Below are 57,671 nucleotides of genomic sequence, written 5' to 3'. Positions count from 1 at the left end.
TATCAAAAATAGGATCTGACGACGAGCCAAAACTAAAGCCGCCACCATAAACCCACACTAAAACCGGTATTTTTTCATCTGAAGATTTCGCAGGTGTCCAAATATTAAGGTATAAGCTATCTTCACTTTTACCCGAAGCTGGCTCGCCTGCTTGCATTGGTGCCGGTGCAAATTGTGTAGTATGTTTTATACCTTGCCATTTTTCAGCCGGTTGCGGAGCTTTCCAGCGAAGTTCTCCTACTGGCGGTTTCGCAAATGGTACGCCTTTAAAAACGGTTAAATTTTTTTCGGTAGTGCCTTGAATGATGCCCTGTTCAACCATGACTTGTGCTTTCTTAAGGTCTTGAGCAAGCGTTGTAAAAGATCCAAGTACAAATAATAAAGTTACCGCACTCAAATAGGCCATTTTTTTCATTTAAAAAACTCCATCTATTTATTTCTCTCGTTGATTATTAATATCAACAATAACGTGATTTTTATGTCTATTTTTGTTTATAGTCTTAATATAAATAGTTTTTATATAAATGACTTTTCTAAGTAATACTTAACGCGTTTTTTTCTGTCATTAATCTCTGCCAAGTTAAAAGTTTTTAGCTTTCATCGTCCAGCTAGGAAATTGCGCTAATTTATTATTTAAAAATATCTTAGCATTTTCATTTTTTGTTTTAGCTGCCAACCTAGCCACTTAATTGCCATACGAACAAACGAACCACCAGCAAGATAAACAATTGGCACGTGCACTAATGCCGTTCACGTAAGGTGAACGGCATTAGTGGCAGCTTACCCATTTATTTTTACCGCTGCCTTCATATTTTCAGGTCGATAAACCACATAATTTTTAAAACTATCTTCCGTTACCGCAATAGCGTGATAAGGGCCATTACCGCCGTTATCAATAACTTAAACCGCTCTGCTTGTGCAAAACTAATACATGGTGTTAAACATAACAAAAGTGGTATCAAACTTTTCAAGCCTACTCTATGATTTTTACCCTTAAACATGAAATTTCACTCCATAAATATAGAAATTAGATTATGTTTATATAATAAAATCATAAATAAATAGGCACTTATTATTAGAAACATAACATATAAATTAATCATACGTATTACAATTGTAGTTTCACGATAGAAGCTAGAACAAAAAGGCGCAACTCATTAAACATAAGTAGAGCCTTGATATTTTGTAATTGAATAGAAAAGCCTTATTCAGCAGCTATTGCTAAATTAGCAACCTCAGCCGTATCTAATGTTTCATTAAACACTTTAAAGTCATCAATATAACCGTTAAATGGTAAGTCAGGCCAATAATTTACGCCCAAAGCAAACGTTGAATCTTGCCCAGTGAATAAATCGGTTAAACCTGTCCATGAAGTACTTTCAACGCCATTGATATACATAGTAGCTAAACCATTATCAACCGTAAAAGCTACATGTGACCATTGACCTAACGTAAGTGCTGCCGTTTGAGTATTAAACCAAGCACCACTATTTGTACTCCATAACGTAGTGCCGCCATCCCACCAATTTTGTGGTAAAAAGCTTAACCATTGGTCACCATTATTCGCCGCAAAAAACATCGGCGTATGAACAGACGTTGATGTTGGATTAACCCAAAAAGCAACACTATATTGATAGTTAGAAATTAAACCATCAGGTAAAGAAACCCCCGTATTACCATCAAGGTACAATGCTTGGCCATTCACACCGGCACTATAACTTTCATTGCCACCAACAGTGCCGATCATTGCACCAATTATATTCGCATCAGAAAAATTAGCTGTGCTTTCAACTAAGTGATTATCAAAGCTATAATGAGCAACTAAAGCCGATGACTCTGCATCTAATGATTTAACAACCAATTCAAAATCACGTGTTAATTGCTCAGCACCAATAGTTATCGTGGCGGTTAAAGTCACATTACTGTCAGGTTCACCAACCTCAGGACGTGTCACCTGACCATAATGATTTACGCTTGTGTTATCTGATGAAGACCACGTGATCACAGCCGTAAAATCACCGGCGTTAGGTAAGGTTATATTTTCAGTGACCGCACTAATGTTGCCTAAATTTATTTGATCAGCAACTCGAGTTAATAACTCAGCATTACTTAATTGCTCAATATCTAAAGCAATAATTTCATCAAGCGATAAATTCGTATCATAAACAGCAAGTTGATCAATTAACCCATTAAAAGGTAAATCCCAATAGTTAACCCCTAAGCCAAAAACACTTGGGCTATTAGAAAATAAATCGGCAATAGTACCACCAGAAAACTTTTCTACGCCATCGAGGTAAACTTTCACCACACCGTTATCAACCGAAAAAGCCATATGCGTCCATTGATCTACTAAAATTCGCTCACCTGCACTACCGTCAAACCACGCTTGTCCACTCCATAGCATCGTATTTTCGTCCCAGCTTTCAGGTAAAAAACTTAACCAAGCACTGGTTGAAGCTGCACCAAAAAATCCGGGGGTAAAACCATTGATAGTCGTAGGGTTGATCCAAAAAGAAACGGTATATTGATAATTAGTGATCAAATTATCAGGTAATTGAACGCCGGTTGTGCCATCTAACATTACCGCTTGGCCATTAACCCCTGCTGAGTAAGCAATAATACCACCTAAATTACCTAGCGTGCCCAAGACTGGTGTCGCATCAGCAAATCCACCTAAATGATCAACTAAGTTATTTTCAAAATTAAATTGAGCAACACGATTATAAACGCGTTTAGCTTTTACAGTAACAACAAATACCTTTTCAACGTGTTCGCCATTAACATCAATCAAGGCGGTTAATGTTACCACGGCATCTGCTTCGCCAACCGATGGACGTATAACCGTGCCATCAGATGTTACTACTTGTGGATGAGAACTTTGCCAAGTAATTGTACCACCACGAGTTGCACGAGTTGGTAAACTAATTTTGGTAGTATTAACGCTTGATTTAATCGTTAAGCTATCAGCAATAACGGTTAATAGTTCTGCGGTTGATTTATGTGGTAATTGTGATCCCCACACTGAAATACCATCAGAAGAAAGTGCTGTAAAGGTAGGCACTAATTGCCCTAAAACATCGTTATATTGCCATTGAGCAACACCGTTGAAGGTGCCACCAGCAAAACCACTTTGACTATTTAGCTGTAAACTAATATTACTTGGCTCAGTTGTAGAAACGGTATAAGTACCCGTATATTCACCGGTAATTTGGCCGTCAGCGGTTAGCCTGATATAAACCGATGTTTTCGCTGCTATATTAGTGTCATGTTCATGATTAATAAAACGATAATTACCGACTAAATCATCAGTATTTACATTTGTATCACCGTTAATTGGTACATAACGATGTGGTGATGCAACTAACCAATCATCTTCATTAATAAACATTTCATGAACACGAATAGCATGCTCTTCACTACGATTAGGAAAACGTGTATGGGTAATTAATAAATGTTTATCTAACGCTTCATCATAATAAGCAGAGTTATGACCTGGCGATAAATAGCCTTGGCTACCACCTTCATCACCCGCTTGTGCAACAAAAGTAAACCCCCCCATTAATTTCACACCATGCTCTTGCGGATCACCCCAAACATCAGCCATGTTAAAACCATCAGCATCAAAAAATGGGCCATTTGGTGTACGTGAACGAGATATACGCATGTTATAACCACCATCAGAGTTAAAACCACCTAATGAGGTAAATAAGTAGTAATAATCACTGATCGGACTATAAAGCATATACGAACCTTCGTTTGCATAAAAATTACCGCCCGTTAAACGTGTGCCATAACCTTGATTTGGTTTTGGCATAGCCGTAGCTTCGTCCATTTCAAGTACCCAAATACCACCAAAATGCGAGCCATAGATCATCCATAAGCCACCGTTTTTGTCATAAAACACATTAGGGTCAATAGCATTTGGCATTTGACCATCAACATAACTATTTATACCGTCAGGTAAGTCTTCAGCAGTTACGCTGCTTAAAGTACCTGATTTAAGAAAAATACCTTTGTCGACGTAAGGCCCTTCTACATTGTCAGAAACCGCAACCCCTAAATATGAATGCGGCATATTACATTCACCTGAACCTGGATTACCGCAATGGTTATAATAGAAATAGAATTTACCATCCGTTAACTGAATTACATCAGAAGCCCATGAACCAACAAAGCCGCCGGTCCAATCAATAGCTTCAGGTAATGCATCAGCATAGGTTGGTGAAAATAAAAGACCATTGGTAAAATTATCGCCTTCATGCAGCGCTTGCCAATTCATTAAATCGGTTGTTTTTGCTGCGGCTAAATGAGAACCAAAAACATAGTAAGTATCATCTACTTTAATCACTGACGGATCATGTACGCCATAATCATTTAACGTTATAGCGGTATCAACACTCGGACGTGCTGGCGGTAACGGTAAAACAAACTTCTCTAACTGAACTGTATAACTAAAAGCACCGCGCGCACGTTCGAAAATAATACGAGTACTAATATTTGGATCAACCAAGTCAAAATATGGTAAGCCACTGGCATTAACGCCATCAGCGTTGAGCACTGCAAAACTACTACTCGTTACCACAAGTCGTAATTGCTCAGTGACCTCTGCGCCATCCATAACAATAGTATTATCGGTATAATAACCCGTACCACGAAGATAAAAACGATTGCCTTGTTCAATAGTTGCATCATTAACAGTTAGCCACTCTCCATCAGTAGCATAAGTGTTCATACTGCTAATGAGCAGACAAAAAGTAAACATAAATAAGGCGATAAAAGAACGAGTAATGAAAGGACTCTTAATTTCAGCAGGTGCTAATTTTATATTCATAATATTACCCCATTCTTTTAGTAAAAAAAGAGGATTTTATAGCACAACGCTTACGTATTAATGCAACCACACCCACAAGAAAAATAAACATTGTTGCCGGTTCAGGTACTTCAGCGAATGTTTCTGTAATGCTTAAATTTGATACTGTAAGTGAGTCAAAAAGGTCATAGTCACCATCAACAACACCGAACTGAATTGTCGCATTAGCACCATGCCATGCGGTAATATCAAAATCACCGCCGCTGGTTAAATCTATCGCCGATAAGTTGTCATCTAAATCTAATAATTGTGCAAAAACATTATCATAAAGAGAATTTGTTAAATTAAAACTCACATCAAGCGACAAGGTTAGTCGGCTACCTGCTGTAACAGTATTAACAGTGAAGTCTTGAAATAATACCACGCTCCAATAGTCATTCTCTTCATCAGATGTTGTCATGACCGTTGCACTATTTGCTAATGTATCAAAATTATCAGCAAAGCTGCCAAAAATATCGCCAGAACTTTCAGTATCACCGGGTATGCCATAATTATAAGTAATCACTTCTCCTTGCCAGTCATCAAAAGCACTACCAAAGTCACTATTAATCACATTAGCTTGAGCATATTGGCTTGTCATTAAGCCAAGTATTAGGTAAGTAATACTGAATAGGCGGAATTTTTTATTTGTTATTTTCATTATTATCCTCTTGTAGTTTTTTATTTTAATTTTGAATCATGAATGATTACTCCATGAAAAATATAAATTAAAGACAAAGAAATCTCGCCATACCAAAATAAGGTATTAAAGTAATACGATTCATTTATGCTGTTAATACTTCGTCTTGCTTACTAAGTAAATTTACTGGTTAAGTTACAGATAATTTATATTTTTCATAAAGTAAGTAGTTTTCTCCGAGTGCATTAAGTAACTCCTAAAACCATATAATTGATGGATAAACAGTTACAACATCAACGCTAGAAGGGCATTTTAGAGTACCGTTCTAGCGTTTAATTCGACATAAGTTAATTAGTTACTTTCGTTATATAAAGCTGAAACATCAGCTGATGAGATTGCATTGGAATATATTCTTAACTCGTCAATCAAGCCAACAAATGGGGTATCCCAGTAATTCACACCTAAGGTAAAATTACCTGTTGTTGTAGAAAATAAATCAGCAATGGAAACACTTGTAGTTATCATCATTATCAAACTTAATTTAGCCATTTAAATTCCTATCTCTGCTCAACAAAACACATTTATCATACAATAATACCATTATGTAATGTCAAGTTAATAATTGAATAATAATTTTACTATTTTAAAATAAAAACAATTTCATCATACAAGATTATGAAATAATAAAAGTTTCTATAATTTATACACTTTTATTAAATTAACAGGTTGACAACCTTATTCATCATACAATAATATTATTTTAGACTATTAAAAATTTGTTTATAGATCCAAACAAATTAAAAAAATTGGTCAATGATAAACCAAATGAAAAACTTAATTACCACTCCGTCAAACTAGATATAAGAATACTAACGGAGTAAATTATCTAATGGGGATTACAAACATGTTTAAAAAAACACATCTAGCTACAGCAATATTTTGTGCTTTAGCTAGCCAATCACTTTATGCTGCTGAAGTTGAAGAAAACACTACTGAGCAAGCAGAAAAACAAAAAATAGAAGTTATTGAAGTCACAGGTTTACGTTCTAGCTTAAATGCCGCGTTAAATATCAAGCGTCAAAGTCTACAACTTGTTGATGCTATTGTTTCTGAAGACATAGGTAAATTTCCAGACAACAACGTAGTTGAGGCTTTACAACGTGTAACAGGTGTTCAAGTTACCGACCGTGGTGCTGGTGAAGTATCAACTGTTTCTATTCGTGGTTTAAATGATGTAACGACTACAATTAATGGTCGTAATATTTTTACTGCTTCTGGTCGAAGTGTTGCATTACAAGATGTTCCTGCAAGTTTATTACGTGGTGTTGATATATATAAAACACGCTCTGCTAATTTAATTGAAAGTGGTATTGCTGGTGTTATTGACATTCATACCAACCGCCCATTTAATTTTGATGATAGTAAAGTGGTGGTTGCTGCACGCATGATCCGTCAAGAAGAAGCGGGTGAAAATGATCCTAATGTAAGCATGTTATTATCTGATCGCTGGGATCTTAGTGCTAATTCAGAATTCGGTGCCTTAATTAACGTTTCATATGCCGAAACAAATTACCGTGACCAATCAATTACACCTGGAGCAATGGTACCATTTGTTACACAAGCGGGAGGCGGCGGCTTTGGACCGTTAGAACGTTTATTCTCTGGTTGGCAAGCAGGTACAGAAGCAGGTTTACCTTCAGCAGCAGGTTCAACTATGCCACTGAATGGTGAAGATGTAGCTTATTTATTAGGACGTGATGCTATTTTTGGTGCTGATGTTACTGGTGCGCGTGAACGCCCCGCAGCAAATATTGCTTTACAATATGCGCCGAATGACAGTTCTGAATACATTTTTGAAGCTTTTTATAACGGTTATCGCAATAAACAGACTACCTCATTACAGTTTTCATTTGCAGATTGGTGGGGCGACGCCGGTAGTTTACCTACACCAGAATTATTCCCTGGCACTAACATCGTAAAAGAACGTTTAGTCAATAACCCCTATGCCTTTATGAGTGGTGATAGTCTTGAAGCAAAAACGGATAGTTATGTTTATGCTTTAGGAGGTAACTGGGAACTTAGTAACAACCTTTCATTAAAATCTGAAATTGTTTATCAAAAATCAACATTTGAAGATAAATTTCTTGGCATGCGCTTTGATGGCACACATCACCAAATTGATGTTGATTTTAACGAAAGTGACGGTTTACCTGCATTATCTTATATAGATAATCCTGCGACTGACATTGACGAGAGTAATATTGCTCAAGCAGCGCTGTGGAATGTGGCTCAATTCTATGATAGCGGCACGGAGAATAAAGGTAGCGCCTTAACTTGGACAGCTGATGGTGAATATGTTTTTGATGATATGGGCTGGTTACAAAACCTTAAGTTTGGTCTTAATGTTGATAAGCGTAAAGCGAGTGAATCAGACCGTGGTCAAGACGGATTTTTAGGTGGGAATTTAGCCCAGCATATTACTGACGGCACCTTTAGCGAAGAGTTAATCATGACTACCAGTGGTTTTTTCAGTGAAGCAAGAGGGTTTAATGATACATGGATTGTTGCTGATGCTGATTATTTATTTGGTAACACAGCTGATATTCGTAACACCTATGGTTTATCTGAACGCGCTTTAGAAAAGAATTTTGAGATTGATGAGACACAAGTATCACTTTATGTAATGTCAGATTTTTCCACTGAAATTAATGGCCGCCCATTAGACGGCCAGGTAGGTGTGCGTTACGTTAAAGCGGATACAGACATGACATTCATTGGCGTTGATGCTACAACCACAGATAGCGCAAGTGTTAATTCGGTATTACCTAGTTTTGCGATTCGTTACGGCATTACTGACGATATTAACTTGCGCTTAACTTATGGTGAAACACTACGTCGCCCTGGTTTTGCTCAATTAAATGCCAATATTAATTACAATGAAGATATCACCAACGTAGGCTACGGTACTGGTGATGGCGGTAACCCAAACCTTAAACCAACAGAATCTAAAAACATTGATCTAGCGGCCGAATGGTATTTTGCCGATTCAAGCTCTGTTTACGGGACACTTTTCAAACGTGAAATTGAAGGTTTTGTTGTGCCATTTCGTAATCGTCAATTCTATGCTGGCGATGCCGATATCGATGCTGATGATTATGTAGTTAGTCAACCATCAAACGCTTCTGATGGTGAGTTAACAGGTTTTGAACTTGGCTTGATATACTTCCCTGAAAATTTACCTGAAGTACTTGATGGTTTTGGTATTCAAGCAAGTTACACTTCGTTATCTTCTTCACAAGAGTTATTTGAAACGAATGAAGCAGGTGAAATCACAAGAAGTTTTAAAAGTGATTTACCAGGTGTATCTGATAGCTCATACAGCACAGTATTTATTTATGAAAAAGAAAACTTTGATATGCGTTTATCTTACGTTTATCGCGAAGCATTCTTTAATAACAATGAAGATGCTTTATTCGCAAACCCTTTACAAGTATGGCGTCGTCCTGAAACCAGTGTAGACTTCCAATTAAGCTATGATGTTTCAGAAAATTTAACCGTTACATTTGATGCAACTAACTTAGCCAATGAGTTAGCACAAAGTTATTACGGTAAAGGTAATCAAAACACGCATAACTTTGGTAATAGCATAATCAGTCGTACTTTTGCTTTAGGTGTACGTTACTCAATGTAATTACTAATATAATCTTTAAAAAGCCCGTTTTATTACGGGTTTTTTTTTAACTAAAATAAGATAAAAAATGAAATATATAACACTATCAATAACGCCATTACTGTTTATTTTTCTTATCAGTTCCTGCAGTAGCGATAATATTAAGACAACTAATATCCAGAAATTAACCAGCCCCAATGGTGAATTAGCCATTGAGGTTTTTGTTGATACTCAGCAGCAAGCGAAGTATCAAATCAGCCGAAGCACTAACCTTGTACTAAAAGCATCAACGCTTGGTATAAAGCTCACTGATCGTGACTTATCGACTCGATTAAACTTAATTTCAACCTCAGGTATAACTACTGTTAGCGAGCAATATCATTTATTTACTGGTAAACAACGTGAGGTAACTTACCAAGCAAATGAGCAAACCTACACCTTTGAAAATACTGAAAAACAAAAACTTAGCATTACTTTTAGAGTCTCTGATGATGGTGTTGCTTTTCGTTATCAGGTATTAGCTGATAACGATGATAGTAAAACTACCCAAGTATCAATGATTGAAGAAAGCACCAGTTTTGCATTTACAGCTGACTCAACAGCATGGTTACAACCTATTGCTGTCGCTCAAACAGGTTGGTCAAATACCAATCCGTCTTATGAAGAACATTATCAACTAGCCATCCCTGTTGGCCAAGCATCACCTTCATCGGCAGGCTGGGTATTTCCAGCCTTATTTAATACTGGCGAGCACAAAGACACTTGGTTTGCTATTACTGAAGCCAACCTTACCGCTGATTTTCATGCCTCAAGACTACAAGCCCAATCGCCTAATGGCGAGTATAAAATAGGTCAACCAATGGCGGCAGAAGTTTATATTAATGATGGTGTAAAGGGCGATTTATTAGCAAAAGGTAACTTACCTGTAATATCACCTTGGCGTGTTATTGCCATTGGCGATTTAGCCACCGTAGCAAACAGTACCTTAGGTACTGACTTAGCAGCGCCTTCAACACTTACTGATACTGACTTTGTTAAACCGGGCGTTTCATCATGGAGTTGGGGCTTATTAAAAGACGATGCCACCATCTACCCTATTCAAAAAGCCTTTGTCGATCACGCTGCTGATATGAACTGGCAATACACCTTAGTTGATGCAGATTGGGATAGAAAAATTGGTGATAAAAAGTTAAAAGAATTAGTTGATTATGCCGCCACTAAAAATATTGGTGTGTTAGTGTGGTACAACTCATCAGGTGACTGGAACATTACCCCATATTCACCTAAAGGTCAGTTATTAACTGCTAAACTACGTAATGAACAATTTGCAAAATTAGCTAGCATGGGGATTAAAGGGGTTAAAATTGACTTCTTTGCGGGTGATGGCCAATCAATGATTAACTATTATCATGAGATATTACAAGATGCCGCTAAACATAAATTATTAGTGAACTTTCATGGCGCAACCTTACCACGCGGATGGCAACGTACTTACCCTCACCTGTTAACGGTTGAAGCCATTAAAGGCTTTGAAATGATCACCTTTTTCCAAGAAAATGCTGATTTAGAAGCAAGTCATAGTGCGATGTTGCCCTTTACTCGTAATTTGTTTGATCCAATGGATTTTACCCCAACGACCTTTAATGATATTCCAAGTATTGAGCGTAAAACGTCAAACAGTTTTGGGTTAGCACAAACGGTTTTATTTACTTCTGGTATTCAACATATTGTCGAAACACCTAATGGTATGAAAAATGTGCCTGAGTTTATTAAACATTTTTTACAAAATTTACCACCACAATGGCATGAGTCTAAATTTATTGCTGGTTACCCTGGAAAATTAGCGGTATTTGCCCGTCGCTTTGAAAACACGTGGTACATTACCGGTATTAACGGTGAAAATATTGAAAAAACATTAACGCTAGATTTAAGCTTTTTAAACGGAAAATCTGCGCAATATATTCACTCAGGAAAAACTGAGCGTGAGATGTTGAATGATTCACTTGAGCTTTCAAAAGCCACAACCATAAAACTAAATGGTAGTGATGGTTTTGTCATTAAAGTAAAGAAGTAAGGTCTATTAATCATCTACTTCAATTCATTACGAACTCGTAATGTTAAGCTTTCTAAGTTTTTTGTTAAGTGACTGATTAAAAAAGTTTAAACCAATATAGATGGGAGTTGAACATTCAATTACCCTCTATTTTTTGAAATAATAAAAAAGGCAGATCATTACGATCTGCCTTTTAACATTTTATTGAGTTTAATAAATAAACTATTAACTCTGCTTAGCTATTTACATCCGAACACGAACACCTAATGAGAATGTTCTATCACGAATATAAGTATCACGTGGATACAAAGTAGCATCGGCAGACGAATCACCACCAAAATAATCGGTTGCTTCATCATCGGTGATGTTAGTACCATCAAATGACAAGGTGACATTTTCATTTAAATCATATGAAACAGAAAAGTCTAATGATTGTATAGAATCATGAACAACAGAGCTACCTGGTTGAGCACCTGCCGCATTGAAACTACCAAACCATTCACTACGCCAGTTCCAAGCTAAACGCGCTGAAACATCACCACGTTCGTACATTAATACCGCATTATATGATTTATCAGAGATATTAACTAACGGCTGCATTTCACCATCAGGGCCTTCAGTTTCACCATCTAAGAATGTCGCATTAACTTGAACACCTAAACCTTGCAGCAAATCTGGTAAGTTATCAAAAAATTGCGTATAAGCTAATTCAACGCCTTCAAGGGTACCTGCACCGGTATTTTCAGGGCGGGTTACATTATATGTTGTGCCATTAACAACTTCTGGATTACTGTAAAATTGTATATAACCGTCAATTTCGCGATAAAAAAGACCAGCAGTTACAGAGCTTGTTTCATCAAAGTACCACTCAGCAGATAAATCATAATTTACCGACTCAACCCCTTTTAACTCAGGGTTACCACCGTCTCCAGTACCGAACGATGACGAGGTTTCAGATGGACTAAAGTAACTAACCCCTGGATTCAAGTCAGCAAAGTTAGGTAAAGAAATTGTTTCACCATAACTTGCACGGAAATAAACATTGTCAAACGCTTGCAAACGTAAATTAACAGAAGGTAAAACTAACGTGTCTGACGTATCAACGGTAATTGGCGACGCAACGCCATCATTAATAGTATTGCCGTTTAATTCTGTGTCTAAACGAACAACACGTAGGCCAGCTCGTCCTTCAAGTAGCATATGATTAATTTCATGTGCAAAATTGGCTTGAATATATGCGGCGTAATTTTTTTCGGTATTATCGTAGTATCGAGCCGGTAAAAATTCAGGATCTTCTGGTGAATAGCCCATCGCTTCACGAATATCACGGCGGTTTTCTAATAAATAATCCGCATCAGGTGTTAACCATTGGGTATTATTTAGTTGAGTAACATCCGACATAAAGCCTGTCGGTGTAAAACTTTCCATACCCGAAAAATCGGTCAAAGGAACACGGGCTCCTGATTGATTACCACGACCACCTGTATCAGCCTCTTGATTAAATGCTTTGCGGTTACTTAAGCGAGTACCAAAGTCAATTGAAGTGATCCATGAATCATCAAGTTGATAACTTGCATCAAGAGTCCAATCTATCGCACTCCCTTCTTGTTGACTATGTTGGTCAAAAAACGTCAGTAATTCATAAATACTTAAATCGGTCATGTCATAAGTAGAACCATCAGCATTACGAATATCTACATCAGAAACACCAGAGCCATTTTTTGAATAATCATAAGTAATATTGTCAGCAAAAAAAGCTAAATCAAGAATAAAGCCTTTATTACTGGCTGTACTGTCTGTATATGATAAATCACTACTTACCGTCAAATTATCTAAGTACCACTTACCACCAATAGCATATTGTTTAGTATCTGATACATTGCTAAACGATTGGTTACTGGTAATTGTACCGGCATTATCTGGACGAACAAATGACTGCGCTACGTTGGTACCTGGTTTGTATGAATCAACATAACCTGCTCCCCAACCACCCCAATCAGGAAGTGGTACCCAAAAGTTTTGTTCGTTATTTTGCTCATAATCGACCGAGAAAAAATCGAAATAATAGCTACTATCTAACGTAGGTGCCCATTGAAATGAAGCATTAATTGAGTCACGAGTACGGTCACCATAACGGAAATAACCACCAATAACATTAGGTGCTATAGAAGCTTCTCCTGGAATATTTGGCGTCGCTGAATTGAGGTTATTAACAACGGAGTCTGGCAAAACATTTGGTGCTGTAACGAAGTTAACTTGATCCATAAAATCACGGTTTTGATGAGAGACACTAATTAAAGCACCAAATTTACCAGCATCAGATTCCCAGTTATTGTTAAGGGTTACACTACCAATTGGATTCCATGACTCTGCTTTATCGCTATATTCATAACGTAAACCACCCGCTGCAGTAAAACCATCGTCAAAATCAAATGGACGACGTAATTGCACGTCGATCGCGCCTGCAATACCACCTTCATGATCAGAGGCACTTTGTGATTTTTTAACATCAATTTTATATACTAAATCAGCTGGAATATCTGCTAATGCAATTGAACGACCGGTTGTGGTAAAAACATTGCGACCATTCATTGTTGTCACAACATCTGGTAAACCACGGACTAATACTTGATCTACTTCACCATTTGTACGGCTTACCTGTACGCCTGTTACACGTTGTACTGCTGAAGCGACACTGTTATCAGGTAACTTACCAATATCTTCAGCAACAATAGAATCAATAATATCATTTGATTCCATTTTAAAGTTACGTGCCGAGATAATACTGGCTTTTACGCCTCGAACCTCTATTACTTCAACTGCATTTTTTTCTTGACCAGCTTCGTCATTAGCAGCAAATACTTGGCCACAGCCAAGTGAAAATACCATTGCAATTGATGAACTGATTATGCTTTTTTTGAACATTACTTTCCCCTTTTCATATTGATAGACATATATTTTTTTTATATTTTTGCTATGTCGGATCAAGCTAAACTCATTAACCCATCCAGCGTATTACAATACTATAGTAGTATTGTAATACAAATAAGGCAACAAAGTTTTTTATTATTACAAAAAATCTGAATATGAATGTTTTTACAATTTGCAGCCATGACTGCGTTTTTTAATGGGCAATTTTACCGAAAGAACATCTTTCGAAGTTATAATGATTAGCTTAATTCTTTGACAAAATGTTTATTTACTCACTGCCTTTAAATAAGTTAGCTTCAAGCGAGCAGTTGCATTTATTATATGGGGCTACAATATTATAGTAGAGAAATTGCTTTCAGCAGAAATGCTAAACTTTCAGACCGAGATTTTTAATCCACCGCCTTGAACGGTGCGTGCTTAGTAAACCATCTATCAATAAAGCTGTACTAGCTAAAAAGCTAAATGTATTAAAAATTAGAGCAACAAATGATTTCTCAGTTTGATTGCTCTTTCTTTCATTCAAAAATTAATATGAAGATTATTGTTATTAATCTTGTTCTAGATCTTATTCTTTAATTAGTATTCGATCCCTACCGCATCTAAATAATAATCAGTGTAGGTATTAAATTGGCCTTGTAACCATAAAATTACATTGTGTTTTTCACCATTAACTATCATTGGGCGAAGGTTTTCATTGTGTTTATCGTTGGTTAGTTGCTGCCACTCAATATTATCGGTATTGTCATCTAACTGAATTTTCGCATGGAAAATTTGATGAGGCATAGCAAGTGACTTGCCGGTATTTGGATTAACATTGGTTGAAATAACGACATGAGTTGGGTTGGTTGGATCAACAGAAACTAAACCGGTATAACTAGCTTCACGTTCATATAAACGACTACCGGCAAAAGCGATTTCTCGGTCATACCATTTTTTACCGTCCCAGGACGCTAAGCGATAGCGCTGATCTTGATTGTTTAAATAATACGTGTAAGCGATATGAGGATAGCCATTTTTGTCGAATGCAACGGCACTGGTCCAGGCACTTTTTTCTACGCTAAGTTCGTTACCTCGGTATTTACCACCACCGCCCTGAAAGAGTTTTTCAGCTTCTGATGGTTTAAGTGGGCCATCTTTTGCTAAATTTTTAATAAACGTGCCGTCTACACGATAAAAGTTACCTCTGCGAAATTCTGCATAATAAATGCTATTACCAAAATCTCTTGGGTGTGCATCGGTAAATGAAAGGCCAATGGTATCTTTGTCATTACCTGCATAACGTGCATACGGTCGTTGAAATCCTGCCACTTCATTTTGAATTAAATGAACGTGTTCATCGCTCCAGGTATTACCATTATCTTTAGAGGTAACATAAGTAGGGTTCCAATCAATACCACGGTAAAGATTATATAATGTATCTTCTTCAGATAAATTATAAAGATTCATATAGGTAACATTAACTGGGCTTTCAATGGTTTTTTCTTCACCCCATGTTAAAAAGTCATCTGAGGTTGATACGCGGTAATAATGCACTTTTTCGGAATTATGCTTAGCATAAACGGTTAAAAGGCTACCGTCAGGTTGAGCATAAAATACTGGTGAGTTGTGATCATCATGTTCAAAATTAGCTTGTAAGCTGGTTCTACCTAACACTTGTTGAGCTTCTAAGTCATAAACACCTACCGCCGCATCACCGAGACCATTACCAGCGACGCTGCCGATAACAAGCTTACCCTCTTTAATAATGGCACGCGGGTCTTGAAACCAACACCAACCCGCGTTATGCATTAGGGTTTTGACCGAATTAACCGTTAGCTTTTTTTCAGCATCTTCAGCCATTAATAATTTGTACATTTCTGTACCGGCAGCTAAGAAAGCACCAACACCATAAACTTCAGTATAATCAGGGAAAGAATCACCAGGGGCTGCACCAACTGGTTGAACAAAACCTAATAAACCTTCACTTGTTACTGACTTAGATAGAGCCGTCCATGATTTCATAATAACGGGACGATAGGTTTCTTTATCTAAATAGCCTTGGTTGATACCCCAAGCTAAACCATAAGTAAAAAACGACGTGCCACTGGTTTCTTTAATTGGGTAGCCTTCGGTACCACCTAGTAGACCCATTGACCAAGTACCGTCTTCACGTTGAATGTTTTTTAAACGAGTCGCCATTTTTTGGTAAAGCTCAATATAAAATTCACGACCTTGCCAAGTTGGTGGTAAATCAGGGATCATTAAGGCTAAACCACCAAATACCCAACCATTACCACGCGCCCAAAAAACATCGTTGCCGTTTTGTTCATGTTGGCCAAAGTAACTTGAATCACGCCAGAATAACTGATCTTTTTCACTCCATAATAAATCATATGTCGCTTTATATTCTTGATGCATGAAATCAAGATATTTTTCTTCGCCGGTTACTTTAGCTAAACGTGCCCATACCGGAGGTGCCATAAATAAAGCATCACACCAACCCCAACGATCGTGCGCATGGGTATCTGCAGCTAACCACTTTAATGTACCTGTTTTTCGGTTGTTTAAAATCCAATCAAATTGTTTGCGCGTTGGTTCAAGCATTTCTGGCTTATGAAACTGCTGGTAAAAGTCTAAATAAAATTGACCAACTGTATGATCGTCGGCATGGTAAGGTCTTTGATGCAAGGTCCAGTCGTTACGCTCACCAATCGCTTTTAACCAATTGGTGTATTTAGGATCATCAGCAATTTTACGCCATTCATTCATACCGGCGTATAATGCGCCATGATGCCATTCTAAGTCGTGATAACGATCACGGTTCATCCACTCTGGTGGCTTGCGTGGGATCGCGCGATATTGCCCTTGTTCTTCATGATGCTCAATTTGCCAATCTGCCACTTTTTTAGTTAATGATTTTACTGCGCTAGGGGTGATTTCAAGCTTGCCACTTTTATCGGCTAAATAGTTATCAGCGTAAGCTTGCCAAGCTTTGTTGGTTGTTATTTCTCCGACTTTACTCCAAGCAAAACCTGCGTAATAAGTTAGCTTACCCGCTTCATCTGTTTTAGTCACTAATAAGGCATGAGAGCGGTCTTTAAACTTACTTTTTTGTTCAATATATTGTGTGTGGGTAAATTTAGGTAACGCAACACCGGTGCCTACTTGGCTGCCATCAATGGTTTCCCATGTAGTTATGGTATCACCTTCAGAATTAACTGTTGCCGTGGCCTTACCGTCGTGAGTTGTCACACCCACAGCGACTTCTACTTGAATGGGTTGACCATTTTGAGTGAACTGACTTTCTGCTTGATAAAACTGGCTGCCGGTTGCTAGCATGATCCGTTTGGTTTCATCAATGTTTTTGTCGCTATAGTGATATTTCAGCTCAAATACAACTTTATCAGCCGTTTTTTCTATCACTTTATACTGGGTGTAAACATTGGGCTGAACGAGTTTGTCACCAGTAGTTGCCGTGTTATCCCATAACGCAACACCACCACAACCTAATGAATTACCAACATGATAGGGATCATAACCTTCACCATGATCTTCATGATATGAAATACCCTCGGTATGACCTTGATACCATTTATCAACAATGGGATAGTCAACACGTTTTAACCAGCAATCAGTACCATTGTTTTCTTGTGAATTTTTAAGCGCTGGGCCATAGACACGAAATGCGACTTTATCATTTTCAAAAGCAAAATCATCCATTCGCTCAGGTACAAAGCGCTCCTGAACAAGGCTGGTTTTTTGATATAATGCACAACTAGACAAAGATAAAACAGTGCCAGCTAGTAGTGCTTTTAAATAGTGATTCATTAGGTTTCTCCAACTGACCTATTCTTTTATAGACGTAAAAAAACTCTTACATAAAAAAGACCAAAAAAAATCGATAATATTTTTGGTCTGAAAGGGCTAGGTTGTTGTTACTTAGCCAGCTCGGTGATACCTTCTGAGGTCATGATGATACGCTTGATGGTGCCGTCAATGTTGTATTCTAATTTATCAACAGCTACGGAGCGTCGATAACGTCCACCAGCGCCAATGCCCGAATTGTGCTGTATCGCAGCATTATGATAGATAAAGTAATCTTTACCTTTAAATTCAATAATCGACTGGTGATTGGTTTCACTATTACCGGCCATTTCATTTAACAAACCTTTATATGCCCACGGACCATGAATACTTTTACTCATTGCATAATGAATCGTTTCAGGAAAACCACTGGCATAAGAAACATAGTAATATTCACCTTTTTTATGCACCCAGAGTGCTTCGGTAAAGTTAGGTAAATTAAGAACTTTAATTTCACCATCAAGCTCAATCATATTGTCTTTAAGTTTGACGTATTTAGGCACTAAGTTACCAAAAAACATGTAAGCGTCACCGTTTTCTTCAATATAAATGGCAGGGTCAATATCGTCCCAATCATTTTTGGTATGAGTAGTCATATCATTGGTTAATAAGGCACTACCACGGGCATCTTTAAATGGCCCATAAGGGGTATCTGCTACGCCAACACCAATCGCGAAGCCTTTTTTGTCTTTTTGATAAACTGAAGTGTAAAAATAAAATTTACCGTCGCGCTCTATCATGTGCGCCGCCCATGCATGCTCTTTCGCCCATGCAAAGTCAGTAACTTTCATGATCGGCCCTTGATGCTCCCAGTTAACCATGTCAGTAGAAGTAAATAGTAACCAGTCGTTCATTTTATAGAATGTGTTGTCAGAGTCTTCGTCATGTCCGGTATAGAGGTAAACCGTACCGTTATGCACCATAGCGGCAGGATCAGCGGTAAACATTTTATCGGTAATTGGATTTTTTGCTAACGCTGGTGCATTAAATGTCAAACCAGTTGTTAAGGCGGCACAAAATAAACCACATAATAGTTTTTTCATCTCTATCCTCTCATTGCGTTAACTACTATTTAGTCAAACGCATATTTTTATATTTTTTGCGTTAATGTTTCTTTAAAGCAATTATTTGACTGGTTCAACAATACCTTTTGAGGTCATGATGATCGGCTGTAGTGTGCCATCGACATTATATTTTAATTCATCAACGGCAACTGAACGGCGAAACTCGCCACCAATACCAATCGGTGAATTATGTTGAGTAGCACCGGTATGATAAATAAAGTAACTTTTACCTTTAAACTCAATAATGGACTGATGATTAGTATTACTGTTACCAGCCACTTCATTTAGTAAACCTTTATATTTCCAAGGCCCATGAATACTTTTACTCATGGCATAATGAATGGTTTCAGGTAAACCACTGGCATAGGTTAAATAGTAATAATCATCTTTTTGATGTAGCCAAAGTGCTTCCGTAAAATGGGGGATATCGAGTACTTTTATTTCGCCATCAAGCTCGATCATATTGTCTTTTAGCTTGACGTATTTAGGAATAAAGTTACCAAAAAACATATAAGCATCGCCATTTTCTTCAATGAAAATGGCGGGGTCAATATCATCCCAATTATTTGACGAATGAGTCGTCATATTATTGGTTAATAAGGCGCTACCACGAGCATCTTTAAAGGGGCCAGTGGGCTTATCAGCTACCGCTACGCCAATAGCAAAACCAGGATTTTCACCTTTGTCATAATACACTGAGGTATAAAAATAGAACTTATTATCACGCTCTACCATATGTGCTGCCCATGCTGAGTGCTTAGCCCACTTAAAATCAGTGACCTTTAATATCGGTCCATGTGATTGCCAGTTCACCATGTCATTTGAAGAAAATAGCAACCAGTCATTCATAACGAAGCCTGCTTTTCCTGGCACTTGTTCATCATGGCCAGTATATAAATAAACAGTATCGCCGTGGACAATAGCGGCAGGATCGGCGGTAAATACGCTGTCAATAATTGGGTTTTTCGCCGTTGATAATGCGCTATAGCCTATACAGCTTGCCATGATACTGGTACATAGAATGCGTTTAGATACTTTCACTAGAATATTTTTCATATTAATCTTCACGTTGTTCCACTTGTTATGATCTGTACATAAATAAAGGTGGCTGATAAAGCGGTTTTTATTGGGCAACTCTCAAGTAAAAATGTTGGTCAATAGTATCTTTCCATACTTGTTGGAAGGCATTAGCGCCATTATTAATTAAATCTTTACTATCTAATGTTAGCGCACCAGCTCTACGCCCAACAAAACGCACCGTACCTTGTTGTAAAAACTCAATGCGCCATTCACTCATATCACTTTGACAAGAGGCTTGTACTAAATTACCCGGCACTTTCACTTGCTCGCCAGTTTCAATCGCTAAACACATTTCACTATTGTTAAGTGATTGAAAACGGTAATAACCATTGTCTGTCGCTTGTGCTTGCCATTTTTGACAGGCAACATCGGTATAGGCTTGTTGGCTTACATTGGCATTTTCTTCTGTACTACATTCATCAACCGTGATCACTTTACCGCTATAAGCATTAATAATAGCTAAGCTTGATACTGGCTCTATACGCCAATCAGTACAGCTTTCAATACGGTTTTTACCAGTAGTTACTGCCGTACCACTTGTAGCAGCACAGTCTTTAGCTTGTAGATTATGAATAGATTGTTCGTTAGCAAAACGGAACCAACCATCATGAGATGCATCAATATTGAAACGTTGACAGGTTGATGATGTCCACGCACCAGCCGTTACTGCATTGCTATTTCCTGACAAACAATTTTCTTCCGTTAAAAAAGAACCAAAGTCAGCATTAGCGAAACGGTAGAAACCATCACCTGCTGGATCAACAACCCATTGGCTTGCTTCACTTGCACAAGCCCCCACAGAAACTGCACCTGTTTTATCAGCTGTTAAACAAGCACTGCTGTCTTTATTTATGATGTGGTATTTAACCCCTTCTACCTTAGCAAATAATGGTCCTTGCTCACCGCTAGGTACAGATATTTGTTTTTTATCAGCCAGTGGTTCACCAAAGTTAGGTAAACCTTTTTTGTCACCTTCAGTATACCAAGTGAACGGTTGTGCACGTGCAGCACGGGTGCCACTACAACCATCTGTTGGTGATGAATTACCGTGGTAAATTAACCATTCTTCACTGCCATCAGGCGAAGTAAAAAAACCGTGATGACCGGGGCCAAAAACGCCATTACCTTTACTGAAAAAGGGTTCGTCATATTTAGTCCAAGACTCTGCTTTAAGAGGGTTTTCACCCGTTAATTCAACAACCGCTAATTTGTAATCTTCGGTGTTACAGAAACTTGCTGAGTGAACAATAAAGGTTCTTCCGTCATGTTTAATAATTTCTGGCCCTTCGTTTACACGTAGACCTGAAATTTCCCAATCAAACTCAGGTTTAGTAATAACCGTACGTTCACCTTCGATTGTCCATGGGTTAGTCATTTTAGAAATCAAGTTAACTTGGTCATCACCGTGCCACTCTGACCATAAGAAGAATAATTCACCTTCATGTTTAAAGTAGCTACCATCAATATTCCAATGATCTTTCATTGGCGTGTCTTTATATTGATAAGGCCCCATAGGGTCACTACCTTCACTTTCTAAAATATGATTTTTTTGAGCGTGATACCCGTTGCCTTCTTCACCGGCTGTATAAATAACATACCAACGTGTACCTTCTGGTGTTTCAAACGGGAAAAATTCAAACGCCCAAAAGTTACAACAACGTGACGGATCATCACCCGTCCAAATATTATGTGCGGGTGCATTAGCCAGTCCTTCAATAGTGGGTGACTTGCGCATCACAAGTTCAGAAGCCCAAGTTGTGGTAGTTAAGTAATAGTTACCTTGATAATAGTGCATCCAAGGATCGGCACCATTTCGAAATAACGGATTAGCAAAAGTATCGCTGGCAATTTGTGTTAACTTACTGTTATTTTTTTCGACAGAAGTGTCTGGCGTAATAACCAAGTTATCACTTTGTTCACACCCAGCAATTGCAAAAACCACTAGGGCTAAACATAACTGCCCCAAATTTTTAATCAGACTACCTGTTTGTTTATTTATATTTTCATTCATTGTTAGACTCTTTATTTTTTATCAATCGTACTTCTATAAGTATCTAGAGTGCTTTCATCAACACTTGGCCACAAAGCTTTATCCCAAGATATTTCAGATATTTTTAATTTTTGTAAACCGTTATCACTTGACTCATAAGCGTGGTAAACCAAGTAATCTTTACCATTAAATTCATAAGCACTGTTATGTCCTAATCCTGGCCATGCCTTGTTACCTTTAAGTAAAATAGTTCCGCCACCTTGTGCCATGTCTTTACCATTTTTATCAAGATATGGGCCGGTAACACTTTTTGAGCGTCCCATCGCTAAGTGATAGGTGCTGTCGTCACCACGACAACATAATCCGTAAGAAACAAATAAGTAGAAGTAGTTACCTTTTCTGTAAATAAACGGCGCTTCAATTTGTGCAGCGCCCGGCTCTGCTTCATTGGTAAAAACTGGACGATCTAACTTGGCAATAGTTGACCATACTTGAGGTTGTGCTATTTCCGTTAAATTATCGGCTAATTTGACAATTTTTAATCCTCCCCAAAATGAGCCAAAACTCATCCAAGGCGTGCCCTGCTTATCAAAAATAATGTTAGGATCGATGGCATTAAAAGAATCACGGTGTGGAACAGACTGTAAAATAATTCCTTGATCTTGCCACTTATAATCAGGAGAGTTGCTATCTAAGGTTTTATTTACCGTAACCCCCATTGCAGAAGTGTTTTTGCCAAAAGCAGAAACAGAGTAGTAAAGGTAAAATAAATCATTATGTTTGATAATATCTGGCGCCCATAAATGACCGCCAAAGCTTGAAGATACTTGTTTTGCCCAAGTAGGTTCGCCTGCAAAGGCGCGATCAGAATAATGCCAGTTAACGAGATCGTCAGATTGATATATCGTAATACCTGGACCTGTACTAAACAGGTAATACCTGCCATTTTCTTGTGCAATAACGGGATCGTGAATATCAAGTTGCGGCAGTGTTTGCGCTTGACAACCCAAGGTAAATAAAGAAGTGGTTAATAAATATATGCAAGGCTTAGCATTGCTTTTCCACCAAGTTAATAATGACAAAACAGTTCTCCTGATAAAGTGTTCTTCAACTAACGTAAAATTGAATTATTTTCTTAAGTACTATTGTATGATGATTAATACTAGCATACTATTATCGTTAAAAGGTACACCCTATTCTAAGAAATTTCACAAATAAGCAAATCAGTTACTGATTTGTACATATTAAAAGGTTTGCATAATGAGTTCACAGAAGCTTTCAATATTAGAAAAAATCGGTTACGGCTCCGGTGATATGGCGGTTAACGTGGTGATTTCCTCCATGATGCTTATTATCACCTTCTTTTATACTGATGTTTTTGGTTTAAAACCTGAAGACGTTGCTATATTACTTCTATCTGTACGCTTAATTGATGCGATAACTGATCCGCTCATGGGAGTCATTACCGATAAATATACTACGCGGTGGGGACGTTACCGCCCTTATTTCCTAATTATGGCTATCCCTTTTGGTATTTCAGTATTTTTAACCTTTAGTACTCCTGATTTAGACTACAACAGCAAATTAGTTTGGGCTTACGCAACTTATATTTTTGTTACCATCATGTTTACCGTTGTTACCATTCCTTATATTTCACTTATTGGCGTATTAACCGACGATCCAAAAGACAAACTTTCAGCGAACGGCTATCGTTTATTTTTCGCTAAAATTGCTGCTTTATTAGTGACTTCTTTAGTACCTATTTTAGCGGATTATTGGGGTGGGGATAATCTTGCAGCCGGCTATCAATTTGCCATGGGTTTAATGGCAATATTAGGCGCGTTATTATTTATTTTTTGCTTCTTTACCACTACTGAGCGTATTGAACATAAAGTTGAAACCAAGCCATTTTTATCACAAATTCGATTATTACTGAAAAATGACCAATGGTTAATCTTATGTGCTATTTGCATTGTTGGCACTATCGGTTATGTGATTCGTGGTTCGGTGGCTTTATTTTATGCTAAATATTATTTAGGTGGTGATGCCGCGTTATCATCTGCTTTTATTTCTACGGGGGTTGTCGCTGCTATTTTAGCGATGATTGCATCAACCTGGATCACTAAACATTACTGTAAAATTAAACTGTTTCGTTATAGCCAACTATTGGTTGGTTTACTCAGCGTAATGATCTATTTCATGGTTGATCCTAGCGATGTCATCCTAGCTTTTGTTCTGTATTTTTTTCTATCGTTTGTTGTTGACCTTCATGCACCAGTATTCTGGTCTATTATCTCTGAAGCAATTGATTACGGTACAGTAAAAACAGGCAAGCGTGTTTCAGGTTTAGCTTACGGGGGTATTTCATTTTCTCAAAAAGCTGGTATGGGGTTAGCCGGTTACATTGTTGCTATGTTATTAGCTTACTTTAACTATGTACCTAACCAAGCACAAACCGCTTTTACCTTAACTGGTATTGCCTTAATGCTGTCAATTATCCCTGGTGCTTTCCACGCCATTATGGGCTTGTTAATGTTTAAATATAAAATTAACAATGAAAAATATGAAGCGATTAAAGCCACATTAGCCACTAGCCAAACAAACGCTAGCAATCAAGAACCTCAAATTAAAGCTGATGGTTCAACGCCAGAAGCAACTGTTTAACCCAAATTGGAGTCACAAGTGAATTTACTTACCCCACTTATTGAACAACGCGCAGATCCTTTTATTTATAAGCATACTGACGGCTATTATTATTTTACGGCCTCTGTGCCAGCTTATGATCATATTGAGTTACGCCGCGCTAAAACGATTGCGGGTTTAGCTGATGCTGAAACCGTTAATGTATGGCAAAAGCCTGAAACAGGCCCTTATTCAAACTTAGTTTGGGCACCTGAAATTCACTTCAATCAAGGTGCTTGGTATGTTTATGTTGCTATTGCGCCAAGCCGTGAAATTAAAGACGATTTATTCCAACATAGAATGTATGTTTTACGTTGTACTGACGACAACCCCCTCACTGGTAACTGGGAGTTTTTAGGGCAAGTTGATACAGGTATGGATACCTTCTGCTTAGATGCCACCACTTTTACCCATAAAGACCAATTATATTATTTATGGGCGCAAAAAGAAGATGGCATTCAGGGTAATAGTAATTTGTACATTGCCAAAATGGATACGCCAGATCGTATTAGCTCAAAGCCAATTATGCTAACTAAGCCTGAATTACCTTGGGAAATTATCGGTTTTTGGGTAAATGAAGGCCCTGCTGTTTTACAACGTAATGGTAAAGTGTTTATTACTTATTCAGCTAGTGCTACTGATGAAAACTACAGCATGGGTTTATTAACCGCTGATGATGACGCGGATTTATTAGACCCTGCAAGCTGGTTAAAATCGCAAGAGCCAGTATTGAAAAGTTGTTTTGAACATGATGTCTACGGTGCCGGTCACAACAGTTTTACTATTTCAGAAGACGGACAAGATGACATTTTAGTGTATCACGCACGTACTTACACAGAAATTGTAGGAGATCCGCTTTGGGATCCTAATCGTCATACCTACGTAAAAACTTTACGTTGGGATAAAAATGGCTTACCGGTATTTGGTAAGCCTTCACTACAAGATTAAGTCTCCCCACTAGTATGCCCCTATTATTTTTTATAGGGGCTTTTTTATTTAAAAGGGTTTTGACATGCCATTATTTTTAAAAGAAAACTTATTAAAAAAAGTTTTAATAACCTTTGTTTATAACTTACTAGCGCTTAGTGTTAACTTTTCTAGCTTTGCACAAACTATTATGGAAGCATCTACGATTAAAAGTATTCCAATTACCGATGTAAGAGTAACCGCAGGACCGTTTTATCATGCCCAGCAAACCAACATAGCCTATTTGCTCAAGATGGATCCTGAACGCTTACTTGCACCTTACCAACGTGAGGCAGGCTTACCATCAACAGCTGAAAGTTATCCAAACTGGGAGAGCACAGGCTTAGATGGTCACATTGGTGGCCATTATTTAACAGCCTTGTCACTTGCTTATGCAGCAACTCACGATACTGAAATTTTACGTCGTTTAATCTATATGGTGAATGAATTAGATAAATGCCAAAAAGCGCACGGTAATGGTTATTTAGGTGCGGTACCTAAAGGTGCTGAAGTTTGGAAACAAATTGCCAATGGTCATATTGAAGCTGACTTATTTACCTTAAACAAAAGCTGGGTGCCTTGGTATAACTTACATAAAGTTTTTGCCGGTTTACGTGATGCCTATTTATACACGGATAACCAACAAGCTAAAGCGATGTTAATTTCATTTAGTGATTGGATGTTAACCTTAAGTAATAAGTTAACCAATGAACAATTACAATTAATGCTTCGCACCGAATATGGTGGCTTAAATGAAACCTTAGCGGATGTTTATGATATTACCGGTAATAACGATTATTTAACCTTGGCAAAACGTTATACTGAGCAAGTATTACTTAACCCATTACTTAAAAAGCAAGACCAATTAACTGGCTTACATGCCAACACACAAATCCCTAAAATTGTTGGAGTTGCCCGTATAGCTCAATTAAATAACGATAAAGCGTGGTTAGACAGTGCTGATTATTTTTGGCAACAAGTGGTGGGTAAACGTACGGTATCAATTGGTGGTAACAGTGTTCGTGAACATTTTCACCCAAGTGAAGACTTCACTAGCATGGTGAAAGACGTTGAAGGCCCTGAAACCTGTAATACTTACAACATGCTAAAACTGTCGAAAATATTGTATGAAAATAAACAAGACCTACAATATATCGATTATTACGAGCGCGCTCTTTACAATCACATTTTATCATCACAACATCCAGAGCATGGTGGTTTAGTGTATTTCACACCAATGCGTCCGAGTCACTACCGAGTTTATTCAGCGCCAGCTCATGGCATGTGGTGTTGTGTTGGTTCTGGTATAGAAAATCATTCTAAATATGGCGAAATGATTTACGCAAGCCAAGAAGATAATTTTTATGTGAACTTATTTGTCAATTCTGAAGTTACATGGCGTGAAAAAAATATCAAACTGAGCCAAACCACCCTATTTCCAGATGAAGAAAAGACCATCATTGAAGTGCATAATGCCGGCGAATTTGCGCTTAACATCCGCTACCCTGCTTGGGTAACCGCTGGTCAATTAACCGTTTCAGTTAATGGTAAAGCCGTTAACATTACCGCTAAGCCAAGTGAATATATACGAATTAATCGCTCTTGGCAAAAAGGTGATATCGTTAAAGTAACTTTCCCAATGCACACCAGTGTTGAGCAATTACCAGATCAATCTAATTATTATTCAATTTTACATGGTCCAATTGTACTTGCAGCCAAAGACAACCCGTTTGAACATGAAAAGCTTGAGTTCATTGCTGATAGCAGTCGTATGGGACATATTGCTCAAGGGCCTGTTTGCCCAACCGATAACATACCGATGTTTTTAAGCAATGGAGCTGATTTTATTAATGAGATAAAACCAGTCACTAATATGCCACTGACCTTTAGCACCGGTGATGCCACTATGGTACAAAAAGCACCGTTAACCTTAATACCCTTTTTTAGGTTACATGACAGCCGCTATACTATTTATTTTCCACAAAGTTCTCCAGCTGAATGGGAAAACTTAAAAGTAAACTTAGCAACTGAGGCGCAACAAGAAGCAGCATTAGCTGAGCGTACGTTAGATAGCATTCAACCAGGGGAGCAACAACCTGAATCTGATCATTTTTTCAAAGCAGAGCAAAGTGAAGCAGGTTTAAATGGCACTAAACATTGGCGCCATGCCCGTGGTTGGTTTAGTTACCTAATGGACACAAAAGGAGAATATTCCGTTACTTTACAGTTAACTTTTTTTGGTGCTGATAAAGATCGTGAGTTTGATGTGTTAATAAATGATAAGCTATTAACGTCTATTAGTTTGACGGGTGATAAAGGTGCGGTTTTCTATCATGAAAACATTGATATTCCAGCACACTTAATTGGTGCTCCGAACAAGCCATTTCGCTTAAAGTTTAAAGCTAAACCAAACTCAATTGCCGGTGGTTTATACGGTATTCGTTTACTAAAAATTAGTAAAAATTAGCTTAACTTATCTTGCTCATTGGCCTTAAAACGTCATTGAGCAAGATAATAATTCTTAAAATCACGGTACCACTATCGCGCTGGCGTTTTCTAAAGCCATCCGCTAATTGATACTTTTTCCATTCAGGAATAAATACTCGACAAAAATCATCGACATCACAAAATATATCAACTAACTTATCCATACCATGCCTGTTCCTTATACGCTCTAATGTTTTTAGTCAAAAGATCCGATCGTGGAACAGGCAATTAGTTCCCTTACATTTATATTTTTTAAACCGAGTTGAGCTTATACAAATTGATAATTTAGGTTAAATTTGTGGGGATCCCTCAGCATTAAATCAATAAATAGACGCTGTCCTTGAATACGTTTAATTCTCACAAAATTCGTACCTAAAGTTCAACACGCCCTACGATTAATCGTCTAATAAATTGTTAAATACTGGAAAGCCTTCTTTTGACCAGGTAATTTCACGAATTCTGGCATGGCGATTACCGTCTGTTAGTGGCGTTCCACGTAAGGTTAAATAATCTCTAGCATGGTAAATCATTAAATCTTTTTTACCATCTTCAGAAACGGTAAAACTATTATGACCAGGGCCAAATCTAAACAAATTTTCTTGGGTGGTAAAAACTGGCTTAGGTAATTTATGCCAGCTTTCAGCTTTCATTAAATCAGCGTTTTCATCAGCCCATAGCAAGCCCATCGAATAACGATGATCTGTTGCACTAGCGGAATAAGTAATGAATATTTTGCTGTTACGTTTAAGTACAGCAGCCCCTTCATTTACTTTATAACCTAACCGCTCCCAATCAAGTAATGGCTCAGCAATATACACTTCAGGTTGCTCTACTTCTAAGGCGTTTTTCATCTTAGCAATCACTAAACCGCTATTATAGCTTTGCGCATCATCTTGTTGTGCCCAAACTAAATAACGCTGACCTTTATGAGCGAAACTAGTAGCGTCTAATGAAAAGGTTTCGCGAGCTACTTTCACCTTACCTGCTTCTAGCCATTCACCTTGCATAGGATCTGCTGAAGTATTTGATAACGCATACATACGAATACTGAACGGTTTATTGATATCACCAGCGGCAAAGTAAATATACCAAACACCATCAATATGATGTAATTCTGGCGCCCAAATATTTACACTCATAGGCCCTGAATCATTTTTACGCCAAACCACCTTTTTAGTGGCGGTTTTTAGCCCATTTAACGTAGTAGCATGGCGTAATTCAATACGGTCATATTCGGGTACTGAGCCAGTAAAGTAATAATCACCATTAGCACTTTTGTGTACCCAAGGATCCGCTCTATTTGGAATAAAAGGCTCAACCTTATACTCTTTCTGTATAGTGCTTTTTTTTATATTGGCAGTGCTATTGTTTGCTTGGGCGGCATTAACACTTGCAATAAACATAATGCTCATAATCGATATTTTAATAAAAAATTTGAATAATTTACTTAGCATACTTGCTCCTTTTTATAATTATTTTGATTAAAAAAAAGCCGATAAAATTATCAGCTTTTTTATTTATATTTAGTCGTTAAGAGTGCGTACTTTTATCTCTATTGAGTACTTTTTGTAAGACAATAAAGAAGAACAGCAATAAGCCAATCACTATTTTTGTCCACCAACTGCTTAATGTGCCGTCAAAAGTGATATACGTTTGAATAATGCCCATTAACAGCACACCTAAAACCGTACCAATAACATAACCACTACCACCGCTTAATAACGTACCGCCAATAACAACGGCAGCAATAGCGTCTAACTCAACACCAACGCCTGCTAAGGCATAACCAGAGAAGGTATAAAAAGTGAAAACGATACCAGCAAGTGTGGCTAAAAAACTACTGGCCGCATAGATAGAAATGGTGGTTTTTTTAACAGGAACGCCCATCAATTGAGCTGACTGTTCGCTACCACCTAAGGCATAAATATTAGTACCAAAGCGCGTAAAGTGCATCACAATAACCACAAAGATTAAAATCAATGCAAAGATCATTGAGCTAGCATCAAACCATGCATTACCCGGTAAAGACCAACCAAAATCAGACACCATGTCATAAAATGGGTGGTCAATCTCTACCGACTGCTCACTAATGGTGGTAGCTAAACCACGCGCTAAAAACATCCCAGCAAGCGTAACAATAAAAGGTTGTAAACGATAAACATGAATAAGTGTCCCCATGAGCGCACCAAATAAAGTCCCTAACGGCAGCACAATGGCAAATACTAATAATGGGTGCAATTGATATTCGGTAATTAACACACTACATAACACACCACTTAAAGCGATAACCGAGCCAACCGATAAATCAATACCACCAGAGATAATGACTAATGTCATACCTAACGCAGTAATTAATAAAAAAGCATTATCACTGAATAAATTAGTAACAACACGCAAACTACCAAAGCCTTGATATTGTGATGCACCAATAAGAAATAAAACAACGAGTAAACTGGTTGTGATCCATAAAGGAAGAAAGCGTTTTGCCATCATTTTGCTTCTCCTAAATTTTTAGCACTACTTTTAGTTGTAAAAAGCGCTTTAAGTTGTTTTCTAAACTTTTCAGATTGTAATAATAAAACCATTAAAATCACTAATGCCTTAATTAATAAATTAAACTTCGCTGGTAAACCACTAACAATAATGGTGGTTGCTAACGTTTGAATGATCAGTGCGCCAGTAATTGCTAACACTAAAGAAAAACGGCCACCAATTAATGAAGCGCCACCAATAACAACCGCTAATATGGCATCTAATTCTAACCATAAGCCGGCATTATTGGCGTCTGAACCTTGAATGTTTGCCGCACTTATCATGCCAGCAAGTGCCGCACAAATACCGGCAATAACATAAGCAAATGATTTAACCGCTTTATCATTAATGCCTAAATAACGACTTGCACTGGCATTACAACCAACCGATTCAATAAATAAACCTAGCGCTGTTTTACGCAGTAATAACTGGGTTACGGCTAACATGCCAATAACTATCCAAATAGGCATAGGTAAACCAAGCCAATTACCAACCCCAATAAAAGCAAAGCTGTCATGTTGGAAAGTAATAATTTGCCCTTGGTTAATTAACTGAGCAACACCGCGACCAGCAACCATTAACAATAAAGTGGCAACAATCGGTTGAATGCCTAAATAACTCACTAATGAACCATTGACTAAACCGGCAACAATACCTACCGCTAAACCAGCCAATAATACGGTTACTAATGCAACGTCAGGCACTAATAATAAGTTGGCACAAACGGCACCTGAAATAGCCATTACTGCACCAACCGATAAATCAATACCGCCGGTGGCAATAACCACACTCATACCAATCGCTAATAGTGCCACTGGTGCACAACGATTAAGAATATCGATTAACGAGCCGTAAATGCGTCCGTCTTGATATGACAAGCTAAAAAAGCTTGGGTCTAAAACTAAATTAACCGCTAATAATAAAATTAACGCGCAAACTGGCCATAAATATCGACCAAAGTTATTACTTGCACCCGCTTGATAACGTGCACTTTTTGCCACTGCCAACGCCTGCTCTTGCTCTGAAAGTTGAACAGGTTGAGACTCATTAGATGTTGGCGTATCAGAAACCGCTTGATCCTGATTATTTGTTGAAGATTTCATTTATCCCTCCGCAATAGCTTGCATAACATGCTGTGATGTTAACTCTCGACCACTTAGTTCAGTAACCTTGTGACGATCTCGCATAACCACTACTTTATTGGCAAAAGCCACTAATTCATCTAATTCTGAAGAGGTTACCAACAATGACATGCCCTCATCACATAGCGTTTTAATTAACGTTAAAATTTCAGCGTGAGCACCAATATCAATACCACGCGTCGGTTCATCTAATATTAATAAGGTTGGATCAATCGCTAACCATCTCGCTAAAATAACTTTTTGCTGATTACCACCACTTAGTTGCTCAATAGGTTTGTCGGCATCTGGTGTCGCTATTTGTAATTTATCAATATAAAACTGCGCTAGCTCTTCTTGTTTCGCTTTAGAAATATAACGCCACCAGCCTAAACGCGCTTGTAATGCTAACGCGATATTCTCACGGATAGATAATGCTCCAATAATCCCATCTGTTTTTCTGTCTTCAGGACATAAAGCAATACCGGCATTAATAGCATCAGCAGGTTGTGATACGTTTAATTTATTAAACGTAAAAGTGATTTCACCTTGAGTTAATTGATCTAAACCAAAAATCGCTTTACATACTTCCGTTCTACCAGAACCTAACAAACCGGCTAAACCAACCGCTTGACCTTTACCAACAGTTAAATTCATTGCCTGTATTGAGCCTTTAGCAGAGACATTATCTAACGTTAATATCGTTTCACTTTCATTTAATGACACGTCGACATCGCTAGCGTGGCCTTTTAAGTGCTGTAACTCTTTACCTAACATAGCTTCAATTAATTTAGCTTGTGGTAATTCAGCGGTTAAAAATTCCCCCACTTGCTTACCATTTCTTAATACGGTAATGCGATCACTTATTTGATAAACTTGATCAAGAAAATGCGTAATAAATACAATAGCTACGCCATCTGCTTTCAGTTGATTTAAGACCTTAAATAACGTTTGTACTTCATCAGCATCTAAACTCGCGGTTGGTTCATCTAACACTAGCACTTGTGCCGACATCGCCACGCCACGTGCAATCGCGATCAACTGCTGAACAGCAACCGAAAACGAAGATAATTGCGCATTAACATCAATCGTTAAATTAAAACGCGTTAATAACTCGGCTGATTTAACCAACATGGTTTTGTAGTCAATCAAGCCATATTTACGCGGCTCATGACCCAAAAATAAATTTTGTGCCACGGTTAAATTAGGTAACAAGTTAACTTCTTGATAAACAGTACTAATACCGGCAACTTGTGCTTCGGCAGGTGTTTTAAAATCATATGATTGATTATTAAATAAAACCTGACCTTTATCTTCATCTTTAGTTTGCGCACCAGTCATCACCTTAACCAGTGTTGATTTACCGGCACCATTTTCACCCAATAAAGCATGTACTTCCCCTTTGTAAAGGGTTAGATCAACATCTTCTAATGCCTTTACCCCAGGGTAAGTTTTACTAATATTTTTAAGTTCTAAGACAACAGACATAGAACATCTCCTTGATAAACAAATACGGAACATTGGCTCATGAATGCTTACTTCATGCGTCTTTTTTCATATTCTGCTGCTGCAGTTTCTTGGGTAAATAAGTCACCGGTAGTACTGATAAGTTTTGGAATATTTTTATCACCTTTCAAGTAAGCTTCTATAGCATCAAAAGATGGACCACCTAAATGTGGGCTTAGCTCAACAGTAGCACTTGCTTCACCATCAGCCATCGCTTTAAAGTAATCAGGTACACCGTCAACTGATACCACTAGAATGTCTTTTGCTGGTTTTAATCCCGCTTCTTTAATCGCTTGAATAGCACCTAATGCCATTTCGTCGTTATGTGCCCAAACCGCACAAAGTGAAGCGCCACCTTGCTCAGCTTTTAAGAAACTCTCCATCACTTCTTTACCTTTGGTACGGGTAAATTCACCGGTTTGGCTACGTACAATTTTTACATTCGGGTAATTAGCAATCACTTCGTTAAAGCCTTTAGCACGATCAATAGCCGCCGTTGCGCCTACCGTACCTTGCAATTCAGCAATCGCACAATTTTCATTGGTTTCTTTTACTAACCAGTGCGCAATTTTACGACCTTCTTCAGAAAAATCAGAAGCGATGCGTGTTAAAAATAACTTTTGATCTTCAACATTTACGTTTCTATCAACAATAACGACAGGTATACGGGCACGTTTAGCTTCTTTTAGTACCGGTTTCCAACCCGTTTCAACAACTGGTGCGATAACAATTCCGTCAACACCTTGTGCAATAAAACTTCTTACTGCTTTAATTTGGTTTTCTTGTTTTTGCTGAGCATCAGCAAATTTTAAATTAATCCCACGTTTTTCTGCTTCCGCTTTTACTGACTCACTAAAACTAGTTCGCCAACCACTTTCTGAACCAACCTGTGAAAAGCCTATTGTTGTTGAAAAAGCATTATTTGCTATTGATATCAACATTAGTGTTATCATAATACGAATATACATTATTTAAACCTCTTCTCTTGAGGGCTTAAAATAAGCCCTATTTGTAATTATTGTTTAGTTGGAATTATTATTTACGTAGAATTTTATTTGGGATTGCTGCTATTTATATGTTTAGAAATCGGTGTATTGTTGTTTGTTGATAAACGGTATCTTTTTCAACAATAACACTAGGAAAGTTGGAATGATTTACAGCATCTGGGTATCCATGTGTCTCTAAACATAACCCTTTAAATTTACTGAGTTTTTGGTCGTTGCTGCCAACATAGCTACCATCAAGAAAGTTGCCGCTATAAAACTGGATACCCGCTTCTGTCGATAATATTTCCATAGCACGGCCTGATACAGGGTCGGTTAATTTAGCGACTGGCATAAGATCTTTATTATGATCTGAACGATTAATAACGAAATAATGATCGTAACCGTTAGCAAGTTGTTGAATATCTGTACCTACCGCTTTACCTTGTCGAAAGTCAAATGCCTTTTCAGCGACAGGAATAATTTCTCCCGTTGGGATTTGTTCACTATCTAAGCCTAAAATATGATCTGCTGGCATTTCAAGCACAAGCTCTAAAACATCTTCGGCTTCCGTACCGGCAATATTCCAATAGGCATGATTCGTTAAGCAAATAGGTGTTGCTTGATCTGTAACCGCACGATAGTTTAACGCTAATTCGTTTTCATCGTTCAAACGATATTCTAATTCAATATCAAGATTTCCCGGAAATCCCTGATCACCATCGGGGCTATGATAGCGAAAAATGGCAGCAACGCCATTTGCATCTTGTAATGTTTCAACATTCCAAAAACAAGTACTTAAACCACCAAAACCACCATGTAACTGATTACGTCCTTCATTAGCCGTTAACTTAATATTTTTTCCATTTAATTCAAAACAAGCATCACCAATTCGGTTAGCAACTCGCCCAGCAGTAACACCAAAATAATAAGGGTTGGTAACCCAATCATTCGTATTTTTGTAATTTAATACGATTTCTGTTGCAACACCCCCTTCTTTTTCAGGCAATACTACTGACATAATGCTCGCACCCAAATTAGATAAAGAAACCGTTAACCCATGACGATTAGTCAGCGTAACAATTTCAATAGGTGCGGCCAAAGCAGGCGTTATTAATTGCTTTGTTGTGATAGCAAACGGTGATGATGTTTTTGTCATTAAATTCTCAATTTTCTCTTTATAATTCAGTCAATAGTTATTTAGTAAATACACTACAGGTTTATCGCGAGCATGCTTACTTAAATCCAGCCACCATCAACAACAAAGTCTTGCGCTGTGCAAAGTTTACTGTCGTCTGAGGCTAAAAATAAAGCCATAGCGGCTATATTTTCAGGCATTACATAATCTTTAATACATTGGTTATCTTCGATTTTTTTAACAGTATTTTCATTAACCCAGTGTGTTAATTGACGCTCAGTCATAACCCAACCAGGAGTAATGGTATTAATTCTAATGTTATCTTTGCCTAATTCACTAGCAAAACCACGCGTTAAACCAACCACTCCGGCTTTTGCTGCCGTATAGCCGGGCATGCCACCTTGGTGATCATGCCAACTCATTGACCCCATGTTAATAATTGAACCTCCACCAATATTCACCATTTGTTTATGAGCTGATTGAATAGCAAAAAAGTAATGGCGTAAATTTATGTTAATACAGCGATCCCAATCGGCTGCTGTCACCTCTTGAAACTGATGGCGAGTATCATTAGCGGCACTATTGACCAAAACAGAAATAGCACCAATGTTTTCTTCAACTTCTTCCATAATTTGTTTCAATTTATCAATATTAGTCAAGTCACATTCATAAAAGTGAACTTCAGCCTCTGCATTTTTTTCTTTTAACGACGTAACTAACTCGGTTGATTCATTCACCAATACATCCACAAAGACAACTTTAGCGCCTTGCCAAGCAAAAGATTCAACAAGACAGCTTCCTATTCCTGTTGCACCACCAGTAATAAAAACAACTTGTCCAAGCAAACTAGGATAAAGGTTACTCAAGCCCATAATTAAGCCCTTTTTTATAAATATTGAGTTTATTATAAAGAAGAATTAAAAATTTACTAATGAGAATGAGAAGGAACATCTGCACCTCTGCATCCCAATAAAAAATCAAAATCACAGCCTTCATCAGCTTGCAATACTCGCTCTCTATATATTTCTAAATAACCACCGGTTTTAAAAATTATCTGCTTCGCTTTTAATTTTTCTAATCGCTTTGTTAACTCTTCTTCACTCACTTCTAATGTTAATAAGCCTTGTTCTACATCAATTTCAATATAATCGCCTTCTTCTACAGCGGCTAGTGGTCCAAATTCCATCGCCTCTGGCGCAACATGTAAAACCACAGTACCAAAAGCTGTTCCACTCATTCTAGCATCAGATATACGTACCATGTCAGTAATACCCTTTTTAAGTAATTTAGGTGGTAAGCCCATATTACCGACTTCAGCCATGCCCGGATAACCTTTAGGTCCACAGTTTTTTAAGACCATAATACTCATTTCATCTATATTAAGATTAGGATCATCAATGCGCTGTTTATAATTATCTAAGCTATCGAAAACTACGGCTTTTCCACGGTGGTTCATTAAATGTTCGCTTGCAGCCGAGGGTTTAATTACTGCACCTCTGGGAGCTAAATTTCCTCGTAAAATACGAATACCACCATTTTTCATTAACGGTTGGCTGAAAGGAAAAATCACCTCATCATTATAACAAGGTGCCTGTTTAACATTTTCCCATAAATTATGACCATTCGCTGTTAGCTCATTACCTAACAACAGATTTTCTTCGCCAAGAATACGTAATACTGCCGGTAAACCACCTGCATAATAAAAATCTTCCATTAAATATTGGCCTGACGGCTGCAAATTCACTATGGTTGGAATATCATAACCCTGAGACCAATCATCTAATGACAAATCAACCCCTATGCGCCCAGCGATGGCTTTCAGGTGAATAACCGCATTGGTAGAGCCACCTATGGCAGCATTGACTTTAATGGCATTGAGAAATGCATTTTTGGTTAAGAGTTTTGAAAGTGTTAAGCCTTCTGTAACCATATCAACTATTCTCATGCCTGACATATGTGCTAACACACTACGACGAGAATCAACCGCAGGTATAGCTGCATTATGGGGTAAACTAACACCTAAACTTTCTACCATGCACGCCATAGTAGATGCCGTGCCCATGGTGTTGCAGGTACCGGTAGAGCGAGACATACTCGATTCAGCACTCATAAATTCGTCAAGTCTAATATTTCCGGCTTTATAATCTTCGCTCATTTGCCAAACAAGTGTTCCTGAGCCAACATCTTTACCTTGGTGTTTACCATTCAACATAGGACCTCCAGTAACAACGATGGTGGGCAGATCACAACTTGCAGCTCCCATTAATAGTGCCGGTGTTGTCTTATCACAACCAACCATTAGCACAACACCATCAATAGGATTTCCACGAATCGCTTCTTCAGTATCCATTGCTGCTAAATTTCTGGTGAGCATGGCAGTTGGACGTAAGTTAGATTCCCCGCTTGAAAATACCGGAAATTCTACGGGAATACCGCCAGCTTCACGAATACCGTTTTTAACTTTTTCAGCGAGCTCACGAAAGTGACCGTTACAAGGAGTTAAGTCTGACCAAGTATTGCAAATTCCGATGACAGGTTTATTTTGAAAATGATGATCAGGAATACCTTGATTTTTCATCCAACTACGGTACATAAAACCATTTTTATCGTTAGTGCCAAACCAATTTGCAGAGCGAAGCGTTAATTTTTCATCTTTTTTCGACATAGTATTACCTAACTTACCTACAAACTTTTAGTGGCAACAAAACAATAATACTACAATAACACGAAAGATTTTAATTGGTAAAGTATAGTTCAAAAATATTGACTAGTTATCTTATTTTAAAAACAAAAAACCAGTGTAATACACTGGTTTTAGTAATAAAGATTCGAATATTTTTAGCTTATTTTTGTTTTTTCAGTATTGCTTTCACTGACTTTTCAGATTCCAGTAGTAAATCAAGCATCTTTTGTTCCGCTTCAATAGCATTACGACTTTCAATTGCTTTATATATTGCTTTGTGGGCAGGTAAAGCATCAACATATTCTCTTTCTGTAGAGCTACTTAAACGAAAAATTCCGGCTAATGCTGATTGAATGGTTTTGCCTAACGAAATGATAAAGTCATTATTTGTTGCATCTAATAAAGCCATATGAAACTCAAGATCGCTTGAAAATACTTCATCAGTGCCAATTTTAGCTTGCTCCATTTTTTCATAGGCTTTTGCTATATCGTTAATTTGTTCATCAGTACGACTTTCAGCTGCTAACTTCACTGCCGCAGGTTCAAAAATGCATCTAACTTGAAATAATGATGAATAAAATGAAACGCTAGGTTCGGTAGTAAAAAACCATTCAAGAACATCTGAGTCAAACATATTCCAATGTTTTTGTTCCTTGATGCGAGTACCAAGTTTTGGTCGAGATTCAATCAACCCCTTTGCAGTTAATGTTTTAAAAGCTTCTCTTAAGGCTGTACGAGAAACGCCCAACTCTTCACCTAAATTTGTTTCATTAGGAATATAATCACCTGGTTGGTAAGTTCCACCTACTATACGAGAGCCTAATTCACTAGCAACCCATTTGTGAATACTCACAGGGCGATTTGTTTTTGTTTTAACCATTGAACCCTCTTAATTTATCTAAAATTAAATCCATCTATATGACAGTAAAAACTTAGCGACAATGGTACTACAATAACACTAACGCTAGCTACTTATAGTTTTGAATAATAATAAAAAGTATGAATCTCATGAAAAGTAAATTTTAAAAAGATCATCGAAAGCTTTAATTACGACATATATTAATGCTATCATACTACAAATATAATTTAAACAATTAAGGCTTTAATATGAACTTACTCGAACAACTTAAAAATATCACCGTGGTCGTAGCAGATAGCGGCGATGTAGATTCAATAAAATTATTAAAACCAACCGACGCCACCACTAACCCGTCGTTAATATTACAAGCAGCAAAATTACCGCAGTACCAATCGTTAATTGAAGATGCAATAGCAAAATCAGGCAATGATATAGACAATATTTGTGACCAACTGATTGTTAACTTTGGTTGTGAAATTTTAAAGCATGTGCCTGGTCGTATTTCAAGTGAAGTCGATGCTCGTTTGTCATTTGATACTGAGGGAAGTATTGCTAAAGGTCGCAAACTGATCAGCCTTTATCAAAATGCTGGTATCGACAAATCGCGCGTATTGATTAAATTGGCCTCTACATGGCAAGGTATTAAAGCGGCTGAGCAACTAGAAAAAGAGGGCATTGCCTGTAATCTAACGTTATTATTTAGCTTAACCCAAGCAATTGCGTGTGCTGAAGCGAATATCACGTTAATTTCACCGTTTGTTGGTCGCATTTTAGATTGGTATAAAAAAGCAGAAGGCCGCGACTTTCAAGGCAGTGAAGATCCCGGCGTACAATCAGTTACCGCGATTTATGATTACTACAAACAAAATGGTTACAAAACTGTGGTAATGGGAGCAAGCTTTAGAAACACTACTGAAATAACGGAACTAGCCGGATGCGATTTATTAACCATTTCTCCGGTATTATTAAATGAATTACAAGCAACGACAGGTGAGTTGTCACGTAAGCTGTCGGCTGATAAACCATCAACCACTCCGCCAGCGAAACAAGCTCCGCTTGATTTACAAACATTCAGCTGGCAGTTAAATGAAAACGCCATGGCAACTGAAAAATTATCTGAAGGTATTCGTAACTTCGCTAAAGATCAGCGTATTTTAGAAGACTTAGTTCGCTCGTTAATTAAATAAGATTACATTGAATTTTACTGTGCCGCATCACTGTCATGCGGCATTTATATTATCTGAATGCGTCCTACTTTGGTTAATAACGCTGACGTTAACCCACACGGTTATCGCGAGTAAGATGATTATATCATCGCGGACGAATATATTTACTTTGAGTAAGGAAAAAAATGACTTCTCCTAGACAAAATTTGGCAAATGCCATTCGCGCGTTAAGTATGGACGCTGTACAACAGGCTAACTCTGGTCACCCGGGTGCCCCTATGGGTATGGCTGATATTGCCGAGGTATTATGGAACAGTTTTTTAAAGCATAACCCTACAGACCCTAAGTGGTCTAACCGCGACCGGTTTGTATTAAGTAACGGTCACGGTTCTATGTTAATATATTCGCTGCTGCACTTAACCGGTTACGATTTACCTATTAGCGAATTAAAACAGTTTCGCCAATTGCATTCAAAAACCCCCGGTCACCCTGAATATAACTACACGCCTGGCGTAGAAACCACAACAGGACCATTAGGCGCAGGTATTTCAAATGCGGTAGGTATGGCCATTGGTGAAAAAGCCTTAGCTGCGCATTTTAACCGTGAAAACTTTGATATTGTTGACCATTTCACTTATTGCTTTTTAGGTGACGGTTGTTTAATGGAAGGAATTTCTCACGAAGCTTGTTCACTCGCTGGTACCTTAGGTTTAGGCAAACTAATTGCTTTTTGGGATGACAACGGTATTTCAATTGATGGTCATGTTGAAGGCTGGTTTACTGATAACACCCCAGCTCGTTTTGAAGCTTACGGTTGGCATGTTATTGCTAATGTTGATGGTCACGACCCTATTGCCATTACTAACGCAATTGAACAAGCAAAAGCAGTAACCGATAAACCAACCATGATTTGTTGTAAAACCGTTATTGGTTTTGGCTCACCTAATAAATCAGGCTCGCATGACTGTCATGGTTCCCCATTAGGACAAGACGAAATTACCGCAGCACGTAAATTTTTAAACTGGCCACATGCACCTTTTGAAATCCCTGCAGATGTATATAAAGGTTGGGACGCAACAGTTTCAGGCGTAACAGCACAAAGCCAATGGCAAGCTTTGTTTGACGGTTATGCTGTAGCTTACCCTGAGCTTGCACAAGAATATACTCGACGCGTGGTCAACAATGAGTTACCTGATTCATTTGAAGCGAAAGCGGACGATTTCATCTTATCTTGTCAGAAAAACGAGCAAAACATTGCTAGTCGTAAAGCCTCACAAAATACTATTGAAGCTTTTGGCACAATATTACCTGAGTTATTAGGTGGTTCGGCTGATTTAGCTGGCTCTAACTTAACGTTATGGTCTGGCTCTAAAAGTATTTCTGCTGATGACGCTGCGGGGAATTATTTATTCTACGGTGTTCGTGAATTTGGTATGAGTGGCATCATGAATGGTATTTCATTACATGGTGGCTTTATCAATTACGGTGCTACCTTTTTAATGTTTATGGAATATGCCCGAAACGCAGTGCGTATGTCTGCTTTAATGGGTATTCAAAATATTTTTGTTTACACACACGACTCCATTGGACAAGGAGAAGACGGTCCAACCCATCAACCAATTGAGCAAATTGCTAATTTACGCATGACGCCAAACCTACAGACATGGCGCCCATGTGACGCGGTTGAATCAGCAGTGGCTTGGAAATCATCGGTAATGAGAAAAGACGGCCCAAGTGCGTTAATTTTTAGTCGTCAAACCTTAGCTCACCAAGCCCGTACTGAGGCACAAGTAAGCCAAATTGCGAAAGGTGGTTATAGCTTAATTGATTGTGATGGCGCGCCAGACCTTATTCTTATTGCCACTGGCTCAGAAGTTGGTTTAGCAGTTGATGCGGCTAGAGCACTTATTGATACAGGTACAAAAGTACGCGTTGTATCTATGCCAAGTACTTCGCTATTTGACTTACAGTCAGATGAGTATAAAGAAAGTATTATTCCAAGTGATGTTAAATCAGTACTTGCCATTGAAACCGCCCATGTAGATTACTGGCATAAGTATGTTGGGCGCTCTGGTGCAATCATTGGCATGTCTACTTTTGGTGAGTCAGCTCCTGGGGGCATTTTATTGCAACATTTTGGCTTTACCGTCGAAAATGTTATTAAAACAGCAAATAAGCTTTTGCAAAAAAACGCCTAAAACAAGGAAAAAATAATGCAATCAAGAACGTCTTTACCCAGTTGGCAAACATTAGTTCAACATGCTAACAATATTAAGTCTCATCACATGAGTGATATGTTTTGTGAAGATAAAAATCGTTTTAGTAAGTTTTCAATTCAGCTAAATCCGTTTTTATTAGATTATTCAAAAAATTTAATTACCCAAGACACTATGCAGAATTTAGTTGCTTTAGCCAAAGATTGTAACGTTGAAACTTGGCGTGAAAAAATGTTTAACGGTGAACGTATCAATAAAACTGAAGATCGTGCCGTTTTACATACTGCATTGAGAAATAGAGCGCAAAAACCTATTTTCGTTGAAGGAAAAAATATCAACGAAGATATTCAACAAGCATTAAATCAAATGAAGGTGTTTAGTGATAAAGTTCGCCAAGGCAAATGGTTAGGGTATTCCGGAAAACGCATAACCGATGTGGTAAATATTGGTGTTGGCGGCTCTAATCTTGGCCCTCAAATGGTCACCGAAGCCCTTAAACAATATAGCGACAATAGCGTAAGGGTGCATTATGTTTCTAATGTAGATGGCACACAAATAGCTGATGTACTCAGACCATTATCACCTGAAAATGTGCTTTTTATTGTTTCCAGCAAAACATTTACCACGGCGGAAACAATGACCAATGCAGGCACCGCCATGAAATGGCTTGTTTCAGCCTCATTTGATGAAAAAGCCATTGCCAAGCACTTTATCGCTGTGTCTGCTAACAAAAAGAATGCGATTGAATTTGGTATAAAAGAAGAAAACATTTTCGATATGTGGGATTGGGTTGGCGGTCGCTTCTCGTTATGGTCTGCCATTGGTTTACCTATTGCTATTGATTTAGGCTTTGAGTGTTTTATTGAATTACTTGAAGGCGCTCATGAAATAGATAACCACTTTTTAACTGCTCCCCTTGCTGAAAACGCCCCTGTAATTTTAGCTTTACTCAGTGTTTGGAATTGCACCTTTTTAGGTGCTCAATCACAAGCCATTTTACCTTATGATCAACCCTTGCACATGTTGTCGGCCTATTTACAACAAGCAGAGATGGAAAGTAATGGTAAATCGGTCAGCTGGGATGGTGAAGAAATTGATTACCCTACTGTGCCTTCTATTTGGGGGGAGATTGGTATTAATGGTCAACATGCTTTTTATCAATATTTACACCAAAGTAATAATATTGTACCCGCTGATTTTATTGGTTCAGTGGCGAGTGTAACTCCAGTAAAAGGCCATCATGATACCTTAATGTCTAACTTTTTTGCTCAAACTCAGGCGTTAATGAATGGTGTTAACGAAACACAAGTACGTGCTGATTTAAAAGCTAAAGGGAGAACTCAAGAATATATTGACAATGTGGCTCCTCACAAAGTGCACAAAGGTAATCGTCCTACTAATACCATTTTGATGAAACAAATATCACCAAAAACTATTGGTAGTTTAATAGCGCTCTATGAGCACAAAATATTTGTACAAGGGATTATTTTACAAATATGTTCATTTGATCAATGGGGCGTAGAGTTAGGTAAAGGGTTAGCAAATAAAATTCATGCCGAGTTAAACGAAGGGAAGGTAGACAGCGCACACGACAGCTCTACCGCCTCATTAATGAAGTTTTACCTTAACCAAGCTTAACTAAAAAGAGTCAGTAGTAGTAGTTAAAAAACCAATTGCTAAAAACTAGAACTAAGACAGCCTTTTATTAAAAAGACTGTCTTAGTTTGATTAAATGCCATCACAAATATGCTGTTTTACTTTATTTTGATAAAAGTCTTTTAATGACTGATGTAACTCAGCCGACAAGGGCGATAAGTTACTTACTTGCGCATTATTAAACACTTGTTCTGCGTTATTCGCATCAGAAATAATGATACTTACCGCCGGTTGATCAAGTAACCAGCGTAAAGACAATAGTGCACCATCACGCTCAACTTTACTAATCACAATAGGTTTTGTTGCTTGGCTTGGTAGCCAATCGCCAATACATTGCTCGCTAATAGCAACGCCATAAACATCAACAGTATCGAATGAGTTAATACCCTGCTCGCTAGCAGTCGTTAAATTTGCTGTGCTTGGGCATCTTCCATCAGACCAAAATCATTCCCTAACTGCCAGCAACCTAAGCCAATTTCAGATACTGAAAAGTCTGTTTTACCTAAAATTAGTTTTTCATTATATTCTCTTACAGATTAAGCTCATATTAAATCTCCGCTTACCCAAACTATGCCATATGCAAGTTCAACAAGGCATCAATCAGGTAAAAAGTAATCATTTTCAATATGTAATTCTTTCAATACATCAACAACAAACATACCCGCATCTTTAGCCGCTTGTATGCCCGCTTCAGCATCTTCAAAAACAATACATTTTTCAGGGGCAACCCCCATCAATTCAGCACAACGTAAAAAGGTATCAGGGGCTGGTTTTGGGTTTTCAACTTGATCAGCGCCAACGACATGGTCAAGTAAATCAATAACTCCACAAAGGTTTAATATACTTTTTGCCTCTTGCGTATAAGCGCCTGTACCAATCGCCATTGGACGTTTTCCTTTATTCGCTAACGCAAATTCAGCAAGTTTAGTTGGTTTAACATAATGATGAAAAGTATCTAACACGACACTTTCTTTATAGTCGTTCATGGTTGTTAATGACACATTGGTTGTTACCGAAAAACGTTTAATTAATATCGCTAATGTTTCAATGGTTGGTACACCGGCGAGAGAACGCATTAATGCCGGTTCAATTGGAATACCATATTTTTTTAAGGTTAATGTCCAAGCATTTTGGTGTAACTGCCCGCTATCAATCAATGTGCCATCCATGTCAAAAATAATAGCGTCAAATTCTTCGTACATATAAACCTCAAAGTAACTGCTCCCCATAAACTGAGGAATAAATAAAACAAATACCCAATGATATCAAATTTAGTAAAAAAAATGCCGCATTAAGCGGCATTTAAGTCTCACATTACACTATTATGTATTACAAACAGTTTATAAACCTTGGTTTAATGAATAATACGCTGCGTTTTGGCGCAATTCATTTTTAAACTGACGAATACGTGTGTCTTCATCAATTACGGTTAACTCAACACCAGCCATTTCTGCATAATCGGCAATGTTGTCAGTTGTTACTGCTTGGCTGTAAGCTGTATGATGAGCACCACCTGCTAAAATCCATGCACCAGCAGCAACAGATAAGCTAGGACGTGGTTCCCATAATGCCGAAGCTACAGGTAAGTTAGGTGTATCTGCTGGAGGTGTTACCGCGTCAACTTCGTTAACGATAATACGAAAACGGTTACCCATATCAATGGGTGATACGTTAATTGCAGGACCTGCTTTACCGGTAAATAATAAACGAGCAACGTCACAACGCATACCAATAGTATGTAAATGTACGTCTAATACTGGTTTTTCAGCGGCAATTGAAGGACACACTTCTAACATGTGCGCACCTAAAGCTTGGTCGGTAGTACCAAAGTTATAAGTGTAATCTTCCATAAACGAAGTACCACCTTCACGACCTGTCGCCATTACTTTCATAATGCGAACCATAGCCGCAGTTTTCCAGTCACCTTCACCACCATAGCCATAACCTTTAGCCATTAAACGTTGTGTCGCTAAACCTGGCAAACCTGTTAAACCGGCTAAATTTTCAAAACAGTTAGTAAATGCGCCAAAACCGCCATCAACTAAGAATTTTTCCATACCAAGTTCAAGACGTGCTTCGTTTTGTAACATGGTTAACTTATGTGTATCGTTAAGCATATCTTCTGCAATAACATAGTCTGCTTTATACAGTTCAATTTGCGCTGTAACTTGTTCGTCAGTAATCGCATTAACTACTTCCGATAATTCACCTAAACCGTAAGCATGAACTTCATAACCAAATTGAATTTGCGCCGCAACTTTATCACCTTCAGTTACCGCAACTTGACGCATGTTATCGCCAAAGCGTGCAACTTTAAGGTTTTGGCTTTCGTTCCAGCCAGCAGCAGCACGACACCAATCATCAATTTGATTTTGCACATCAGCTGTTTGCCAATGACCCACAACCACTTTACGTTCTTTACGCATACGCGTACCAATGTAACCAAATTCACGATCGCCATGCGCACTTTGATGGGTGTTCATGTAGTTCATGTTAATGTCGGCCCACGGCAATTCAGCATTAAATTGCGTGTGAAGGTGCATAAATGGCTTACGTAACTCATTTAAGCCTGCGATCCACATTTTTGCAGGAGAGAATGTGTGCATCCATAAGATCACACCAACACAGTTTTCATCGCTGTTAGCCGCTTGACAAATTGCGTGTATTTCTTTTGGTGATTTCACGGTTGGCTTGTAAACCACATCCATTGAAATATCAGCAGAACCATTAAAACCTTCAACCATTTTTTGACTGTTATTGGCTACTTCTTCAAGTACTCTTGGACCATATAAGTCTTGTGATCCTGTGATAAACCAAACTTGTTTTTTACCAAATGCTTTCATAACTTTTCTCACTAATAATAAGATTTTGCTTCTTCTCGAACGTTTAAACTAAACCCAGATCAAGACAAGCTATTTTTGACCGTAATACGCATCTTTACCGTGTTTTCGTAGATAATGCTTATCGACTAAACCTTGTTTCAAGCTCGAAATACTTGGAGCTAATGTTTTAGTTAAATAAGCCATTTTAGCTATTTCTTCTAATAAAACTGCGTGATAAACCGATTTGGCTGCGTCTTTACCCCAAGTAAAAGGAGCATGACCTGCCACAATCACCATGGGTGACTCACTAGGTAAACGATTACCAAAACAGTCAACGATTTGCGCGCCGGTTTCATCTTCATAATCACCAGCAATACGCTCATCGCTCATGACTTGTGCACAAGGAATTTCACCATAAACGTAATCAGCTTGGGTGGTACCTAAACACGGAATAGCAATTTGTGCCTGTGCCCATGCCGTCGCATACGTAGAATGCGTATGGGTAACCCCACCAATATCAGCCCATTCACGATACAAATAAGTATGTGTTTTGGTATCTGAAGATGGGTTTAAGTTGCCTTCAACAATCTTGTTTTGTAAATCAACAATCACAATATCATCAACAGTTAAATCTTCGTAAGGAACGCCACTTGGCTTAATAGCAATAACACCTTTTCGGCGATCAATTTGTGATACATTACCAAAGGTATAAGTCACTAGATTTCTTTTCTCTAGCTCCATATTCGCTTCATAAACTTCGCGTTTTAATTCTAAATAACTCATTATTTACCACCATCAACAAATTGACCGAGTGATTTATATTGTTGATACAGCACATCATATTGTGCGGCATCAGCTTTATTTGGTTGATATGATTTAGCCACTGGCGAAATCATTACTTTTTGCGCTTCACTGACGCTTGGATATAAACCTGAAGCTGTCGCGGCATAAATTGCCGCACCTAAGGCACAGCTTTGTTCACTTTCTAATACGTCAATTGAACAATTCCAAACATCAGCACAGGTTTGCATAATAAAGTCAGACTTTTTCGAAATGCCGCCAATAGTAACCACATGGTTGATGGTTACGCCTTCCTCTTTAAAACGTTCAATAATCGCACGTGCGCCAAAAGCTGTAGCTTCGACTAAACCGCGAAATACTTGCGGCGCTTGGCTGCCCATTTTTAGACCAGTAATAGCCATGGCAACAGATTGATCAGCATCTGGCGTTCTTCTGCCATTTACCCAATCAAGTGCAGTAATACCCGCAGCGCCAATCGGTAACAGCGATGCTTGTGCGCCTAGTTCAATTAACGTTTTACTTTCAATTTCTTTTACTAATTTGGCTTTAGTTGCTTCGTCAAGAATGCCACTAGTATCAATTTGATTTAATGGCCAGTTAATCAGGTTTTTAAACCAAGCATATAAATCACCAAAAGCAGACTGTCCTGCCTCTAAACCAATAAAATTGGGCAATACTGAACCATCAACTTGACCACAAATGCCTTTAATGCATTTATCACCAATATCATCATAGTCAGCAACCGTGATATCACAGGTTGAGGTGCCCATAACTTTAGTTAATACACCTGGTTGTACATTGGCAGCAACAGCACCCGCATGGCAATCAAAGGCACTAAACGAAACGGTAATACCAACAGGTAAGCCTAATTTATCTGCCCACTCCCTTGTTAATTGACCACATACTTGATCAGCCGTGAATGTATCAGCTGGTAAGCGATCACGTAAACCATCTAATAGTGGGTCAATACCAACAAAGAAATCGTTTGGCGGATAGCCACCCCAGCTTTCATGCCACATCACTTTATGGCCAGCAGCACAACGACTTGCTCGAAAATCTTCTGGATGAGTGGTTCCCGTTAATAAAGCTGACATCCAATCACAATGTTCAACCCAGCTATATGCGGCCTTATTTACGGCTTCATCTTGACGTAAAACAAATAATACTTTTGCCCAAAACCATTCTGACGAATAAATGCCCCCTTCATATTTCAGGTAGTTTTCACTCGCGTTATTTGCGGCATCAGTAATTTCGCTTGCTTCTTTAATCGCGCTATGATCTTTCCATAACACAAACATCGCATTAGGGTTATTAGCAAACTCTTTTTTTAACGCTAAGGCGGTACCATTTTCATCAACAGCAACTGGTGTTGACCCTGTGGTATCAAAACTAATACCTTTAACGTTATTAGCAGCATTTGTAGGTGCTTTTGCCCACAAATCAGTAATAACTTTTTCTAAACTCTCAATATAGTCAAGCGGATGTTGTCTGAATTGATCCTTACTTGGCTCACAAAACAAGCTTTGTTGCCAACGTGGATAATAAGCAACACTCGTTGCGACCTCAGCACCGGTATTACCATCAACTAACAACGCGCGAACAGAGTCAGAACCATAATCAAGACCTAATACATAAGAAACCATTTAAATACCTTTTGAAACAGTAATACTAATGGCGTTATTTAATAGACTTCGCATCTAAATAGTATTAATTAATACTACAATAAGACCATACAATAGTCATATTGTAGTATGAATAGAAAATATATTCGATGTTTTTTTACTGAAAATTAATTATTTAGCAGAAACTTTGATTAACTAATTGTTTTTTAATATATAAAAGACTCAACAATGGTTAGTTGTTTTTGTTTTGAAAAATCATAGGACTATAGAGGAATAGCGGGACTCAGGTAGTCCCTTAACCCCATATAACTGATAAATAAATAAGCTTCCTGCCAATGGCTCTTTCTTCAATTGTTCTGGATCCAGATCTTGCTTTGCACTAGTTATAATAAGCCAGTCTAGCGCTGAGCCACCTATGGTGACGCAGGTAGGTTGAGAAATAGGTAGGTGTAGCACTAAGTTTATTTCACCGTTGGGGTGATAACGAACAACTCGCCCTCCTCCCCATTGCGCATTCCATAGATAGCCTTGGCTATCAACACATGAGCCATCAGGAAAACTTCCTTTTTCGCTAGTAGCAAATAACTTTTTGTTACTTACCCTTGCAGATATAGGGTCAAAGCTATATTGATATATTTCTCTCGAAGGAGAATCAGCGTGATACATAGTTAAGCTATCAGGACTCCAACACAAACTATTAGAAATTTGAATTTGCTCGAATACTTTTTGACATTCCTGCTTATCATTAATGAAATATAAATTTGCCTGCTGATGAGTATCAACTTGATATTCAACCATAGTGCCCGACCAAAAACGTCCTTGACGATCAGTTCGCCCATCATTAAATCGGTTTCCTTTGATATTATCCTCAGGCTTAGCAAGCCAATCTAACTGTCCATTTTTAATATTAAATAGAGCAATTCCCTTTGCAAAACCAACGATTAATTGCTCATCATTATCGGTGAAGCTAAAACATCCGACACGATCAGGCATATGAAATTCAACAAATTTATTTGAAACTACTGAATAACAATAGATAAGGTTACTTTCTATATCTGTCCACCATATAGTTTGGCTTTTATCATTCCATTGTACACCTTCACCTAGTTGATTACTGACGTTCAAAGTAGTTATTAAATCTCCAACAATTCTATTTTTCACTAGATTGCTACCCTTATATATTGTGGTTGTTCAGCATTATGCAATAATCCACTCATTTCAAAATAATTAGTACTTCTGATAGACTAAGCCTTTAATCATCTCAAAATATATATCATAAAGCATTTATTAATAAATTATGGTAAAAACTAAGTTCACAAAAAATATCGAGATCTTATTATTATCGGTGCCAATTTTTACTTGCATAGTGTATATACACATGTTATATCTAAAATATACATAGGAGATGGGTATGTCAGATATATTTAAAAAGCTTCAAACATGCGCTTGCTTTCGAATGCGTGCTGCTTCTAGAAAGTTGACAAGAGATTACGATGAAGTCCTTCGGCCTGTAGGTTTAAAGGTGACGCAATTTACGGTTCTAGCCATAATTTCAGGTACAAAGCCACAATCAATTTCGAGTATGGCAGACACACTTTCTATGGAGAGAACGTCTCTAGTGCGAACGCTTAAATTACTAGAGAAAAAAGGAATCATTAAGCTTGGAGCCGAGGGCTACAGACGAGAGCGAGTGATTTCATTAACATCCAAAGGTGAGTCACTTTTCAACGAAGCAATCCCACTATGGGAACGAGCACAGTCTAGATTTGAATCACAACTTGGTGAAGGAGTTTGGCAGTCACTTTGGCAAAGAATTGCTCAGCTTGCGACTGGAAATAGTTAAACAATAAGCATGTAAAATTTTTTACCTTGCGTAGTGTATATACACTATACTAAAAACATGAAATGGAGAGAATTTATGAAAAACCAACAAGCCGCCTTTGATTTTTTTTCAAAGATGCTTTATCGAAAATGGATTATTAGCATACCGGTTGTCATGCTGTTCATCTTTTTATTAACAGGCATCCCATCTCTTAAGAAAGACACTAGTTCTGATGCTTTTATTGATCCGAACAATCCATCAGTCATCGCGAATAAACGTGTCGAGGAAGTCTTTGGTCTTTCTGATCCATTAGTTATTGCTGTAGTTAACAAAGGGAAAAGTGGAATCTATACCCCTCAATCACTTAAGTTGGTAGATTGGGTAACAAATATGCTCTTAGAGCAAGAAAACATAGATCCAGACAAAATTACTTCGCTGTCGACCGAGTCCAATATCGCTGGAAATTCTACGGGCATGGCCGTCGAAGAATTTATTGACACAATACCAATCAGCGAAGAAAAAATTTCCTGGATTAAAAATGCAATTAACAACTTTGAGCTTTATCGGGGGTTGTTAGTCTCAAAAGACAATAATGCGACCATCATTGTTGCAGAGCTTTTAGATGAGACAAAAGCATCAGACACCTACCATATTATAAAGCAGCAATTAGACTTGGCTCCAAGAGGTAATGAAGACGAGTTGTTTGTTGCTGGTGAAGGCGCTGTTGCTGGATACTTATCCACTTATATTGATAATGATGCCAAAAAACTGAACCCATTAGCAGCTGTCATTATCACAATGATTCTACTCATCTGCTTCAGAACTGTCCGTGGCATCATTCTACCCAATCTAGTTGTGATTCTAACAGCCGGCAGTACTCTCGGCGCAATGGCCTTATTATCAGTTGATTTCTATGTTATTACTAATGGTTTAATTGTCTGTATGATCGGTATCGCCGTTGCTGATTCTGTGCATATTTTTAGCCAATACTATGAAGAAGTAGCCAACGATCCTTCTGCTTCAGGTGAGACTGTTGTAGCAAAAACAATGGCAAAAATTTGGCGTCCTATAACACTTACCAGCATTACTACAATTGCAGGTTTCATGGGACTAGCAATTACCTCTAATATGCCTCCCGTTATCTATTTTGGTCTCTTCGGTGCTTTATCTGTATTTTTTGCTTGGCTCTTTTCAATCACGGTTTTACCAACCTTACTGAGTGCTCTCAAGCCAAAAAACAGTATGCGCTTTGTGCATAAAGATATTAGAGAAATTCGACAAAATAAGTTTCTACCTTTTATTGGAGCTGCAATTCTTGGCAAGCCATACGTCTCCATTTTAACTGGTGCCGCTTTGTTTTTTTTCGCGTTAGTTGGGGCTAATCAGGTAACAGTTAATGAAGAGAGGATTGCTAACTTTAAAGAAACTGAAGATATCTACATTGCAGATAAAGCAATTAATTCTCTGATGGACGGCACATACTACCTAGACGTTTTTATAAAATCAGAAGAGGTAGAGGGGTTATATCAACCAGAACTATTGCGCAAAATAGAAGACACGCAACGTAAGCTTGAAACCTTGCCTCAAGTTGGTGGTACATCATCAATTGTTGATTACATTAAACAGATGAATAAAGCGATTAACGAAGATGATGATACGTTTTATCGCATTCCTGATGATCCACAGCTTATAGCACAATTGTTCTTACTTTATTTCTCATCTGGTGAACCTACTGAATTTGAAGAAGAAATTGACGGTGAGAGACGGCTTGCGCTGGTTCGAGCTAACGTAGCCAGTAATCAATACACTAATAATAAACAAGTGGTTGAAGAAATGAAGCCGTGGTTGGCTAATAAATTTTCTGATCCAGGTGTGAGCGCCACCTTAACTGGGCGAATCCAAGTTGACTATGTTTGGATTGACAGCCTAGCAGACTCAAACTTTTTAAGTGTTATTGTATCAGTACTTGCTGTTGTGCTGATGGCAGCAATTCTATTTAAATCACTTGTTGCAGGTCTCTTCGCTATAATTCCCGTAGGACTTTCAATCCTTATTATATACGCAGCAATGGGCTTTGGTGGTATTTGGTTAGGCGTAGGTACATCTATGTTCGCCTCAATTGCTATCGGTCTTGGTGTCGATTTCGCAATACACACAATAGATCGTATGAAAGAGCTACTACATGGGTCTAAAAATAATTGGGTCGAGCCGCTAAAGACACTCTACCCTACAACTGGCCGTGCACTTCTTTATAACTTTCTTGCAATTGCGCTGGGCTTTGGTGTGCTAATGACCTCTGAGGTACCGCCACTGATTAAGTTTGGTTCATTAGTTGCCTTATCAGTTACCACCTCGTTCATTGCAAGCCTAACAATCGTACCATCGTTAGCAATCATACTTAAACCCAAGTTTCTTAAAAAATAAGGAGAACAATCATGAAACTTCAAACCTTACTCACTGTGGCGCTATTATCCGTAGGTGCCGGTGCACAAGAAGTAAATTCAAACAATGCAGTGTCGAATAAATTGGATAGTGATATTTCTGTTATGGACGGCCAAACCATCGTAGCGAATGTAAATAACCGAGACGATGGCCAGCAAGTAACACGAAGCTTTCGAATAGCGCTTACTGACAGACGTGGAGTAACACGAATAGAAGAAACCAAAGGTTTTAGAAAGTATTATGGTGATCAGAAAAAAACCGTTATTTTTTATACTGATCCCACGAATGTCAGAGGAACTGCTTTCTTAACATTTGACTATTTTGATGAGGCTAAGGAAGATGATCAATGGCTCTACCTTCCTGCCTTAAGACGAGTCAGGCGGATTTCTGCATCTGATAGAGGTGATTACTTCCTTGGAACCGACCTCACTTACGAAGAGATTAAGAAAGAAGGTAAGTATGACTTATCTGAATATAACACCGAGTTTTTAGGAAGTGTTGAAGAAGAAGGCCGAACACTACTAAAGGTAAAGCTGACTCCTAAAACCGATACGCTTCAGGCTGAGCTAGGCTACAGCCGCCTTATCACTTACATCGATCCTGACATCTGGATATCTCGAAAAATCGAATATTGGGATACTAATGGTAATTCCTTGAAGACGATAAACAACACTCATATTAAGCAAATTAACGGCTATTGGACGGTCACAGAAATCGCTGTTAAAAATCACAAAACTAAGCACTCAACAAAAATGACATTCTTTAATATAGATTATAAAACAGCAATCAGGGACAACATGTTTACTCAACAACAACTTCGTCGAGGTTTACAATAAGGATTTATGTTATGTGGGCTTTCGCAATATACCCATTGGTTTTGTTTATGTTCTGTGTGCCTGCTGTGGCAGAGGTTAGAGGTGAATTCAATTCAAAAGCCGTTTTGAGCGAAAGCGGTTTGTCTCAATTGGAGCAAAACCTTACTCCTTCTTTTTCACTCTCAGGTGATAAGTTTCGCTTTTATAGTGAATATCGTCTCCGTATTGAAACTATTGATGAATTAGAGCCTGAACAATTTACTGAGACATCATCATCTGACCTCAGTAAGCGGATGAATATCAATGATTACTTAGAATTTGAAGTGAGAGAATTTTTTATAGATGGGTATATAGATGACTTCTTCTTAAAACTAGGGAAACAACAAGTCGTTTGGGGACAATCTGACGGTTTGCGAGTGCTAGACGTTGTTAACCCACTTAACTATCGAGAGTTTATTCTCACTGAGTTTGATGAGAGACGCATACCGCTTTGGACATTAAGTATTGAAACGAGTATAGGGCAATGGCAACTTCAAACTGTGTGGGTTCCTGATCAAACCTATGATAACCTGCCAGACTTGAGAACAGGCGCTACTTTTGCTTTTACATCGCCACTCTATGTTCCTTCAACGCCAGCTAACCAAATAGTAAATTTGGCAGAACCCAAAGCAAGTGGAAAAATAATCAAAGATAGTGATGTTGGGTTTCGATTGAGTACGTTTACCAACGACGGTTGGGACATTGGCATAGTCTATTTTTATCACTTTAGGGACAATCCAGTGCTCAGTCGCTCGATTTCGAACTTTGACGTGACAATAGAGCAAGCTTATAAAAGATCACACTTAATTGGAATATCCGCGTCTAATGCGCTAGGAGATTTTATTTTAAGAAGTGAAGTAGGCTACTCAACAAACGTACATTACTTAACCGATTGGGCAAACTCATCTGTTGATTATCGCGTATCTCCACAATTAGCTGGCGTGCTTGGTATTGACTACCAAGGTATTAGTAATGTGTTTCTCAGTGGTCAGGTTTTCGCTAATCACATAACTAGTTTTCCTGATGACATCGTTAGAAAACAAACAGAGATACAATACACCCTTCGTTATGAACAGACGTTTGAGAATGAAACATGGACAGCCACTATACAAAATATTCAATCAATTAATCGTGGTGATGGCTTACTGCAATTTTCCATCAACCATCAATATTCGTCTGTACTAATACTGACATTCGGAGCCGATGCTTTTTACGGTAACAACGAAGGGTTATTTGGTCAGTTTAAAAGTGAAGATCGAGTACATTTCAGTTTGAATTACAGCTTCTAAATTTCACTTTTCAATTGATTTATGAAATTGAAATTTAAGGAAAAACGGGATTACTGCAGATGATTATGTTATAAAATCATTGATTTTACAGGTATAAAATTGGTTGCGGGAGCCAGATTTGAACTGACGACCTTCGGGTTATGAGCCCGACGAGCTACCAGGCTGCTCCATCCCGCGTCCGAATGAACTTCTTGAGAAACAAGAAGAAAGCCAAGTTAGTTTTAATTCTAAACTTAAGAATTGGTTGCGGGAGCCAGATTTGAACTGACGACCTTCGGGTTATGAGCCCGACGAGCTACCAGGCTGCTCCATCCCGCGTCCGAATGACCTCAATTGAGGTAAGCCACAATAATTTTACTTCATATTGTAAGAAGCTTCCAAAGATATTCTCCCTGAAATCGAGGCGTATAGTAAGGATAGAGCTTTAAGAAAGCAAGTGCTTTTTTAAAAAAATCACCTATTCGGTCAAATGTTCTGCGTTATGTCTTATTTGTAGGCTATTTGTAAACATTAGCTTTAACTTTTGTTTATGTGTGACCGTACTTTCGTTATAATCACAGCAATGTTTTTTCTGGAACCACACAATGACAGCGCCCATGCAACACTTTTTAGCCCTCACCTCCCCTGGTATTGAGGTTTTACTCGTAGATGAATTAAAAAAACTTGGCGCTAGTGAAGTAACGCAAAAGCCTGAAGGTGTTTATTTTTCAGCCTCTATGGCGCTCGGCTATAAAATTTGTTTATGGACACGTTTAGCCACACGCATCATGTTAAAACTGGGGGAAGGCGAAGCAAAAAACAAAGATGAATTATTTAAAACGGCCAGTACAATTAATTGGTTAGCGCATTTTAATAGCAATACCACATTCGCAATAGACTTTGTTGGTTACAGTGAAGAAATTCGTAATAGTCAATTCGGCGGTTTAACCGTTAAAGATGCCATTGTTGATCAATTTAGAGAACAAGGTCATGAGCGACCCAATGTGGACAAAAAGTCACCACAAATTAGTTTTCAAGCTCGGCTTTTAAAAGATCACGTCAGTCTTTATTTAGACTTTTCTGGTCGTGGACTATTTCAACGTGGATATCGTGAACATTCTGGCGCGGCACCATTAAAAGAAAACTTAGCTACCGCACTCATTTTACGATCAAATTGGTTAGACGATACTAGTAAGCCATTAGTTGACCCTATGTGTGGCTCAGGCACCATTTTAATTGAAGCAGTTGCCATGGCAACGAAACAAGCGCCAGGTATAACACGAAAACATTGGGGCTTTGATGCTTGGTTAAAGCATGATGAGGAATTATGGCAGACTCAGTTAGAACATGCGATTGACAGTTCAACTGCATCATTAGAGCACGCCAGTATAAATAGCCTTAAAGTATTTGGTATTGATATCGACCCTCGTGTTATCAGTACTGCACAACAAAATGCCAAAAATGCTAAATTACAGCGTTTTATTGAATTTAAATGCCAAAATACCAATGATATGAATAACGTTTATGGTTCAAGCGCCTCACCGCAAGCGGGTACCATTTTATTTAATCCCCCCTACGGCGAGCGTATCGGCGAACTGCCAGAGCTTGTAGAAAATTTTGTACTCTTTGGTCAAAAATTAAAAGCACAGTTTGTTAATTGGCGTGTGGCTATATTAACCGCCAATATTGATCTACTTGCAATGCTTAAGTTATCCAGCTTTAAACGCTATAAATTTAAAAATGGACCGTTAGATTGTCAGTTAGCACTTTACAATGTTGATGATAAACAACTAGAAAAAGATGCGGTTAACCCACAATCTTCTTTTGTAGAACAAGACAGTGACTTTGCTAACCGATTAAAGAAAAACCGTAAAAGTTTAAAAGGCTGGTTAAAATCCAATCAAATCGATTGTTATCGCCTCTACGAT

General features: G+C 38.1%; 38 protein-coding genes, 2 tRNA genes and 1 pseudogene (2 of these 41 cut by a window edge). 13 read left to right on the top strand and 28 right to left on the bottom strand.

The annotated features are described in order from the left end of the window. From ACE1OF_RS07475 to ACE1OF_RS07460, 4 genes are all read right to left on the bottom strand, one after another. Positions 1-415, bottom strand: the 5' end (the start) of a protein-coding gene (locus tag ACE1OF_RS07475; protein WP_448893651.1) for a carboxylesterase/lipase family protein. Its footprint begins 1,166 nt before the window's first position; 415 of the gene's 1,581 nt are visible here — the first part of the coding sequence; the start codon lies at positions 413-415; its stop codon lies off the left edge, out of view. A gap of 789 nt (positions 416-1,204) precedes the next feature. Next, complete coding sequence (locus ACE1OF_RS07470; RefSeq protein ID WP_448893649.1) at positions 1,205-4,831, bottom strand: LamG-like jellyroll fold domain-containing protein; 3,627 nt, start codon at positions 4,829-4,831, stop codon at positions 1,205-1,207. A 4-nt stretch (positions 4,832-4,835) separates the two neighbouring features. Next, entirely contained in the window at positions 4,836-5,510 is a 675-nt protein-coding gene (locus tag ACE1OF_RS07465; protein ID WP_448893647.1) for a PEP-CTERM sorting domain-containing protein, read from the bottom strand. Between the two features lie 330 nt (positions 5,511-5,840). Then, entirely contained in the window at positions 5,841-6,038 is a 198-nt protein-coding gene (locus ACE1OF_RS07460) for a LamG-like jellyroll fold domain-containing protein (protein ID WP_448893646.1), read from the bottom strand. Between the two features lie 355 nt (positions 6,039-6,393). Here ACE1OF_RS07460 and ACE1OF_RS07455 point away from each other — a divergent pair, with 355 nt between their 5' ends. After that, complete coding sequence (locus ACE1OF_RS07455; protein ID WP_448893645.1) at positions 6,394-9,180, top strand: TonB-dependent receptor; 2,787 nt, start codon at positions 6,394-6,396, stop codon at positions 9,178-9,180. 67 nt (positions 9,181-9,247) lie between these two features. Continuing rightward, positions 9,248-11,233 carry a glycoside hydrolase family 97 catalytic domain-containing protein gene (locus tag ACE1OF_RS07450; protein ID WP_448893644.1) on the top strand — a complete coding sequence of 662 codons (1,986 nt, stop codon included), beginning with the start codon at positions 9,248-9,250 and terminating at the stop codon, positions 11,231-11,233. A 222-nt stretch (positions 11,234-11,455) separates the two neighbouring features. Here the strand turns inward: ACE1OF_RS07450 and ACE1OF_RS07445 are convergent, their stop codons facing one another. From ACE1OF_RS07445 to ACE1OF_RS07420, 6 genes are all read right to left on the bottom strand, one after another. Further along, on the bottom strand, positions 11,456-14,137 hold the full coding sequence (locus ACE1OF_RS07445) for a TonB-dependent receptor (protein WP_448893643.1): 2,682 nt from the start codon (positions 14,135-14,137) through the stop codon (positions 11,456-11,458). A 582-nt stretch (positions 14,138-14,719) separates the two neighbouring features. Further along, a complete protein-coding gene (locus tag ACE1OF_RS07440) occupies positions 14,720-17,950 on the bottom strand; it encodes a glycoside hydrolase family 88 protein (protein ID WP_448893642.1) in 3,231 nt (1,076 codons plus the stop codon). 107 nt (positions 17,951-18,057) lie between these two features. Continuing rightward, a complete protein-coding gene (locus ACE1OF_RS07435) occupies positions 18,058-19,029 on the bottom strand; it encodes a glycoside hydrolase family 43 protein (RefSeq protein WP_448893641.1) in 972 nt (323 codons plus the stop codon). Between the two features lie 81 nt (positions 19,030-19,110). Then, positions 19,111-20,106: a glycoside hydrolase family 43 protein gene (locus ACE1OF_RS07430; protein WP_448893640.1), complete on the bottom strand. Its 996-nt coding sequence runs from the start codon at positions 20,104-20,106 to the stop codon at positions 19,111-19,113. A gap of 67 nt (positions 20,107-20,173) precedes the next feature. Then, on the bottom strand, positions 20,174-22,141 hold the full coding sequence (locus tag ACE1OF_RS07425) for a family 43 glycosylhydrolase (protein ID WP_448893639.1): 1,968 nt from the start codon (positions 22,139-22,141) through the stop codon (positions 20,174-20,176). A gap of 11 nt (positions 22,142-22,152) precedes the next feature. After that, the gene (locus tag ACE1OF_RS07420) at positions 22,153-23,160 is read right to left on the bottom strand and encodes a family 43 glycosylhydrolase (protein ID WP_448893654.1); all 1,008 of its coding nucleotides are present in this window, start codon (positions 23,158-23,160) and stop codon (positions 22,153-22,155) included. 220 nt (positions 23,161-23,380) lie between these two features. Here ACE1OF_RS07420 and ACE1OF_RS07415 point away from each other — a divergent pair, with 220 nt between their 5' ends. The 3 genes from ACE1OF_RS07415 (at position 23,381) to ACE1OF_RS07405 (ending at position 28,235) form a co-directional block, all read left to right on the top strand. Then, positions 23,381-24,784, top strand: a complete 1,404-nt coding sequence (locus ACE1OF_RS07415) for an MFS transporter (RefSeq protein WP_448893638.1) — start codon at positions 23,381-23,383, stop codon at positions 24,782-24,784. Between the two features lie 18 nt (positions 24,785-24,802). Continuing rightward, positions 24,803-25,750, top strand: coding sequence for a glycoside hydrolase family 43 protein (locus ACE1OF_RS07410; RefSeq protein ID WP_448893637.1), 948 nt, complete (start codon positions 24,803-24,805; stop codon positions 25,748-25,750). A gap of 64 nt (positions 25,751-25,814) precedes the next feature. Continuing rightward, positions 25,815-28,235: a beta-L-arabinofuranosidase domain-containing protein gene (locus ACE1OF_RS07405; protein WP_448893636.1), complete on the top strand. Its 2,421-nt coding sequence runs from the start codon at positions 25,815-25,817 to the stop codon at positions 28,233-28,235. Positions 28,236-28,305: 70 nt separating this feature from the next. Here the strand turns inward: ACE1OF_RS07405 and ACE1OF_RS07400 are convergent. The 10 genes and pseudogenes from ACE1OF_RS07400 to ACE1OF_RS07355 all read right to left on the bottom strand — a co-directional run. Further along, positions 28,306-28,419 (bottom strand): annotated as a pseudogene (locus ACE1OF_RS07400) (IS982 family transposase); the annotation flags it as partial. A 231-nt stretch (positions 28,420-28,650) separates the two neighbouring features. Further along, positions 28,651-29,709, bottom strand: coding sequence for a glycoside hydrolase family 43 protein (locus ACE1OF_RS07395; RefSeq protein WP_448893635.1), 1,059 nt, complete (start codon positions 29,707-29,709; stop codon positions 28,651-28,653). Positions 29,710-29,785: 76 nt separating this feature from the next. Further along, a complete protein-coding gene (gene yjfF / locus ACE1OF_RS07390) occupies positions 29,786-30,748 on the bottom strand; it encodes a galactofuranose ABC transporter, permease protein YjfF (protein ID WP_448893634.1) in 963 nt (320 codons plus the stop codon). Next, a complete protein-coding gene (locus ACE1OF_RS07385) occupies positions 30,745-31,890 on the bottom strand; it encodes an ABC transporter permease (protein ID WP_448893633.1) in 1,146 nt (381 codons plus the stop codon). The genes yjfF and ACE1OF_RS07385 overlap by 4 nt, the downstream gene beginning before the upstream one ends. Beyond that, positions 31,891-33,393: a sugar ABC transporter ATP-binding protein gene (locus ACE1OF_RS07380; protein ID WP_448893632.1), complete on the bottom strand. Its 1,503-nt coding sequence runs from the start codon at positions 33,391-33,393 to the stop codon at positions 31,891-31,893. 47 nt (positions 33,394-33,440) lie between these two features. Then, a complete protein-coding gene (locus ACE1OF_RS07375) occupies positions 33,441-34,379 on the bottom strand; it encodes an ABC transporter substrate-binding protein (protein WP_448893631.1) in 939 nt (312 codons plus the stop codon). Positions 34,380-34,482: 103 nt separating this feature from the next. Continuing rightward, positions 34,483-35,553 (bottom strand): aldose epimerase family protein, encoded by a 1,071-nt coding sequence (locus ACE1OF_RS07370; protein ID WP_448893630.1) that lies wholly within the window; start codon positions 35,551-35,553, stop codon positions 34,483-34,485. Between the two features lie 80 nt (positions 35,554-35,633). After that, positions 35,634-36,404, bottom strand: a complete 771-nt coding sequence (locus ACE1OF_RS07365) for an SDR family NAD(P)-dependent oxidoreductase (protein WP_448893629.1) — start codon at positions 36,402-36,404, stop codon at positions 35,634-35,636. A 56-nt stretch (positions 36,405-36,460) separates the two neighbouring features. Continuing rightward, the gene (locus tag ACE1OF_RS07360; protein WP_448893628.1) at positions 36,461-38,197 is read right to left on the bottom strand and encodes an IlvD/Edd family dehydratase; all 1,737 of its coding nucleotides are present in this window, start codon (positions 38,195-38,197) and stop codon (positions 36,461-36,463) included. A gap of 178 nt (positions 38,198-38,375) precedes the next feature. Further along, positions 38,376-39,095, bottom strand: a complete 720-nt coding sequence (locus ACE1OF_RS07355) for a FadR/GntR family transcriptional regulator (protein WP_448893627.1) — start codon at positions 39,093-39,095, stop codon at positions 38,376-38,378. Between the two features lie 227 nt (positions 39,096-39,322). Here ACE1OF_RS07355 and tal point away from each other — a divergent pair, with 227 nt between their 5' ends. The 3 genes from tal to pgi all read left to right on the top strand — a co-directional run bounded on the left by tal (position 39,323) and on the right by pgi (position 44,094). Beyond that, a complete protein-coding gene (tal, locus tag ACE1OF_RS07350) occupies positions 39,323-40,261 on the top strand; it encodes a transaldolase (protein ID WP_448893625.1) in 939 nt (312 codons plus the stop codon). Between the two features lie 164 nt (positions 40,262-40,425). After that, complete coding sequence (gene tkt / locus ACE1OF_RS07345; RefSeq protein WP_448893624.1) at positions 40,426-42,438, top strand: transketolase; 2,013 nt, start codon at positions 40,426-40,428, stop codon at positions 42,436-42,438. 15 nt (positions 42,439-42,453) lie between these two features. Continuing rightward, the gene (gene pgi, locus ACE1OF_RS07340) at positions 42,454-44,094 is read left to right on the top strand and encodes a glucose-6-phosphate isomerase (RefSeq protein WP_448893623.1); all 1,641 of its coding nucleotides are present in this window, start codon (positions 42,454-42,456) and stop codon (positions 44,092-44,094) included. A gap of 90 nt (positions 44,095-44,184) precedes the next feature. Here the strand turns inward: pgi and ACE1OF_RS07335 are convergent, their stop codons facing one another. The 6 genes from ACE1OF_RS07335 to ACE1OF_RS07310 all read right to left on the bottom strand — a co-directional run bounded on the left by ACE1OF_RS07335 (position 44,185) and on the right by ACE1OF_RS07310 (position 50,518). Next, entirely contained in the window at positions 44,185-44,403 is a 219-nt protein-coding gene (locus ACE1OF_RS07335; RefSeq protein ID WP_448893622.1) for an aldo/keto reductase, read from the bottom strand. A 305-nt stretch (positions 44,404-44,708) separates the two neighbouring features. Then, the gene (locus ACE1OF_RS07330; RefSeq protein ID WP_448893621.1) at positions 44,709-45,314 is read right to left on the bottom strand and encodes a beta-phosphoglucomutase family hydrolase; all 606 of its coding nucleotides are present in this window, start codon (positions 45,312-45,314) and stop codon (positions 44,709-44,711) included. A 138-nt stretch (positions 45,315-45,452) separates the two neighbouring features. Beyond that, positions 45,453-46,955 (bottom strand): L-arabinose isomerase, encoded by a 1,503-nt coding sequence (gene araA, locus ACE1OF_RS07325; RefSeq protein ID WP_448893619.1) that lies wholly within the window; start codon positions 46,953-46,955, stop codon positions 45,453-45,455. Positions 46,956-47,024: 69 nt separating this feature from the next. Continuing rightward, positions 47,025-47,717: an L-ribulose-5-phosphate 4-epimerase gene (locus tag ACE1OF_RS07320; RefSeq protein ID WP_448893618.1), complete on the bottom strand. Its 693-nt coding sequence runs from the start codon at positions 47,715-47,717 to the stop codon at positions 47,025-47,027. After that, positions 47,717-49,378, bottom strand: coding sequence for a ribulokinase (locus tag ACE1OF_RS07315; protein WP_448893617.1), 1,662 nt, complete (start codon positions 49,376-49,378; stop codon positions 47,717-47,719). Before ACE1OF_RS07315 ends, ACE1OF_RS07320 begins: the two co-directional genes overlap by 1 nt. A gap of 234 nt (positions 49,379-49,612) precedes the next feature. After that, a complete protein-coding gene (locus tag ACE1OF_RS07310; protein ID WP_448893616.1) occupies positions 49,613-50,518 on the bottom strand; it encodes an SMP-30/gluconolactonase/LRE family protein in 906 nt (301 codons plus the stop codon). A 361-nt stretch (positions 50,519-50,879) separates the two neighbouring features. Between ACE1OF_RS07310 and ACE1OF_RS07305 the strand changes: the two genes are divergently transcribed. The 4 genes from ACE1OF_RS07305 to ACE1OF_RS07290 all read left to right on the top strand — a co-directional run bounded on the left by ACE1OF_RS07305 (position 50,880) and on the right by ACE1OF_RS07290 (position 55,764). Beyond that, entirely contained in the window at positions 50,880-51,200 is a 321-nt protein-coding gene (locus ACE1OF_RS07305; protein WP_448893615.1) for a MarR family winged helix-turn-helix transcriptional regulator, read from the top strand. A 75-nt stretch (positions 51,201-51,275) separates the two neighbouring features. Next, the gene (locus tag ACE1OF_RS07300) at positions 51,276-53,603 is read left to right on the top strand and encodes an efflux RND transporter permease subunit (protein ID WP_448893614.1); all 2,328 of its coding nucleotides are present in this window, start codon (positions 51,276-51,278) and stop codon (positions 53,601-53,603) included. 11 nt (positions 53,604-53,614) lie between these two features. Continuing rightward, on the top strand, positions 53,615-54,457 hold the full coding sequence (locus ACE1OF_RS07295) for an outer membrane lipoprotein-sorting protein (RefSeq protein ID WP_448893613.1): 843 nt from the start codon (positions 53,615-53,617) through the stop codon (positions 54,455-54,457). An 11-nt stretch (positions 54,458-54,468) separates the two neighbouring features. Then, positions 54,469-55,764: a DUF1302 family protein gene (locus tag ACE1OF_RS07290; protein WP_448893612.1), complete on the top strand. Its 1,296-nt coding sequence runs from the start codon at positions 54,469-54,471 to the stop codon at positions 55,762-55,764. A 100-nt stretch (positions 55,765-55,864) separates the two neighbouring features. Here the strand turns inward: ACE1OF_RS07290 and ACE1OF_RS07285 are convergent. Both ACE1OF_RS07285 and ACE1OF_RS07280 read right to left on the bottom strand, forming a co-directional pair. Beyond that, positions 55,865-55,941: transfer RNA gene (locus tag ACE1OF_RS07285), tRNA-Met, on the bottom strand. 64 nt (positions 55,942-56,005) lie between these two features. Continuing rightward, positions 56,006-56,082: transfer RNA gene (locus ACE1OF_RS07280), tRNA-Met, on the bottom strand. A 266-nt stretch (positions 56,083-56,348) separates the two neighbouring features. On the opposite strand from ACE1OF_RS07280, the gene rlmKL reads away from it, so the two are divergent. Then, positions 56,349-57,671, top strand: the 5' portion of a protein-coding gene (gene rlmKL / locus ACE1OF_RS07275; RefSeq protein ID WP_448893611.1) for a bifunctional 23S rRNA (guanine(2069)-N(7))-methyltransferase RlmK/23S rRNA (guanine(2445)-N(2))-methyltransferase RlmL. Its footprint extends 846 nt past the window's final position; the window shows 1,323 of its 2,169 coding nt (coding positions 1-1,323); it begins with the start codon at positions 56,349-56,351; the stop codon falls past the right edge of the window.

Source organism: Colwellia sp. E150_009 (assembly GCF_053543955.1).
The sequence above is the reverse complement of the archived record's forward strand: the minus strand, read 5'-3'. Positions and strand labels throughout refer to the sequence as shown.

Bases quoted from the DNA above. Each gene is read 5' to 3' on its own strand.
- ACE1OF_RS07470 (WP_448893649.1), bottom strand. From the start codon at position 4,831: ATGAATATAAAATTAGCACCTGCTGAAATTAAGAGTCCTTTCATTACT.
- ACE1OF_RS07465 (WP_448893647.1), bottom strand. From the start codon at position 5,510: ATGAAAATAACAAATAAAAAATTCCGCCTATTCAGTATTACTTACCTA.
- ACE1OF_RS07460 (WP_448893646.1), bottom strand. From the start codon at position 6,038: ATGGCTAAATTAAGTTTGATAATGATGATAACTACAAGTGTTTCCATT.
- ACE1OF_RS07455 (WP_448893645.1), top strand. From the start codon at position 6,394: ATGTTTAAAAAAACACATCTAGCTACAGCAATATTTTGTGCTTTAGCT.
- ACE1OF_RS07450 (WP_448893644.1), top strand. From the start codon at position 9,248: ATGAAATATATAACACTATCAATAACGCCATTACTGTTTATTTTTCTT.
- ACE1OF_RS07445 (WP_448893643.1), bottom strand. From the start codon at position 14,137: ATGTTCAAAAAAAGCATAATCAGTTCATCAATTGCAATGGTATTTTCA.
- ACE1OF_RS07440 (WP_448893642.1), bottom strand. From the start codon at position 17,950: ATGAATCACTATTTAAAAGCACTACTAGCTGGCACTGTTTTATCTTTG.
- ACE1OF_RS07435 (WP_448893641.1), bottom strand. From the start codon at position 19,029: ATGAAAAAACTATTATGTGGTTTATTTTGTGCCGCCTTAACAACTGGT.
- ACE1OF_RS07430 (WP_448893640.1), bottom strand. From the start codon at position 20,106: ATGAAAAATATTCTAGTGAAAGTATCTAAACGCATTCTATGTACCAGT.
- ACE1OF_RS07425 (WP_448893639.1), bottom strand. From the start codon at position 22,141: ATGAATGAAAATATAAATAAACAAACAGGTAGTCTGATTAAAAATTTG.
- ACE1OF_RS07415 (WP_448893638.1), top strand. From the start codon at position 23,381: ATGAGTTCACAGAAGCTTTCAATATTAGAAAAAATCGGTTACGGCTCC.
- ACE1OF_RS07405 (WP_448893636.1), top strand. From the start codon at position 25,815: ATGCCATTATTTTTAAAAGAAAACTTATTAAAAAAAGTTTTAATAACC.
- ACE1OF_RS07395 (WP_448893635.1), bottom strand. From the start codon at position 29,709: ATGCTAAGTAAATTATTCAAATTTTTTATTAAAATATCGATTATGAGC.
- yjfF (WP_448893634.1), bottom strand. From the start codon at position 30,748: ATGATGGCAAAACGCTTTCTTCCTTTATGGATCACAACCAGTTTACTC.
- ACE1OF_RS07385 (WP_448893633.1), bottom strand. From the start codon at position 31,890: ATGAAATCTTCAACAAATAATCAGGATCAAGCGGTTTCTGATACGCCA.
- ACE1OF_RS07380 (WP_448893632.1), bottom strand. From the start codon at position 33,393: ATGTCTGTTGTCTTAGAACTTAAAAATATTAGTAAAACTTACCCTGGG.
- ACE1OF_RS07375 (WP_448893631.1), bottom strand. From the start codon at position 34,379: ATGTATATTCGTATTATGATAACACTAATGTTGATATCAATAGCAAAT.
- ACE1OF_RS07370 (WP_448893630.1), bottom strand. From the start codon at position 35,553: ATGACAAAAACATCATCACCGTTTGCTATCACAACAAAGCAATTAATA.
- ACE1OF_RS07365 (WP_448893629.1), bottom strand. From the start codon at position 36,404: ATGGGCTTGAGTAACCTTTATCCTAGTTTGCTTGGACAAGTTGTTTTT.
- ACE1OF_RS07360 (WP_448893628.1), bottom strand. From the start codon at position 38,197: ATGTCGAAAAAAGATGAAAAATTAACGCTTCGCTCTGCAAATTGGTTT.
- ACE1OF_RS07355 (WP_448893627.1), bottom strand. From the start codon at position 39,095: ATGGTTAAAACAAAAACAAATCGCCCTGTGAGTATTCACAAATGGGTT.
- tal (WP_448893625.1), top strand. From the start codon at position 39,323: ATGAACTTACTCGAACAACTTAAAAATATCACCGTGGTCGTAGCAGAT.
- tkt (WP_448893624.1), top strand. From the start codon at position 40,426: ATGACTTCTCCTAGACAAAATTTGGCAAATGCCATTCGCGCGTTAAGT.
- pgi (WP_448893623.1), top strand. From the start codon at position 42,454: ATGCAATCAAGAACGTCTTTACCCAGTTGGCAAACATTAGTTCAACAT.
- ACE1OF_RS07330 (WP_448893621.1), bottom strand. From the start codon at position 45,314: ATGTACGAAGAATTTGACGCTATTATTTTTGACATGGATGGCACATTG.
- araA (WP_448893619.1), bottom strand. From the start codon at position 46,955: ATGAAAGCATTTGGTAAAAAACAAGTTTGGTTTATCACAGGATCACAA.
- ACE1OF_RS07320 (WP_448893618.1), bottom strand. From the start codon at position 47,717: ATGAGTTATTTAGAATTAAAACGCGAAGTTTATGAAGCGAATATGGAG.
- ACE1OF_RS07315 (WP_448893617.1), bottom strand. From the start codon at position 49,378: ATGGTTTCTTATGTATTAGGTCTTGATTATGGTTCTGACTCTGTTCGC.
- ACE1OF_RS07300 (WP_448893614.1), top strand. From the start codon at position 51,276: ATGAAAAACCAACAAGCCGCCTTTGATTTTTTTTCAAAGATGCTTTAT.
- ACE1OF_RS07295 (WP_448893613.1), top strand. From the start codon at position 53,615: ATGAAACTTCAAACCTTACTCACTGTGGCGCTATTATCCGTAGGTGCC.
- ACE1OF_RS07290 (WP_448893612.1), top strand. From the start codon at position 54,469: ATGTGGGCTTTCGCAATATACCCATTGGTTTTGTTTATGTTCTGTGTG.